This window comes from Empedobacter sp. UBA3239, assembly GCF_002362875.1.
In the GTDB taxonomy this organism is placed as follows: Bacteria; Bacteroidota; Bacteroidia; order Flavobacteriales; family Weeksellaceae; genus Empedobacter; species Empedobacter falsenii_B.
Window position 1 is genome coordinate 1 of record NZ_DEVJ01000063.1, and the last position, 57,671, is coordinate 57,671.

A 57,671-nucleotide genomic window follows, 5' to 3' on the forward strand; every position below is an offset into this window, starting at 1 on the left:
TTTTTCAACTAACTTAAAATTTACTACTTATAACTCGAAAATACCCCTATTTCCCTCAAGTGGATATTTTAACTTCTACTTCTATTCCTGTAAGTCTTAAATCTTATGTCTTATGTCTTATAACTTATCACTCAAAACTCAGAACTTATAACCCGCGTTAGGGATAGTAGTAAAAATCCTTTTGTAGGAATTGGAACTTTCTTACTTGAAATTGAATCTTCTTCTACAAAAGATTGGAACGGATAGTCCGACCGAAGGGAACGCCCAAATTAATTTTTGTTAGGCACTATAAATTATTTGAAATTTATTAATTTATATAGATCATTTACTTTTTTAATAGAATCATTATCTAAATAATATAGGAAAAATAGGTTCTTGTCTATCTCAACAAAACCAGTAATCATATAAGATTTTTCGTTTTTTGATTCAATTAATAAATCAGGTTTATAATCATTGTTAATATCTAGCTCAACCACACCTTTTAAAGCATAAAGCTTTATTCTATCATTTATAATTGAATCGATGGGATTTCCTTTTATATTATAATTTACAATGGGTTTATGTATAAAGAAATCATCTGGAAAGTACATTTCTTCATATTTAGTATTTTCAAAATTATATACATCAGGACTCCGAAAAAATGATATTTTTTTCATCATTCTTTTATTAATTTCGATAATTTCTCCTAAGTTATATATCCTTATGATTGATTTTATTTTATCATCAATTGTTTCAGGATTGTATGTGTAATTTAAATTTACTTGCCTTACTTTATTTGATTTGGAATCGAAATTTACTGTAATATTCTTTAAGTTTTTATCGTCAACAATTGAAAACAAGTGAGAATTAAAAGATTTTAACGATTTAAATTGTGCATTATTTACAGGTGGAACTTTATAATAAAGTTCATTATAAGATTCAAATTGATAATTATTAAAAGTCTTACGAACTAAATATAAAGTATAAGTTGCAGAAAGTACCAATAATATAAAGAATAGAAATATAAATATCTTTTTCATAATTAATTATTATCGAAATATCAATTGTAGTAGCTTTCATAGATGCTTTTACAAGTGTTATCCATTCATATTCATTATCCATAAATATATGAATAAAAAAGAATTACACATACAAAAAAAAGCCCAACCAAAGTTGAGCTTGTATTTATCCAAAATAAAATGAATCGCGATCATTTAGAAAATTGAAATGCTTTCGAGTTTTATCTTGTTCTTCTTTACCAATTTCGAACTGTAAAATTTCGGGATGATTGTTAATTGTTTCCAAATCTTGTCCCAATGTATCAAATAAATGTGAATCCCCTTGATACTCGAGATTATAGCCATCTACACCAATTCTATTTACTCCAGCAAGAAAAGCCATATTTTCGATTGCTCGAGCTTTTAGGAGTGAAATCCAAGCTTCACGACGTGCTTTTGGCCAACTAGCGTTACAAAGTATCAAATCGTAGGGATTTTCCTCAGTATTGCGAATCCAAACTGGAAATCGTAGATCGTAGCAAACAATAGGACGAATTTGCCATCCTTTATAATCTATCGTTACAATTTTATCTCCAGCAGAATATACGCCAGCTTCTTTTCCGTAACTGAACAAATGTTTCTTATCGTAAATGTAAATAGAGCCGCTTGGACAGATGAAATAAAATCGGTTATAGTATTTATCGTTTTCATGCGTAGAAATGCTTCCAGCAATCGCAGAATTTAATTCTTTGGCTTTGTGTTGCATCCATTCGAATGTTTCTCCAAAAGGCTTTTGACCAATTTTTTCTACATTCATAGAAAATCCCGAAGCAAACATTTCTGGTAACAATATAATATCGGTTTGATGATTGGTTAATAATTCATCTAAATAAGCGTGATTAGCTTTTGCATCTTCCCAGATTACATCGTATTGTATTAATGATATTTTAAGTTTATTTTGAATCTCCATTGTTAATAAATTTTTGATCTAATTTTGGTTTATTAGATTGATTGATGATGTAATACATAAAGATAAATATAAAAAAACCAATAAACGAACCGCCAACTGTATCAATCGCAAAATGGCGTGACAAGTAGATTCTACTAATTGCGATACTCGGAAAATGGAGCGCAAAAAATAATTGTAACCATCTGTTTTTGGTTAATAAACATAAAGTCATCGAAATTATTGCGGCTGTTAATGAATGTCCCGAAGGAAAAGTTGAAGCCATTTGTATCGCATAATCTTTGACTAGAATAATGTCTATTTTTTTCTGTGTAAAATAATATCCAGGACGTAAAACTTGTTCGAAATAGACATTCTTAAAAAAGACACTAATTGTTGTTGCAACTGCTCCAGAAGCTAATAAATAATAAAAATAACGACGAGTAGTTTTCCAAAATAGATAACCAAGAAGTATAAAAAATAAATAATAGGTTCCAAAATCGGTATAAAAAACAAAGAGTTTATCGAGATAATGATTGCTGTATTGATTGAAATGCAGATGTAATTCGTCGCGTCCATAATATTGCGTCATGGCGATTGCGGCAAAATTGTAGATAAAAAATACAAAAAAAAATGGCCAAATTCTTAGAAATAAATCTTTTTGTTGATTCATTTGAAGGTTTTTAAATAATATTTATGATGAGATTCTAAAACAAGTTTAGAATGACATTCATTCAAATTTAAGCAAAAAAAAACTTGACTAAATAGCCAAGTTTTAAAACGTTTTAATATTGTTTAAAAAAATTATTTTACTTTTTCTACGATTGCTTTGAAAGCTTCTGGATTGTTCATCGCTAAGTCAGCTAAAACTTTACGATTTAATTCAATTCCAGCTTTGTGGATAGCTCCCATAAATTTAGAGTAAGACAATCCGTGTAATCTTGCTCCAGCGTTAATTCTTTGAATCCATAACGCACGGAAATTTCTTTTCTTTTGACGTCTATCGCGGTAAGCGTATACTAAACCTTTTTCTACTGCATTTTTAGCAACAGTCCAAACGTTTTTTCTTCTTCCGTAATATCCTTTTGCAAGTTTTAAAACTCTTTTTCTTCTAGCTCTTGACGCAACTGCGTTTACTGATCTTGGCATAATTTTTAATTTTTTTGTAGTGGGCGAGATTGCTCTGCTTTAAGGCCCATCGACAGGGTTAATAATGAATTAATAAACCAAATAAGAACACGTTCTTATTTTAATCTTAATTGTTGTTTTACTGAATGAACATCAGCTTGATCAACTAAACCAGTTTGAGTTAAATTTCTCTTTTGTTTAGTCTCTTTTTTTGTTAGGATGTGGCTTTTAAAAGCGTGTTTTCTTTTAATTTTACCTGTTCCTGTTAATTTGAAACGTTTTTTCGCTCCAGATTTTGTTTTTAATTTTGGCATGATTACAAATATTTAAAATTAAAACGTTTTTTATTTTTTGTAAGATGATAAGAACCTAATTATTTCTTAGGTCCCATCATCATAATCATTCTTTTACCTTCAAGTTTTGGCATTTGTTCTACTTTTCCAACATCTTCCAATTCTTGAGCTAAACGTAACAATAAGATTTCTCCTTGATCTTTAAAGATAATAGAACGTCCTTTGAAGAAAACATATGCTTTCAATTTTGAACCTTCTTCTAAGAAAGATCTTGCGTGACGTCTTTTGAATTCGTAATCATGATCATCTGTTTGAGGACCGAAACGAATTTCTTTTACGACAACTTTCTGCTGTTTAGCTTTAAGTTCTTTTTCTTTTTTCTTTTGTTCGTATAAGAATTTTTTGTACTCTACGACACGACAAACAGGTGGAATGGCTTTTTCACTGATCATTACCAAATCTAAACCTTGTTCTTCTGCAAGTTCTAAAGCTTTAGCTATTGGATATACACCAGGTTCTATACCTTCTCCAACAACGCGTACTTCTTTCGCGTCAATCTTATCATTGATCTTGTGTTGATCTTCCTTAATTACTCTGGCTGGACCTCTGCCGCCTTTTCTTCTAATTGCGATAGTTATTCTGTTTTAAATTATTTTAATTTGATTTGTTCTTTCATGAAGTCGATAAACGCTTGAATCGTCATCTCTCCTAAATCACCTTCTCCGTGTCTTCTTACAGAAACTGTACCGTTTTCTGCTTCTTTTTCACCGATGATTAACATGAAAGGAATTTTACCGATTTCGGCATCACGGATTTTTTTACCAGTTTTCTCGTTTCTACTGTCAATCAGTCCGTTAATTTCCTCTTCGGCCAGCAAATTTAATACTTTTTCTCCATATTCCACATATTTTTCACTAATTGGTAAAATTGTGAATAAATCTGGTGTTAACCAAAGTGGTAAATTACCTGCTGTATTTTCTAACAAAATGGCAATGAAACGTTCCATAGAGCCAAATGGCGCACGGTGAATCATTACTGGTCTGTGTTTTTCGTTGTCTGCTCCAGTGTAAGTTAAATCAAAACGTTCTGGTAAGTTATAATCCACTTGGATTGTTCCTAATTGCCATTGACGTCCTAATGCATCTTTCACCATAAAGTCTAACTTAGGTCCATAGAATGCAGCTTCGCCATATTCTACAACTGTTGGTAAACCTTTTTCTGCTGATGCTGTGATAATTGCTTGTTCAGCTTTTTCCCAGTTTTCATCAGATCCGATGTATTTTTCTTTATTCTCTGGATCTCTTAATGAGATTTGAGCCGAATAATTATCAAATCCAAGATTTGTAAATACATATAAAACTAAATCAATTACTTTTTTGAATTCTTCTAATAATTGATCTGGTGTACAGAATAAGTGAGCATCATCTTGAGTAAATCCACGAACACGCGTTAAACCGTGTAATTCTCCTGATTGTTCGTAACGGTAAACTGTACCAAATTCTGCATAACGTTTTGGTAAATCGCGGTACGACCATTGAGAAGTTTTGTAAATCTCACAGTGATGTGGACAGTTCATTGGTTTTAACAAGAATTCTTCTCCTTCGTTTGGTGTTTTAATTGGCTGAAAACTATCTGCACCATATTTAGCATAGTGACCAGAAGTCACATACAATTCTTTTTGACCAATGTGCGGAGAAATCACCATTTCGTAACCCATTTTTTGTTGCTCTTTCAATAAGAAGTTTTCTAATTTTCTTCTCAAAGCAGCTCCTTTTGGTAACCAAAGTGGTAAACCTGCACCAACTTTTTCAGAGAAAGCAAATAAACCTAGTTCTTTCCCTAGTTTACGGTGATCACGTTTTTTTGCTTCTTCTAATAACTCAAGATATTCTGTTAAATCTTTTTGTTTTGGGAATGTAATACCATAAACACGAGTCAACATTTTGTTTTTCTCATCTCCACGCCAATAAGCTCCCGCAACATTCAAGATTTTTGCAGCTTTCACAATTCCAGTGTTTGGAATGTGTCCACCACGACATAAATCTGTAAAATTATCGTGTGTACAGAATGTAATATCTCCATCATTTAAATTAGAAATTAATTCTGTTTTGTATTCATTGTCTTTGTACGTCTCTAATGCTTCTGCTTTTGAAACTGAATATAATTTGAATTCAGCTTTTTTCTTTGCATTCTCTAACATTGCTTTTTCTACTTTCGCAAAATCAGCTTCTGTAAATTTATCCTCACCAAAATCAACATCGTAATAGAAACCTTTGTCAATCGCAGGTCCAATAGTTAATTTAGCATTTGGATAAAACTCTAAAATAGCTTGCGCTAATAAGTGAGCAGATGAATGCCAAAAAGCTTTTTTACCCATTTCATCATTCCAGGTTAACAATTTGATCGTTGCATCTGTGGTGATTGGGGTTGTTGTTTCAACTTGTTGATCGTTTACTATAGCCGAAATTACATTACGTGCTAAACCTTCACTAATGCTTAGCGCCACGTCCATAGGAGTTACGCCACTCTCATACTGTTTTACACTTCCATCTGGAAGAGAAATGTTTATCATCTTACTTTTAGAATTTGTACTAAGATGCAAAATTACGAATTTTCTGCAAGTTGACGAAATTTTTAAAGAATTGATTTTAGCTAAAATATTAAGTAAATAGTTGAGCTATTGTTTTGAATGAAATTATCTTGTTTTCGATAAAACTTATATTGAATTATTTTTTTATAAACTTTAAAATCTCGCTCGATTCTTTTGTTTTAATATAATAAATTCCAGCCACTAAGCCTTGACAATCAACCGTAATATTTGACTGATTATTAATACGAACCGATTTTATAATTTGTCCAACTGAATTGTAAAAAAAAAGTATATTATTTTGAGCATGTAATTGAGTTTTATCAACTCCTATTATAATTTTATCATTCGTGATATTTGCTGATTGCAACCAGATAAAAGGTTTTGATTCAATTGATGTTGTACTTAAATTCTCATGAATTTTAAATTGCATGACAATAGGTAAATGATCGCTCATGTTATACAAATTAGTTCGTAAAGTTTGTGAGTAGGTACCCGTACAATTAGGATCTTTAACGTCTTTATTCAAACAATCTCCATTATTTCCATACGCTTTATAACTATTGTTTATAAAAGAAAAACGTGAGCTGTTTTTGAAATTTTCGCTCATCATAATAAAATCAAAGCGATCGTCCAAACCGCCACTTGCCCCTGCATTAGTTCCGCTTCCAAAACCTATGTTAGAAACGCGAGTACTTTGAGTGTGTAAATAGCTAAAAGCTGGATTGTCTTGCCAACTTCCAGGTGCATTTAATGGATCAATCATCAAAATAGCATTTGCTGGATTGATAATTTCTTGATATGCTGGTTCTGATGAATTATAAAAATTAAAATCTCCAGCAAAAAGAACATATGTATTAGGTTGCGTTAATTTTTTCAAGGATTTTGTGACTTCTTGCACCATTTCCAAACGCATTTGACGATTTGCAGGTCCTGTACTCGATTTTAGATGCGCAACAAAAACTTCTAAATGAATAGGATCGTTTGAAGTAATATTTAATTGAAAAGAATAATGATTGATGTCGCGATAAACTGTTGGGATTTTTTGTTGATTAACTAACGCCAATTTACGTGTATTATAAAAAACCATTGTTTGTAACGGATCATCTAATTTCGTTGTATCAGCTACAAAAAGTGCGCGAGCAAATTTATCAGGTTGATTTTGCAAAGATGTATTTAAGATTAAATCAGCGCCATTTTCTGTTACTAATTCACAAATCATAAATAAATCTGGTTTGTATTCGTCTAAAATATCTCTTAAGATCAATTGACGATTTTGAGGAAGTGAATTCGGAAATTTGAACACATTATAAAACATTGTATTTAATGTTTCTTGTGAAAAAATAGAAACCGAAAGGATTAAAAATAAAAGGAGTAAATTTTTTTTCATATCAATTGATTTTAGTTTTACACTTCAATTTTTTTTAAATCTAAGAAATTAATTTAGAATATCTTAAAGTTAATTATTATCAATTAAATAAAAAATTTTATTTCTGAAAACTGACGAATTTAAGAAGAATTATTTTAGTTAAATTATTGTGAGTTTTTAGATGGATTCAATAAATTATTTACTTGTATTGTTGATACAAAAAAAATCCAGTTCTTTTTAGAACTGGATTTTTGAAATATTTTATGAACGTGCTCGTCTGAAATATAAAAACAAAGTTAGTAATCCGAAGACGATGTTTGGTATCCATGAGGCGACAAGTGGAGACACATATCCTTTTTCGGAAAACGTAGATGTTGTTTGCGAAAAGAAAATGTACACAAATGCTAATGAAATACCAACAGCAAGGTTGATTCCGATTCCTCCACGACGTTTTTTAGATGAAAGCGATAGAGCCAAAAGTGTCAAAATAATAGTTGAAAATGGACCGCTCAAACGATTATTTAATTCATTTTCGTATGTATTTACATTGGCAGAACCTTTTGCTTTTTGTTTCTGAATAAATTCATTCAATTCGAAGGTATTCATTGTTTCAGCAACATATTCTTCTGGTAAAATTTCGTCTGGCGAAGCGGGCAATTTTATATTTGTATTGGGTTCGTACGTTAATTTTTCAGTATGATCTTTGTTTATTTCTCTTGTATAAACACTTATCAATGCATATGTAGAATCTTTGTCGTTCCAATTAAAACTTGAGGCAATGATTTGTTTTTTTAATTCAGTTGAATCAAATTTTTGGTAGACAAAAGAGCTTCCCAATTTTTCGGTTCTATCATAACTATCCACAAAAACATATTCTTTTGGGGAAATTTGCGAACCAATACGTTGTCTTTTGTAATATTCTTCCTTTTTTGAATTGCTGAGCATATGAACATACTCATATTTATTTTTTTTGATATTAGCCCATGGCAAAACAATGTTTCCAACAACTAAGGCTGAAACAGCTAAAAATATAGCCACCCAAACATATGGAAGGGTAAATCGATAAAAACTAATTCCACCCGAAAGTACACCTACAATTTCGGTTTGCATCGTTAAACGCGATGTAAAATAGATCACGGAGATGAAAACAGCAATCGGTAAAAAGGTGTTGATAATCCAAATTGACCAATAAGGGTAAAATTCGGTTAATGCAGAATATGCAGTAGAACCACTATCATTAATACGTCCTAATTTTTGACTAAGATCGACAATTACGGCGATAGTAGATAAAATCAAAACCATAAAGATGAAGGTTCCGATAAAGTTTCGGATGATGTATTTATCAATTATTTTCAAACTACAGACGTTGTTTTAATTGTGGAACAATTTGTTCTTTCCATTGAGCGAAATCTCCTGCTAAGATATGTTCTCTTGCCACTCTTACCAAATCTAAATAAAAGGCAAGGTTATGAACTGATGCAATTTGTTTTCCTAAAGCTTCGTTGGCATTGAACAAATGACGAACATAGGCTTTTGTGTAATAACTATCCACATAGCTTGTCCCGTTTTCGTCTAATGGTTCGAAACAATCTTTCCATTTTGCATTTTTCATATTCATAACACCATTCCACGTGAACAACATGGCGTTACGCGCGTTACGCGTTGGCATAACACAGTCGAACATATCAACTCCTAAAGCAATACATTCGATGATATTCCAAGGTGTTCCAACTCCCATTAAATAGCGAGGTTTGTCTTGTGGAAGAATTTCTGTTACGATATCCGTCATTTCGTACATCACAGGTTCTGGTTCACCAACAGATAATCCACCAATTGCATTTCCTTCTGCACCGAAATCTGCAATATATTTTGCTGATTCTTGACGTAAATCTTTAAAATCGTTTCCTTGTACAATTGGGAACAGCGTTTGTTTGTGATCGTAATATTCAGGATTATTGTTTAACCAAGTTCTACAACGCTCCAACCAACGATGTGTAACATGCATGGCACGTTTCGCATCATGATATTTTGCAGGAATTCCTGTTAATTCATCAAAAGCCATAAAAATATCTGCTCCGATGTAACGTTGGATTTCCATTGATTTCTCTGGTGTAAACATATGGTAAGAACCATCGATATGCGATTTAAAACGCACACCTTCTTCAGATTTTTTGCGACTTGTCGACAAAGAATACACTTGGAATCCTCCAGAATCTGTTAAGATTGGTTTTTGCCAATTCATAAATTTATGTAATCCTCCCGCTCTGTGCAAAATATCAGTTCCTGGACGCAAATACAAATGATAAGTATTTCCAAGAATGATTTGGGCCTTAATATCTTCTTCTAACTCACGTTGGTGAACAGATTTTACTGTACCAACTGTACCAACAGGCATAAAAATAGGTGTTTGAATTTTACCGTGATCGGTTTCTACAACACCGGCTCTTGCCTTTGAAAATTCGTCTTTTTTATCGATTGAAAATTTCATAGTGTGCAAAGATATTAATTGTTTAGCTTGTTGCGAGTTGGTTTCGAAAAAAATAACAAAAAAATAAGGATAAAGTAGCCTTTACCCTTATTTGGAAATTTTATGAAATGATTATTTTGTGAAACGTAATGACATTTTGCGATCAGAAGCTCTTTCTGAGTCAGAAGCTGTTTCAGCTACTTTTGCAAATTCTTCTCCGTAACCTTCGGCAGCAATAACTTGCGCACCAACACCACGTTTTGTTAATTCAGCTTTTAAGTAATCTGCTCTTTTTTGAGAGATTACTTTGTTTTTCGCATCATCACCAACTTTATCTGTGTATGCTCCAAGTTTAATTTTTGCAGTTGGGTATTTTTTCAAAATTGCAGCAACATTATCTAATTGAACGTCAGAACCTGGCTCTAATTGATCTGTTTTACCAAAAACGAAGTTGACATTATCAAAGTTGAACCATTTTTCTTTCAATTGATCTTCTGTCATTGTTGCAAAATCTGGCGCTTTGATAAATTTGATAATTTGATCTTCTAATCCATTTGCGTATCCTTTCAAAGCAACACCATCTAAATCAATATCAGATAATTCTTTTGGCGCAGCGTTTAGAGAATCAGTATTCAATGAATCAACTACAATTTCAGTTTCTTCTGTAACAACTGTTTTTTCTTCGTCTTTATTACATTTTTTTAATAAGAAAAAGGCTGCTAAAGCAAGTAGGATCAATGGAATTAACCATTTCCAAAAACCTCCGCCACCATTGTTGTTATGAGTTTCTGCGTAAGCATCAACTGGCGCTACATAAGGTTTTTCTTCCGGTTCTACATCAACTACTTTTCTTGTTTCTGTAATAGTTTCAGTTACATGATCTTTTGCAACATCTATTGTTTCAGTGATTTTAGGCGCATCATTAAACATTGTTCCTACACCTAAAGCTCCAAGTCCTAAACCAGTTGGAATTAATCCTAAAATTTTATCTTTAATTCCTCCTAAAGATGAAAAGAAATCAGCTTCTGTTACATTGTTAAATTCGGCTTCTTTTCCAATGGATCCAAAGGTTGTTAAAGCTGTTAAGTCTAATAATTTTGAAGATGAACCTGTCGAAATCCCTGCATATTCAGCAATTTTAGAAACGATTGGTTGCGCATTCGAACCAAAAATAACATTGATTAATTCTTTGATCGTGTCTGGTGTTTCTTGTTCTGTAGAGATATTTGCTAATCCACGAGAAGCACCAAAAGATTTGATGGTATGAAATAAACCAGTTGTTGAATTCTTTTTTTCTAAAACACCTCCTAAAAGAATAGGAATAAATGCATTGATTGCTTTAGAAATTCCCGATTCACTTTCACCTAATTCTGATGAAGTTTTCGAGATCAAATCTGGGGTAATATACCCTTTTACTAATTCAATAATGTTCATAGATTTTAATTTTTAATTATAGTCCTTTTTTAGTTGTAATTTATTATTAACGAATATTGTACCAATATTCATGTTTATTAAAAATAGTTAAAAAAAATGATAATTTTTCTATTTTTTTGAAAAGATGTTAGATTGGAACTAATTTTATCAACTGAATTACTAATAAAAAGAATAATTATGCAAGAGCAAGACAAAGTAGATAGTTTGCAAGATGTAATAACAACACCATTTAAGGATTTAGAAAACTTTACACAATGGTTATTAACGAAAGGTTCTGAAGTTGGATGGAGCTTAGTTTCTGCTTTATTAACCTTAATAATTGGTTTTTGGGTAACAGGTAAACTTGTCAAGTTAATCGAAAAAAGAATGGTTGCACGAAATGTCGATTTATCAATTCGCACGTTTTTAATTCCAATTCTTAATATATTATTCAAAGCTATTGTATTAACTTTTGTTGTAGGGCGATTAGGTTTTAATGCTTCTGGTTTTGTTGCAGCTTTAGGAGGTGTTGGTTTAGCAGTTGGTTTAGCTTTACAAGGATCTTTGTCAAATTTTGCAGCAGGAATTTTAATTATTCTTTTCAAACCTTTTAAAGTTGGGGATTATATCGTATCGCAAGGAAATGAAGGAAGTGTAGAGTCGATAAATTTACTAAATACAGTAATTGCAACTGCAAAAGGACAGATCATAACTTTGCCAAACGGAAATTTATTTAACAATCCAATTACCAATTATTCTGTAAAAGAATATCGTCGATTAGATGTAAATGTTGGTATTTCTTATGATGATGATTTTGACAAAGCGCGCGAAGTTTTGTTGAATGTTTTAGAGAAAAATGAATTGGTTGATGATACACAATCTAAAACGGTTGAGATTCTAGAATTTGCTGCAAGTTCTGTGAATTTGGCTGTGCGTTGTTATGTGAAAAATAGTGATTATTGGACGGCTTATTGGCAATTGTATCGCGCGGTGAAATATGCGTTAGACGACAATAATATCTCGATGCCTTATCCACATACAGAAATGATTATTAAAAACGAATCGAACTCGTCAACAATTCCTTTCGAGAACAAAGATTAATGAAGTATTTACTTACCATATTATCAATTTTTTCGTCTGTGCATCTTTTTGCGCAGACCGAATTAATTGAGAAACATCTCAATTCAGATTTCTATTCCACTCAATTCACGGGATTTTATTTGTATGATCCAATTACGAAAGAAGAAATTTATAATTATAACGGAAACAAATTTTTTATTCCAGCTTCTAACACCAAAATTTTTACGTTGTATACAGCGATGAAAATGTTAAATGATTCGATTCCTGCATTCAAATATCAGTTGATTGGCGACGAATTGCATATCGAAGGAACTGGAGATCCAACTTTTTTGCATCCAAAATATGAAAATACACGAGCGTTAGATTTCTTGAAAAGTAATGGTTCTAAAATTGTTTTTCATTGGAATAATTTCGACGAAGAATCTTTTTTACCAGGTTGGACTTGGGACGATTTTAGAAAAGATTATGCGCCAGAAAGAAGTCAGTTTCCGATTCATGAAAATTTAGTTTCAATTTCGAAAAATGGAAGTTCAATCAAAACATTTCCAACATATTTTGAAGAATTAACAGAAATTAGAGAAATGCCAGAGCCGAGGAATTTCTATGACAATAAATTTTATATCAGCAATAAAAAACGAACAGAAAAAGTTCCTTTTATTGTGAATGAAACGGTAATAGAAAAATCGTTGTCGCAAATTTTGGGTAAACCTGTTGATATGGTCAAAACGCCAATGGTCAATAATCCGAAAGTGTTTTATAGTCAGAAATCAGATGATGTTTACCGCGAAATGATGGAAAATAGCGATAATTTTTTGGCAGAACATTTATTGATTTTAGCTTCGAGTACTTTACCAGGAAAACTGAGCGCTTCTGAAACGATTACCTTTTCGAAAAGATATTTATTGAATGATTTGAAACAACAACCAGAATGGTTTGATGGTTCGGGATTATCGCGTTACAATTTGTTTACACCGCAAATTTTTGCTCAAGTTTTGGGGAAAATGTACAACGAATTTCCCGAGCAACGTTTGTTTTCTATTTTCCCAATAGGTGGTAAAACTGGAACAATCAAAAATAGATACAAAGATTCAGTGCAACCTTATATTTACGCCAAAACAGGAACGTTGAACAATAATGTAACGTTGAGTGGTTATTTGAAAACGAAATCTGGAAGAACGTTAATTTTTAGTTTGATGAATAATAATTCAATCAAAGATTTATCTTGGATTCGAAATGAGAATGAAAAGTTATTGCGAATTATTAGAGATAATTATTAAGCATATTTGAAATAAAAAAGCCTTCCAAAATCGGAAGGCTTTTGCTTTATTAGAAAGACATCTTTACGGTGTCGTTATTTCCTGTTAATACTTTTGTGTCTTTTTTATTTTTGACATCAAAAGTTACAATGTTTTGCTGATCATTAAAAATATCTGTCAACAAAGCCACTTTTAGTTCTATCGAGCTGATATTAGAAATTTTATCAAACTTAAAAAAAACTCGTGTCGATTTATCATTTACCTGATAACCATAATAAGAAGTTCCCAAAGCTTTACCATTTACTTTTACATCAACTTTACTATTTACATACGCTTTCAACTTGTTTTCGAAGTTAGATTTGTTTGAAACATCAGCACCAACGGCTTTTTCCAACTGATTGGTAAATGTACGTGCAGTGATATTTAAAGTTCCAGTTTCTTGTTCGTAATCAACCTTGATATTTGCTGTATGAAAATCTTGGGCACTTAGGTTAAAAGCTACTAAAACCAAAAGCAAAGAGAATAGATATTTTATATATTTCATTTTATTTCTTAGTTTGTACAAGTCTATTTCAAATCGAGTGCCAAAGATTCTTAAAATTTAAAAGAAAGCTTTAGCGACTTGTTAATAACGAAATTAGAATAAAAAAATTATAAATCACATAAAAATATAAAAAGAGTATTAATAACTTAATACTCTTTTCTATGAATTTATTCTAAATTTTTAAGCAAACCAAACATGGTAAGGAATTCTACTTAAAATACAAACTAAACCAATAATTGCAAAGACTGCAACGCTCATTGGTACAGTTGTAGATCGTTTTAATTTTGCATTCGCAATTGTCATAAAAACAACACCTGCAATCATCATCATAGGGTGTTCAACAAAAGTTAATCTCAAGCCAGAATCTTTCATTATTCCTGATGGTTCCAAAGCAGAAAACATCATAATATAGTAGACTAATCCAAGTAATAATTGAACGTGAAAAGTAATGGTTGTAAATAACCCGATTTTTTTAATTGTTGCGTTTGTATCTTTTTTAGAAATCGCATAAATTAATGTTGAAATCACAAAGATAACGCCCATCAAAATCACAAGATAAGCCCAGCCACTATGAAATTGTTTGATAAAATCCATTTTTCTAATTTTAGTTTTTCAATACAAAAATAATAAACCTTTTTACATAAATACTATTTGATGATATTTATGTGTTTTCAGAACAGTTTTTTAGATTAATCAAAATCTCGTAATTTCGCGCAAAATATATCCGAAATGGGAAAAGATAAAATCAGAAGATTTAACGAAAATAAAACTTTTCAGAATGTTGTGCAACCGACACGAGAAGAGGCGATTAACGAGTTTGCATTAAAAGGAAATTGGAACAAAGAATTTTTCAAGAACGATAATCCAATTGTGTTAGAACTTGGATGCGGAAAAGGAGAATATACAGTTGCAATGGCACGTCGTGACAAGGATCGTAATTTTATCGGAGTAGATATTAAAGGATCAAGATTTTGGCGTGGTGCTAAGACTTGTTTGGATGAAGGAATTGAAAATGCTGGATTTCTTCGAACTCAAATCGAAATTATCGATCATCTTTTTGCTGAAAATGAAGTGAGTGAAATTTGGATTACTTTCCCAGATCCACAAATCAAATACAGAAGAACAAAACATCGTTTAACCGATCCTGAATTTTTGAGACGTTACAATACCATCTTAAAACCTGAAGGAACAGTTAATTTAAAAACGGACTCTGAATTTTTACACGGATATACACATGGTGTTATTCACATCGAAGGACACGAAGTGATTCGTTCTACACACGATGTTTATCACCCAGATCATTCAGATATTCCAGCAATTGTAACAGCTGTACAAACATATTATGAATCGAAATTTTTGGAAGAAGGTAAAAAGATTACCTATATAAAGTTTCAATTAAAATATTAATAAAAAATCCATCGAAAGATGGATTTTTTTATTTGAAATAAATTTGATAAAAGTTTATTAATCATATATTTGTTTTACATTAATATGATTTTTTATGAAAACTAAACTTTTACTACTTACCACATTTTTATTGAATGGGCTTTATTCTTTTGCGCAATCCAGAGAAAATTTCATTTTTGCGACAATGGAGACTGAGAATGCCGCTTTTTTACAAAAAAATCATACGGATTCTATTGAAATAATTTCTTCAAAAAATAATTTTTCTGCTATTTATTTTCATCCAGAAATTGCTGAAAGTTTACATGGAAAATTTGCCCATGGACATGGTTATATTTTTAGAAATTCGAAAGAAGATGCACTACAATCACTTCAAGAAAAGCCATCTCAGAAAAAAGCACCTTTCAATTATACCATTTCAGAACAAGCTTTTATAACTACGGCATTGAATGATGTTGATGTCAAAGAAATTGAGAAAACAATTTTGATGTTAGAAGATTTCAAAACGCGTTATCATAAACGACAAGAAGCAAATAATGCGGTTCTTAAATTGAAAGAAGTTTGGGTGAAAATGATTGCTGATGCAGGACGAACTGACGTATTTGTAAGAATCGTTGATCATGTGAATACGCCAATGAAGTCGTTGATTTTGACTTTTAATGGAATTGAAAAGAAAGATGAATTTGTGATTATTGGAGGTCATGCCGATTCGACTGTTGGTTGGAATGCAAATCAAACTTTTGCACCAGGAGCAGATGATAATGCATCTGGAATTGCAACAATTACAGAAGTTTTGCGTGTGTTGTTAAAAAATAATTTCAAACCGCAACGAACTACCGAAATTATGGCTTATGCAGCAGAAGAAATAGGTTTGGTAGGGTCGAAAGAAATTGCGCAGAAATACGCTTCGGAGAATAAAAATGTAATAGGTTATGTACAATTTGATATGACGAATTACAAAGGTTCTGCAAAGGATGTTATTTTGATGACGGATGCTTATTGTGATGCAAATCTCAATTCGTTTTTGATGAAATTGATGTACGAATATAACACAACTGGTTTGCATCAATTTACATATGATACGTCAAAATGTGGTTATGGATGTTCTGATCATTTTAGTTGGTACGAAAATGGTTTTGCAGCAACTTTACCTTTTGAAGCTAAAATGGGAGAAGATAATCCTTATATACATTCTGTAAACGATACCTATGCTTCAATGGGAAGTACGTCTACACACGCAGCAAAATTTACGAAATTAGGAATTGAATATGTGGTTGAAGCGGCTAAGACCTCAACTTTAGGAACAAATGATGTCGATAAAAATTCGTCTAAAATTTTTGTTTCAAATAAAATATTGAGTTATCAACTAAATTTTAATGCATCAATTTCGATAAAAATTATAGATGCAACTGGACGAACTGTTAAAATGTTTAATTCTGATCAATCAAACGGAAGTGTAAATTTGTCTAATTTATCAACAGGGTTTTATATAGCTACAATTAATGACAATCAAGGAAATTCTATTTCTCATAAATTTGTATTGAAGTAAAATTCAAACGAAATAAAAAACAAAAAGCAAGCTTAATTTAGCTTGCTTTATATTTTTAAAATTTATCTAAATCTTAGTTATTCAAACTTTGTAAGTAAGAAACCCAACCTAAAGTTTGGTATTCTTTAGCTGCAGTTTTTACATCAGCAGCTTTGTAAATTCCACGACCAACAATCATAAAGTCTGTGTGGTAATTTTTGAAAACCAATTCAGGCGTATTGTACTGTTGTCCTTTATTATCTCCAGTCGAAGAAATACTAACACCAGGTGTAAACAACAACAAGTTATCAGGAACTTGGCGTTGCGCAACAGCTCCCAAAACATTTCCAGATTGTTCCGAAACATTAATTGCTTTTGTAAAGTAATAATCGTCTGTCAATGTTCCTTTCGAAGACATTTCTACAATTGTGATTACGCCTGTATTTTCGAAAACTTTTAATGATTCTAAACCTCCAATTGGATGAACAGTTACTAAATCTGCCCAATCAGAAATTTTATAAATCGATTTCTTGAATTGTAATTCTTGTGTATTTCCGATATCACCAAATTTACGGTCTTCGAATAATAAGAATTCTTTTTCGCGTGCGATTTTTTTCAATTCAACAATTAAATTGTCCGAAAAATCTTGAATAATATCTGAATGTAATTTTAAAGCAACAACATGATCACCAACTTTACCAGCGAAATCAATAATTTCTTCAGAAGTAATTAAATCAGCAGAAGCAATCAAGTTAGATTGTTTTTTAAGTGCTAATTCAACTAAACGTTTTCCAACTGGATGTACAATTTTTTTGTTTTCCAATGCAATACGTTGTTTTGCAGGAGCCGCTTCTGGAGGTAAAGCTAAAAAGTCTTTGATTTTTTTCGCTTCATCATCACTCAAACGGTGATATTTATGTAAAATATCGATTACTTCGTGAATTGTAAATAACGTTTTCACGTTGTACCCTTGTTCTTTTAATTTGTCTGAACCACCTTGTGCACGGTCTAAAACAACAACCAAATCTTTTACACGTAAACCTTCGCGTTCAACTTGATCAATTGTTTCTAATAAAGATTGTCCAGATGTAATCACATCTTCGACCAAAAGACAAGATTGTCCTTCGGAAAAAACACCTTCTACCATACGTTTAGTTCCATATCCTTTATTCTCTTTACGTTTGATAATCAAAGGAATATTCGATGTTAAACTCATTGTAGTCGCCATTGGTAATGCTGCGTAAGGCACACCACAAATCAAATCGTAGTCAACATCTTCTACTAAATCTAATAAGTTGTTTGCTAAAGTTTTTAATAATTGTGGACTCGAAGCCAAAGGTCTTAAATCGACATAGAAAGGAGATTCTATACCACTTTTTAAAGTAAAATTTCCAAATTTTATAATTCCCAGCTCGTAAGCTTTCAATAAAAAATCTTCTCTTGGTTGCATCTGTGTAATGTTTGAGCAAAGTTAATAGGTTTTTGAGTCATTTATGGCATTTTCACGAAAATTAATTTTAAGATGAATAAAAATTGAATATTTATACTGATTTGATTTATAATTTGTTCGAAAAATGAAATATTATGTATTTAAAATAAATGAAAATTTTTAATTAATGTTATTTTTTATTGAATCAATAGTACATCTTATGTTTTCTAAATCTTCTTCGCTATTAAATGTAAAATTATCACCAAAAGGATCAATAGCTCTTGATATAAAAAAGAACTTTTTGTTATTTATTTTGATATAATTTAAATATGGAAGTACAAATTGATTAATTTCTTGAACTTCATTAAGATTAAATGTTTTTTTTGAAAATACCTTTTTAATTGTAAGTTGGTTAATGTTATTATCTAACACTATTTCATTAATCTGATAATTAATCCGAATAAAAACACATAAAATTAGTATAAATGAAATACAAAAAATCAAGACATCATATTTATTTTTTGCAATTATTTCGTCTAAATAAGTGAAAATAATTACTGAAGTAAATAGAATTAATATGTTTAAAACAATTATAATAAGCACATTATAAAAACTATTATATTTTCTACTAATATATTCTTTCATTTATAAGAATTAAATATTTACGTAAAAATATAATTTTTATGTAATTCAGAAAAGAAGTTTTCGTTCTACATTTTATAATAAAACTTCATAAAATAACTTTACTTTTGAAATCTATACAAACACAAATGAAAAAATATATATTCGCTAGCATCGCTTTTGTAAGTATGTTGGTTTCGGCACAAGAAACACCTTTCAAATTTAAGGAATTAGTTAATAATTCTGCACTTCCTATTATTTCGCAAGGAAAAACGGGAACTTGTTGGTCATTTTCGACAACTTCTTTTTTAGAATCGGAAGTGAAGCGTTTGACAGGAAAAGATGTCGATTTATCGGAAATGTATAATGTGCGTTTTACTTATCCTGTAAAAGCGTATAATTATGTATATCGCCAAGGAAAAGCACAGTTTAGTCAAGGAGGTTTGTCGCATGATGTTTTAAATTCGGTTCGTAAAAATGGATTAGTTCCAAACGAAGTTTATGCAGGTTTTGCGAATGGAACAGATGTGAAGCATAACCACGAAATGTTGGTAAAAGATTTGAAAGTTGGATTAGATTCGATTGTAAAAAATCCTAAAAAATATTTAACAGCAGATTGGAAATCAAAATTTGATCAAAAATTGAATGATAAATTAGGTGTTCCTCCAACAAAATTTAAGTTCGAAGGAAAAGAATATACACCACAAGAATTTGCAAAAGCCTTGAAAATAAATCCTGATGATTATGTAACCTTGACATCTTTTCAGCAAGCGCCATATTATTCACAATTTATTTTGCAAGTGCCAGATAATTTCTCAAATGGTTCATATTATAATTTACCGTTAGATGAATATATGAAGGTCTTGGACGAAGCATTATATAAAGGATATACAGCAGCTTTTGATACAGATGTTTCTGAAAAAACATTTTCTAAAAAGTATGGAATGGCAATTTGGCCTTCAGAAGGTTTAGAATCAGATTATTTTGTTCAGATTTTACCTGAAAAATGGGTTTCTGCTGATGAGCGTCAAGCTGCTTTTGAAGATTATTCGACAGAAGACGACCATTTAATGCATATTACAGGAATTTTGAAAGATCAATTGGGAAATCAATATTATGATGTAAAAAATTCTTGGGGAACAACAGATTTAGGAAATAATGGACACATTTATATGTCGAAACCATATTTCAGAATGAAATCAATTGCTTTTACAGTGCACAAAGATGCGTTGTCAAAAGAAGTGAAAAAGCAATTAGGTGTTAAATAAAATCACTCACAAATGAATACATTAGAACAAGCGATAGAAAAGTTAGATTATAAAGGTTATTTGGATGTTGAAATTCCAAAAGGAACTGATTTGATTGCGGAAATCAATAAATTACGCAAAGAGAAAAATGCGGTGATTTTGGCGCATTATTATCAGTCAGGAGAAATTCAGGATTTAGCAGATTATTTAGGTGATTCGTTACAATTGGCACGTGCTGCTGCAAAAACTGAAGCTGATATGATTGTTTTTTGTGGTGTTCATTTTATGGCAGAAGCTGCAAAGATTTTGAACCCTTCTAAAAAAGTTGTTTTACCCGATACAAAAGCGGGTTGTTCTTTAGCAGATTCTTGTTCGGCAGAAGGTTTACGTGGTTTGCGTGAGCAACATCCAAATGCGATTGTAGTGAGTTATATCAATTGTGATGCGGGTGTTAAAGCGGAATCAGATATTATTGTTACTTCTTCTAATGCGGAAGCGATTATTAATTCGTTGCCAGAAGAGCAAGAAATTATTTTTGCTCCAGATCGTAATTTAGGTCGATACTTAAATCAAGTTTGTAATCGCAAAATGATTTTGTGGGACGGTGCTTGTATCGTACATGAGGCGTTTTCTTTGGAAAGAATTGCACAACAAATGGCTGATCATCCAAATGCTAAATTAATTGCGCATCCAGAAGCGCAAGAAGATTTATTGAAATTCGCACATTTCATTGGCTCAACGTCTCGTTTGTTAGATTATGTGGTAGAAAATGATGCGCAAGAATTTATTGTGGCAACGGAAGAAGGAATTTTACACGAAATGCAAAAACTTGCTCCGAATAAAACATTAATTCCAGCTTTGGTTCAAGATGAATCGTGTAATTGTTCTGAATGTTTTTATATGAAATTATCAACATTAGAAAAATTATATCTGTGCATGAAATATGAATTGCCAGAAATTCAAATAGAAGAAGAATTACGAGTTAAAGCGTTAGCTGCAATTAATAGAATGTTAGATTTATCAGAAAAAATCAAATAATGGCTATTCAAGATGTATTAGTCATTGGTTCTGGAATTGCTGGACTTTCGTATGCGTTGAAAATCGCGATTCGAAATCCTGATGCGAAAATTACCATTGTAACCAAAGCAAATAAAGACGAAACCAATACGAAATATGCGCAAGGCGGAGTAGCTGTTGTGAGCGATTTCGAGAAAGATAGTTTCGAGAAACATATCGAAGATACGCTTCGTGCAGGAGATGGTTTGTGTAAGTTGGAAGCGGCTGAGGTTGTCGTAAAAGAAGCACCAGAACGTATCAATGAAATTATAGATTGGGGCGTTCGTTTTGATAAAAATAACGAAGGAATTTATGACCTTGGTCGTGAAGGTGGACATACCGAAAACAGAATTGTTCATCATAAAGATGTGACAGGTTGGGAGATTGAGCGCGCGATGTTAGAAGCAATCAAAGAATATCCAAATATTCAAGTTTTTACGCATCATTTTGTAGTAGATTTGATTACAGAACATCATTTGAATCGTGATATAGCAGAGAAAACAACATGTTTTGGTGCATATATTTTAGATTTGAATACAGATAAAGTTGAACAACATTTAGCCAAAGTAACTTTGTTAGCAACAGGCGGAGTTGGTCATGTTTATAAAAATACGACGAATCCAATCATTGCAACTGGCGATGGAATTGGGTTGGCTCGACGTGCGAAAGCAACCGTTTCGGGAATGCAATTTATTCAGTTTCATCCAACGGCTTTTTACAGCGAATTTGATGGACAGTTATTTCTGATTTCGGAAGCTGTTCGTGGTTTTGGTGCGAAATTGCGTACGAAAGATGGCCAGTTGTTTATGCACAAATATGATGAACGTGAAGAATTGGCTTCTCGTGATATTGTGGCGCGTGCGATTGATAATGAAATGAAATTGCGCGGAGATGATTATGTTTATATTGATTGTCGACACTTAGAGAAAGAAAAATTCTTGGAACATTTCCCTAATATTTACGAAAAATGTAAATCCGAAGGCTACGATATGTTTACCGAATTGGTTCCGGTTGTTCCTGCTTCGCATTATTTGTGTGGTGGAATTGACGTCGATTTAGAAGGAAAAACATCTATCGAGAATTTGTTTGCGGTTGGCGAATGTTCTAATACGGGTTTACATGGTGCAAATCGTTTGGCTTCGAATTCGTTGTTAGAAGCGATGGTTTTTGGTCATCGTGCAGCGTTAAAAACGGTCGATTTATTAAATGATAATCAATTTTCGATTTATAATTTTGAGTTTCCAGAATGGAACGAAGAAGGCATGAAAGTGCAAGAAGAATTAGTATTGATTTCTTATTTACGCAAACAATTACAAGCGATGATGAGCGAATTGGTCGGAATTGTACGAAGCGATAATCGTTTGCAAATTGCACAAAATCGTATCAATGAAATCGAGAAAATGGTCAAAGAAATTTATTATTTTACGATTGTTTCACCTAAAATTTTAGAACTTCGAAATTTGGTTGATGTCGCACATTTAATCATTGAGCAAAGTATCAATCAAAAAGAAAATCGAGGAACTTTTTATAACAAAGATTTTAATTAATGAAGAAATTATTTCTGTTCGTTACATGTTTTGCAATGAGTTTTTCTTTTGCTCAAAATTCGAAAGAAAAACAAAACGTAAGTTTGACTTTTGGTAAAGAAGCCAAGAAAGCGGTTGTGTATTTTGGTTGTGAAAATTTAAAAGAAAATAGCGAGCTACAAGCATGTATGAACAAAAATTTGAATCAAGATATTCAAACTCAAATTTCATTCTTTTCTAATATTGCTGATTATCTTCATATCGAAACTGCTCAATCTAAATTAGGTTTTAAAATTAATGAAGATGGTAATTTTGGAGATGTCTCGACTGATGGTTCGAATCCAATTTTTAATAGTGTAGCATTGTCTAGTTTAGTTTTGTTGAATAATAAAATGGAGCGAGCTAATCTAAAAATAACTCCTGCAAAAGGAGTTGATGGAAAAGCAGTTGCAATGAAATATACAATGCCTTTACGTTACGAATCGGCAGAAAAAAATAATGATTTTGAGAAGTTCCCTTCGGAAAATCGTGTATTGTTTACTTTAAAAACTGATGAAGAAACGATTGAAGTAAGAATTGATAAAGAATTTAATTTAACAACTTTTGGTAATAACGGAAGTCGGGAATATTATTTAGGAAAGTTTTCTAATCTTTTCGAAATGGCTTCTATCGATCCTTATGCAACCGCTTTTGATGCGGCTTTCAAATCTGGAGCAATAGATATTACAAAAGGTAAAATTGATGACAAAGAATATAAACTTCAGATCAAAAATTTCTTCGAAAATGATCCTTCAGTACAAGTGTTGATTACTGTTGTGCGCGAAGAAAATGGTACTTGGGCCGAGTATTACGAATACAAAACCAAGAAAGAATTTAATCAATCAAAATTTGCATCCTTAACATATAGATAATGAATTTTCCTCCATATATCACACAAGAAAAATTACAACTTTTTATTCGTCAAGCTTTTTTAGAAGACGTTGGCGATGGCGACCATTCAACGTTAGCGTCGGTTCCGTATGATGCAATTCAAGAAGCGGAACTGAAAGTGAAAGATAACGGAATAATTGCTGGAATTGAATTAGCGAAAATTATTTTTGATACGTTTGATCCATCTTTAAAAATAGAACAATATATAAATGATGGCGATAAAGTACAATTTGGAGATGTTGCTTTCAAAGTAAAAGGATCTTCACAATCAATTTTAACTTGCGAACGATTAGCGTTGAATTGTATGCAGAGAATGTCTGGAATTGCAACTTATGCGCACGAAATGATGGAATTGGTAAGCGGTACAAATGCCAAAATTTTGGATACACGAAAAACAACACCTAATTTCCGAATGATCGAAAAATGGGCAGTTAAAATTGGAGGAGCAGAGAATCATCGTTTTGGTTTATACGATATGGTGATGTTAAAAGATAATCATGTCGATTTTTGTGGAAATATTACAAAAGCGGTTGCGCAAACCAAAGATTATTTGTCAAAACATCATTTACATTTAAAAATAGAAGTGGAAACGCGTAATATGGATGAGGTAAAAGAAGCTTTGGATGCAAATGTAGATTTTATTATGTTGGATAATTTTGATCTTGAAACGATGAAAGAAGCGGTTCAATATATAAATGGGCGAATAAAAACGGAAGCTTCGGGCGGAATTACAAAAGAATCTGTTCGAGCAATTGCCGAAACGGGTGTTGATTTTATTTCTTCTGGTGCGATTATTCATTCCGCTTCCAACTTTGACTTAAGTTTAAAAGCAGTGAAAGCTTAGTTTTTTAACATTTTAATTTTTTTATTGTTGTAAGAATACTAAATAATAGATTTTAACGTTAGCTATATTGTATTTGAATAATTTGTTTTAAAATATATTAGTATCAGCTTATAAATAAAAAAGTTATTGGATAATATTTTATTAATACTGATTCTAAATAGTGAAATTTTAATTACTTTTCTCTTTTTAAAATGAAAAATAACAATCTAAAACAAGAAAAAAATGTTAATTTTTAATGTTTTTATTATGTTAAATTTTGATTAAATGTTTAAAAATATTTAAAAATCTTCAATTTTTTTTCATGTAATTTAGTTTATTGTTTGTTTTTAAGGGGGGATTTTATTGATATGATAATTAATATTTAAGTTATTCAAGAAAAGTTTAAAAATTTACCATAATTTAACAATAATCTCATTTAAAGTGTAGAACTTTGCGAAAGTAAACTTTTAAACTATTTCAAAAGATGAGGTTAAACTCAACTAAGCTTTTACTTGTAGGAGCTTTTGCCTTAATGGCATCATTATCTTTCGCCCAAGTTGTTGAACCAACAGATTCTACAAAGGTTGAACAGGACGAAAACGTATCTTTAGGAGAAACATTAATCATTGGTAAAGGAGTTATTGATGTTGCGGAAAACCGTAAAACACCAGTTGCTAACACAATTATCACAAAAGAAGAAATTCAAGATAAAGCTGTTGGTAATGTTGAATTCCCTGAAATCATGAAAAACTCTCCATCTGTATATGTAGCTGACCAAGCTTCTGGATTTGGAGATGCTAAAATGTTTTTACGTGGTTTCGATCAGTCAAACACAGCTTACTTATTAAACGGACAACCAATTAATGGTATGGAAGACGGTAATGTATACTGGTCTAACTGGTCTTCTATGACTGATGTTGCAAACGTTATTGATGTACAACGTGGTTTAGGATCTTCTAAATTAGCTATTTCTTCTGTAGGTGGAACAGTAAATATTGTAACAAAAGCTACAGAATTAAGACAAGGAGGATTTGTTCGTTATGTAGCTGGAAATGACTCTTACCAAAAAGCGACTGTAGGGTATAACACAGGTATGAAAGGTAAATGGGGAGCTTCTATTTTATTAGATTATTGGACTGCTCATCGTAAATATGCACGTGGAACAGGAGGAGAAGGACAATCATATTTTGTGTCTGTTGGGTACAAACCAAATGATCGTCACCAATTCAACTGGATGTTATTTGGAGCACCACAAGAGCATGATCAAAATTACTCTAAGCCTTTAACGACAACTTATAATAAAAATGGATCTGTAAACACTCCAGGTTATGATATGACTGGTCGTAAAGGTAATTCTAACTATGGTTTTTACAATGGAGAACCATTATCGTTAAGAACAAATTATTACCACAAACCAGTTACTAATTTAAACTGGGATTGGACAATTAATGAAAATGCATCTTTATCTACAGTTTTATATGCGTCTATGGGACGTGGTGGAGGAACAGGTAATTTAGGTAGAGGATTATTTAGTTTATCTCAAGATGGCTATAATGTATTTACTCAAGACGGGGCTATTAACTGGAATGAGGTTGAAAGATATAATAAAACTATCGATGGAGGTATTGGTTCAGGAACATCTTCATCATCTTCTAAAGGGATGGTTTTGAGAGCTTCTGTTAATAATCATTTATGGTACGGAGGAGTAACAAACTTCAACTATGATACAAAAACAGGTTGGGCTTTTAACGTAGGAGCAGATGTGCGTTTCTATGAAGGTGATCACTTCCAGCAGGTTGTAAATTATTTAGGATTGAATGGTCGTCAAGAAAATAACAAAAATAGATCAAACAATTTAATAACTAATACATATAAAGCGAAACCATGGGCTTCTTTATTTAATTCAGCTGATAAAGAAGATCGTGTAAATTACGATAACTCGGAAAAAATTAACTATCAAGGTGGTTTTGGACAAGTAGAGTATTCTAATGACATCTTCTCTGCTTTTGTTCAAGGAGCTATTTCTAATCAGTCTTACCAAAAATTTGACCGTTGGAATTATAACGCTGATCACAAAGATGTTGTTAGTGGAGTTGTTTCTTATAAAAATGGAGAGGCAAAATCTAAAGTTCGCAATAAAACTGGATGGAACATTAAAGGAGGTATAGCATTGAATATTACTCAAGAAAACAAAATTTTTGTTAACGCTGGTAAATATTCTCGTCAAGCATTCTTAGATAATGTTTTTATGCAAAATACAGTTAGTTTCATCGATCCAGCAATTGATAACGAAGAGATCTTAGGTTTAGAGGCTGGATATAAATATATGACTCGAAACTTAAATGTTAATATTAATGCTTATTATACTAAGTGGGAAAATCGTGCAGATTCTTATACAGCAAATGGATACTATGTTGGTGAGGATTTTGTTCAACAAGATGTACGTTTCTTATTAACAGGAATTACTCAATTACATAAAGGTATAGAAATAGATTTTAATACAAAAGTTAATAGAGATTGGACTATTAGAGGATATGCTTCATATGGAGATTGGAAATATGATGGTAATGCTAATTATAGAATCCAAGATCAAAATAGTAGCTCAATTGTTATTGACAATAAACCTGTTAATTTAGATGGTGTAAAAGTTGGTAATGCTGCACAATTTACATTTGGTATGGGTACGAAAGTAAATGTAGCTAAAGGATTATCTTTTGATACTGATTTCAACTATTTCGCGAGACTATATGAAAATGTAAATGTAGTTGATATTGTAAAATCAGAACTTAAAGGCAATGATTATTTAAATGTTCCTTTAAGACCATATGCAATTGTTGATTTAGGTGCAACCTATGAATTTAAATTTGGTTCTCAAAAAATTAGATTCAGAGGTAACATTAAAAACTTATTCAATGATCAATACTTATCTCGTAAAGATGGTTATGGTTACTTCTGGGGATTAGGTAGAACTTGGAATGCAGGTGTTACATATAATTTCTAAGATAAATTTTATAAATAATAAAAAGACGAACTTTTATAGTTCGTCTTTTTTTTGTGTTTACCTTTGATGAAAATTTGTAAAATGATTCAGCCTGATTTTTTAAAAGAAGGGGATAAAATAGCAATAGTAGCTCCTGCAAAGCGAATGCTCAAAGGAGAATTAGAAGAAACAATTGAGCTCATAAAATCTTGGAAATTAGTTCCAGTTTTAGGGAAAAATATTTATGCCGAATATGATTTTGGTTATCGATATGCAGGCACAGATGAAATGAGAACAGAAGATTTTCAGTGGGCATTAGATGACCATGAGATAAAAGCGATTTGGTGTGCTAGAGGAGGTTATGGTTCTGTGAAAATTATTGATGAACTTGATTTAACGAAGTTTACTAAAAATCCAAAATGGATCATTGGTTATTCTGATATCACTGTTTTTCACAATCATTTTAATCGATTAGGATATCAAACTTTACACGCGGTTACAGCAAAAAAATTAGCAAATACCGAATATCATCCAACATCCTATCAAAGTATTTATGAAGTACTATTTGGACATGAAATTAATTACGAAATTCAATCACATGCTTACAATAATTTAGGCGAAGCAAATGGAGAATTAATAGGAGGAAATCTTTCGATTGTTTATTCACTTTTAGGGAGCGAATCTGCGATTACAAATCCTACGGATAAGATTTTATTTTTAGAAGATTGGTTTGAGAGTTGGTATGCGGTCGACCGAATGTTGATGAATCTTAAACGAAACGGAATTCTTACTCATGTAAACGGCATTGTTTTAGGAAACTTTACGCATATGGATACGGAAGAAGAAAATGCTGAAAACTACAATCATCCATTCGATCCAAAAACGTATGAAGTCATTCATAGTTATACAAAAAAAATAAATATTCCAATTGCTTTCGGATTTCCTGCAGGACATACAGGTCACAATGTTGCGCTAAAAATGGGTGCAAAAGTTCAGTTAAATGTTACTTCAAATAATGTAACTTTGCATCATTATACAAACATATATGAAACAAGATAATTTAACAGTCATTTCTCACCCGTTGGTAAAAGCAAAAATTACGCAAATGCGTGATAAAAACACAACAACGAAAGAATTTGGTGAATTAGTAGACGAAATTTCAGGTTTGATGTGTTACGAAATTACACGTAACATCGAGCTTGAAGAAGTAGAAGTTGAAACGCCAATTACCAAAACAATCGGTTACAAATTAAAAGGAAATGATATGACTATCGTTCCAATTTTACGTGCAGGATTGGGAATGGTAAAAGGAATTCATCAATTAATTCCTACCGCTAAAGTTGGTCATATTGGGCTTTACCGCGATCATGATACATTACAACCAGTTGAATATTTGTGTAAACTCCCAACTGATTTAGATTCTCGGGATGTAATTTTGGTTGATCCAATGTTAGCAACAGGAGGTTCTGCAATCAAAGCAATCGAAATTTTAAAAGAAAAAGGAGCAAAATCTGTTCGTTTAGCTTGTTTAGTTGGTTGTCCAGAAGGAGTGGAAGCTGTACAAAATGTTTATCCAGAAGTTCCAATTTTCTTGGCTGCTTTGGATGAAAAATTGAATGAAAATGGATATATCGTTCCAGGTTTAGGTGATGCTGGAGATCGTTTGTACGGAACAAAATAATTTTTTTGAATGAGTATTAGTTACGATTTCGGAAAAGAAGCAGAAAATTTTGCTGTTAATTATTTAATCCAAAATGGATACAAAATATTGGCTCGAAATTATTTTTACAGAAAAGCCGAAATCGATATTATTGCTCAATTTGAAAATGAGATTGTTATTATAGAGGTTAAGAGTCGTACTTCAAATTATGTTGCGGAGCCAGAAAGTTCTATTAACACAAAGAAGAAGAAATTGTTAATTCTTGCCGCAGATGATTTTATTCAGAAAAATAATTTTATTTCTGAGGTAAGATTTGATATTTTAGCACTTTTAAAAAAACAACAATCTTGGAGCGTAAATCATATCAAAAATGCATTTAATGCTTCGGAAATTTAATCAACTTTTATGGAAGTATTTATGAGTCTTTTTGACTTTATTATGCATATCGACCAACATTTAGCAGAGTTTGCAAATGAATATGGTTTGTGGTTGTATGCAATTTTATTTTTAATCATTTTCGTGGAAACAGGTGTAGTTGTGATGCCTTTTTTACCTGGAGATTCATTGTTGTTTGCGGCAGGGATGTTAGCTGCACAAGAAACAAATGATATGAATGTGTGGATTATGATTGCAATTCTTTTGGTGGCCGCGATACTCGGTGATACATTGAATTATACCATCGGAAAGAAAGTTGGTTACAAAGCAACTAAAGTTAAGATTTTTGGTAAAAATTTCATCCAAGAAGAACATATCAATAAAACGCACGAATTCTACGAAAAATACGGTTCAAAAACCATTGTAATTGCACGTTTTGTACCAATTGTAAGAACTTTAGCGCCTTTCGTTGCAGGAATTGGGAGAATGGGATACTCTATTTTCATTACATATAATGTGATTGGAGCCGTGTTATGGGTTGTTGGTTTAACACTTATTGGATACTTTTTAGGAAATATAGAATGGGTTCAAAATAATTTTTCTAAAGTAATTTTAGGAATAACAATCGCTTCTGTACTTCCAATTTTAGTGGAAATTATCAAAGAAAAGTTCGGCAAAAAAAAGGTAGCTGAACAAGAATAACTATAAAAACTTAACTCGACTTCGGTCGAGTTTTTTTATACCTTTAAATCATGGAAATTTTAGATTATATTCTACATATCGATAAATATTTAGAAACCATTTTGAATGATTATCAACATTGGTTTTACTTGATTTTATTTCTCTTAATCTTTATCGAAACAGGTTTGGTTGTCATGCCTTTTTTACCTGGCGATTCGCTTTTATTTGCAGCAGGGATGTTAGCTGCGGCTTTTCCAGCTCAACTCAATATTTATATTGTATTAGGTTTACTTTGGATCGCGGCAATTGCAGGCGACACAGTCAATTATACGATTGGGAAAACCTTAGGAACGAAATTAGTTACAACTAAAATTTTCGGTAAACGAATTATTAAAGATTCTGCGATACTAAAGACCGAAGATTTCTTTACAAAATATGGTTCAAAAACCATTGTAATTGCGCGTTTTGTTCCGATTGTAAGAACGCTTGCACCTTTCGTTGCAGGGATTTCTAAAATGCATTATGGCACATTTATCAAATATAATTTTATCGGAGGAACAATTTGGGTTTTCGGGATTACATTGGCTGGCTATTTCCTTGGAACAATTCCATTTATCAAAAACAATTTCGAAATTGTCGTAATGGCAATTATTGTGTTTTCTTTGGTTCCAATTATTGTAGAATTCGTCAAAGAGAAAATAAAAAAATAAAAAATGAGTACAGAAAATTCGATTTTCATCATCTTACTTTTGTTGATAATCTTTTTACCAATTATTTTATTTATCATTGAGTCTCAAAAAGAATATAAACACGAAAATGATGAAGTTATTCGCGTCAAAATTGGTTTTTTAAGCTATATTTCAGTTTTTAATATGATTCTTTTTGCAATTCTTTGTCTTACTTTTTTATTTATAGCTTATCAATTATTGTTTGTGACAGATTTCATTTTAACTAACATAATTATTGGAATGATTTTTTTGATACTATTCTTTGTTTTTACCATTCCAGTTGCCAATACTTACAATCATCTCTTACATGAATCTAAGCGAGAAATTTATTTTTTCAGGAATAAAAAGGTTTTGTTCGTTGTAGAAAAAGAATCAGAAATTACTATTGATTTAGAAGATGAAATGATTGAAATCAATCACGAAGTTTCTAATAAAAGTTCTAAATATCAAACTGGTCATGGTAAATATAATTTTATTCAGAATGATGAAATTATTCCAATTTCAGATTTAATCAAATTTCCGCAAGATTTTCTTGATCAAAATAATATTGAGCAAGTTAAAGTTTCGAAACTTTTTATTTGGATTTAGATAATCATTCAAATAATTCCTATCTTCTATTTTTAAAAATATCAATCAATGAAAAACCTATTAATTATTTGTTCTATCCTTTTTTCTTTTGTTGTAAATGCACAACAAGGTTATCCTGTTCCTCCAAAATCAGAAAATAGACTATTTTATATTCAACACAACGACAATAGAAATACGTTTGTTTACGATGCACTTTTTTCGAGCAAAGGAATTTTAGATGCTAACAATCCAGTTGATATTTATCGCATTCTTTATGCTGAAGATGGTTCAAAAAAGCCCTTGACTTCTATACAAAAGAAATTGGCATATGGTTTAGATATTAAGAAAATTGAAAAGAATGTTTTTCAGTTGACATTGGTTTCTTATCCAACTCAAAAATTAACGCTTAAGCTTGATTCTCAAAAAAATCCAATTGTTCAAACAACTGTTAATAACAAGTTGATAACACTGAATCGTGTTTTCTTAAAACAGAAGAAAGGAACGGCTGGAATCTCCGTAAAGCTTGATTATATTTTATTTTACGGAAAAGATAAAAACGGAAAATCTGTAGAAGAGAAAATTGTTCTCTAAAAAAATCTCCCTAAATTAGAATCTGTAAGACGCAATTTAATAGCATATGATCGAAGTAAGAGAGGTGAATACGCCAAGTGAAATGAAGAAATTTGTCGATTTACCTTTTGAAGTGTATAAAGATAATCCGTATTGGGTGCCTTCTTTAAAGAAAGATGAACTCGCAAGTTTTGATAAAAATAATGCAATTTTTGAGACGGTAGACGCTAACTATTTTTTAGCTTACAAAGGAAAAGAAGTAGTTGGACGAATTGTTTCGATTATTAATTGGACCGAAGTAAAAGAAATTGGAAAGACTAAAATTCGTTTTGGTTGGTTAGTTTTTAAAGATGATATCAACATTTTAAAAGCTTTATTAACAACTGTTGAAAACATTGCTAAAAATAATAAACTGAGTTATATAGAAGGTCCGATGGGATTTTCGAATATGGATAAAGCTGGATTATTAACAGAAGGATTTGATAAAGTTGCCACTTTGATCGGTTTATATAATTACGAATATTATCCAATATATTTGCAAGAATTAGGTTATCAACCAAAAGCCGAGTGGTTAGAATATTCTATTGATATTGCGAATTTGGGCAAGGTAAAGCAAATGGATAAATTGTGTGAAATGCTCAAAAAACGTTACGAAATAGATACGTATAAATTTGATACAATTAACGAAATGTTACCTTATGTAGACGAAATGTTTGATTTGTTGAATGTGACGTATGCAGAATTGCAAAGTTTTGTTCCGATAGAAAAATTTCAGGTTGAGCATTACAAAAAGAAATATCTAAAATTTCTTCATCCCGATTTTATTTCATGTGTAAAAGATAAAAACAACAAAATGATTGCTTTTGCGATTACGATGCCTTCATTTTCAAAAGCTTTTCAGAAAACGAAAGGAAAATTGTTCCCATTTGGTTGGTGGCATTTGATGCAAGCGCAAAAAAAGAACGATCATGTCGAATTTTATTTGATTGGAATTCATCCTCATTATCAAAATAAAGGTGTTAACGCCTTGATTTTTAAAGAGCTTTATGATCGATTTATAGCGAGAGGAATTAAAATTTTAGAGACCAATCCTTTGCTAGAGGAGAATACAAAAGTGCAACAATTATGGAAAAACTTTGATCCGGTTATCCATAAACGTAGAAAAACATTTTATAAAGATATAGAAGCATAAAAAAATGGTTAGAATCTAAATTCTAACCATTTTCTATATCAATTAAGGTTGTGGCTGATAATTTTTCGCATTATCTTCAGCATCATCATCAAACTAATCTCCAAATTTTTGCTTAACAGATTCTTTGATTTGATTCTATTTTTCTTCTAAATAATTATAAATTAATGTTTAAAAAAATGAAGAATAATTTCCTTAGAAAACTGCGAAGTAAATCAAAATAATGATGATAATCACAACCACTATAAATTCAAAAATGGGAATAGTTCTTCCACCAGATTTCAAATTTCTTTTTCTTTTCGAATACATACCAAACAACTTGTAACCAAATAATTATCTAAATTTATAAAAAATATTATAAAGTAATAAGTCATAAAAAAAGACTTTGAAATATTTTTCAAAGTCTTTGCTGTTGTACGGGCGGGGAGACTCGAACTCCCACACCTTGCGGCACTAGATCCTAAGTCTAGCGTGTCTACCAATTCCACCACGCCCGCTAAAATCTCACCGATTTGGATTGCAAATATACACAAGTTTTCTTTCTAACAAAATTTCGAAATAAAATTTTTTTAATCTTTTTTTACATTCTAAATTTGTACAAAGCTTTTACAAAAATGGAAATTACAGGAAGAATTAAGAAAGTATTTGAAACTCAAAATATTACTGCAAGTTTCAAGAAAAGAGAATTTGTTGTTACAACGCAAGAACAATATCCACAAGATATTTTAATTGAGCTTACACAAGATAAGACTGATGTGTTGAATGCTTACAAACCTGGTGATGAAGTGAAAGTTTCTATCAATATTCGTGGTCGTGAGTGGATTAATCCAGAAGGAGTAGCAAGATATTTTAATACAATCCAAGCGTGGAGAATTGAGAATATGGCGAATGCAGCTGCACAAGCACCTCAAGGTTACGATAATTTTGAACCAGCGCCTCCAGTAGATACTTTTTCTAATGGAGATGATGATGATTTACCATTCTAAGGAAAAAAACATCAATTAATACTAAACGTGTTCTTTATTGGACACGTTTTTTTAATTTTATATAAATTATACACAAAACGATATGTATTGGTTAAGTTCTGATTTAATCTTTCCTGATTACGATGAAGTGAATAGCGAGGGAATTATAGCTGTTGGAGGAGATCTTTCGCCAGAACGCCTAATTTTGGCTTATCAGAAAGGAATTTTTCCTTGGTTTAATGAAGAAGATCCAATTATTTGGTGGTTTCCTCAAGATCGATTTGTTTTATTTCCAGAAAATTTACATGTTTCGAAATCGATGAAGAAAGTTTTTCGAGATCAAATATTTACGTATTCAGAAAATAAAGCGTTTCGAGAAGTGATTACAAATTGTTCGCAAGCGTATAGAAAAGATCAGGACGGAACATGGATTACAAATGATATGATTGAAGCATATTGTACGTTACATGAAATGGGAATTGCTAAAAGTATTGAAGTTTGGCAAAACGACGAATTGGTTGGTGGTTTTTATGGAGTTGATATGGACGATGTTTTTTGTGGAGAAAGTATGTTTGCGAAAGTGAGCAATGCTTCTAAAGCTGGTTTTATACAATTTGTAGCAAAATATCATAAGAAATATAAGTTGATCGATTGTCAAGTTTATACCGAACATTTAGCGAGTCTGGGTGCAATGGAAATTCCGAGTGATGTTTTTTTGGAATATTTAGAGAAATAAAAAAATCCGACAATATTAATTTTGTCGGATTTTTTAATGATTTACTAATCACTTTACTTTGTAAAATTGATTGGATATTTTAAATTTTTATATTCATTTAGATCTGCATTTAACGATCCAACTAATAATCCCGCTTTTATTTTTAGCGGAACTAAGTTATCATCGTCAGAAATCCACATCGTAACCGATTCTGATTCTTTGAAAACGCGACCAGATTGTACGTAAGGACGAATTTTTATTGCTGCAATTTTTCCGAATTTTGTTTTTAGGGTTTCACGTCCCAAAACTTTCAATCGAAATTTAAGCGTTTCATCACCAAGAAAAATATTTTCGTTCAAATAATCTCCTGTTTTAAGAGTGGTATGATTGGCATTACGTAAGCTATAAAAAGCAGAAAGTAAATCTTGCGCATCGTAAGGAATTGTTTCTGTTGTTACTTTTCCATCTCGTTTATTTTCAACTTTTGCTTTTCTATTGGCGTGATCAAAATAATAGATTTGATGACGTTTGTAACTTCCTTCTACAATATTTCGAACAAATTTTGTCGGTTTCAAATCTGTTTTATCAATATACGATTCGTAATTATCATCTACCTTAAAAAAAGCACGTACCGCACCAGTAGAAGTTCCTTTTCCTACGATGTGATAATGGCTTTTTCCGTTCAATGTAGCTTCTCTTACATCAATTGAAGCAAAACCTGCATTCAATCCAGAATAATGAACTCTAAATTTTAGATTTTCGCCAACTTTGTAGTTGTTTTGAGCATTTAAATGCAATGCAAATGAAAGGACAATAAAAGTAAAAAATAAAATATATTTTTTCATTTTGAATTTTTGGTTTTGAGGTTAAGATTCAAATTGTTTGCCAAAAATAATAAAACGCCTTTATAAATTGATATAAAGGCGTTTTAATTTATGAGAATCTAATGATATTCTAATTTTCTTCTTTTAAGGAAGATATTTGATCTGCTTCAGTTGAAGTTTCAAAATCTGAAACATTGATAACCGAAACTATTTCTGGAACATATTTTTTGATGGTCATTTCAACACCAGACTTTAAGGTCATTTGGTTGACAGAACATGCTATACATGCACCTGTAAGGCGAACTTTTACAATATTATCTTCTACAGATACTAATTCGATATCGCCTCCATCTGAATTTAAGAATGGTCTAATTTCAGTTAAGGCCTTTTCAACTTCTGAATATTTTTCTTCTGGAGTCATGATCTTTTACTTTTTTTAATTTTTTGCCGAACAACCTGCCATCGTTGTAATACGAACGGCTTCTGTTGGAGGCAAAGTATTGTTACGTTCTACTAAACTTTGTACTGCGTTACGTGCAATTTCTTTGTAAACATTAGCTACAACAGTATCTTCTTGCATTGCAGCTGGACGACCAACGTCAGCAGCTTCGCGAATAGATTGTACAATTGGAATTTCGCCTAAGAAAGGAACACCAATTTGTTCTGCTAAGTTCTTTGCACCATTTTGTCCAAAGATATAATATTTGTTGTTAGGTAATTCTTCTGGTGTAAAATACGCCATATTTTCTACAATTCCTAAAACTGGAACATTAATCGCTTCCATTTGGAACATTCCAACTCCTTTTTTTGCATCTGCTAATGCAATATTTTGAGGCGTAGAAACTACAACAGCTCCTGTAATTGGAACTTGTTGAACGATAGATAAATGAATGTCACCTGTTCCTGGAGGTAAGTCGATTAATAAGAAATCTAATTCTCCCCAATGTGCATCACGAATCATTTGATTCAATGCTTTTGCAGCCATCGGTCCTCTCCAAACAATTGCTTGATCTGTATCAGCAAAGAATCCAATTGATAATAATTTAATTCCGTAAGCTTCTACTGGTTTTATTTTCGTTTTTCCATTAACTTCTACAGAATATGGACGAGCATCTTGACAATCGAACATAATTGGCATAGAAGGTCCGTAGATATCAGCATCTAATAAACCTACCTTGAATCCCATGTTTGCTAAACTTATTGCTAAGTTTGATGAAACAGTAGATTTACCAACACCACCTTTACCTGATGCTACAGCGATAATATTTTTAACACCTGGCAATTCAGAACCTTTGATTTCGTTCGGATTTTTTTCTTCAACTTCAACAGAAATGTTAAGTTTAAGATTTGACTCAGGTAAATTTTCTTTAAATGCATTTTTCAACGCAATTTCCAAACGCTTGCGTTCGTGCATTGCAGGCGAAGGAGAAACAATATCCAATATAATATCATTTCCCATCACTTGAGCGTTACGCATCCAATTGCGAATACCTAATTCTTCTAATACTTGATATATTTGATCTCTTGTGTAAGCCATCTTTTAATTTTAATGAGACAAAATTACGAATAATCAAAGACTTTAAATAATCTAAAAACGTGATTTTAATTGTTTTGCTTTATAATTTGATAAATAGACTTAATTTGATGTATATTTAAACTTTAAATCTGACTATGGAAGAGCATATTATTTATCTGACGAATATAAGAAAACAGATTATTGATGAGCTTGAACAACACTCTCTAAAGCAACTACTTTATATACCTGTTGGCTATAAAAACAATTTGTTTTGGAATGCGGCTCATGTTTTGGCAACTCAGCAATTGATCCATTATTATTTAACCGATAATAGGATGTTGGTCGATATTCAGTTTATTCAGAAGTATAAAAAAGGAACAATCGGAAATACGGAAGTAACGGAAGAAGATGTGACAGAATTGAAGGAAATGTTGGAAAGTACACCAATGCAGATGTTCAAGGATTATCGTTCGGAAAAACTATCCTATTATCGATCATATAAAACAAGTTTTGGTATGACGTTAGAATCGATTGAAGATGCAATTTTGTACAACAATATTCACGAAGCAATGCATTTGGGATATATGATGGCAATGAAAAAGAATATTCCTTTTTAAAATTGAACAGAGAATAAAATTTAAATGTTAACATACAGAGATGCCAAACGAAGCGATTTAGAAAAAATAACAGCGATTTATAATTCGACAATAGCTTCGAGATTAGTAACTGCCGATACAGAACCAGTTTCGGTTGAAAGTAAAATAAAATGGTTCGAAGAACATTCTCCTGAAAAAAGACCACTTTGGGTTGTAGAAAATGAAGCGAAAGAAGTTGTAGGTTGGGTAAGTTTTCAATCTTTTTATGGAAGACCAGCATATGATACAACTGTGGAAATCAGTATTTATTTAGATGCAACGCAACGTGGAAAAGGTTTAGGAAAACAAGTATTGGAATATAGCATTACGAAAGCACCAGAATTTGGAATAAAAACGATTTTAGGTTTTATTTTTTCGCATAATGAACCGAGCTTGAAATTATTCAAGCATTTTGGTTTCGAAGATTGGGGAAATTATCCCAATATTGCAATTTTAGACGGAATAGAAAGAAGTTTAACTATTTTAGGAAAACGAATCGCATAAAAAACCCTCACTTCATTTGAAGTGAGGGTTTTTTATTTATCAGATAAATTTTATTTACCAATACTCCAAATCAATGCTTTTTCTTTAGTTGCTCTGTAAATTGTAGCATGTTCTTCTTTCGGTTCTGGAGAATAATTCCATTGTAGATTTGGAAGTTTTTCTTGCGTCAAAATATTCTTCAAATCATCTGTATAAGGTAAAATATCACTTGCTCCAGATCCTGCAAACCATAACTTTTTTGGAGTTGAAGGAAATTTAGCTAAATCATTTTTTGAATTCAATAACATTTTGTGATCGTTCCACCAAAGTGAAGGATCAATTGCAATATAATAATCAAACATATCTGGTTGTTTCAGAAAAGTTTCCATGATAAATAATCCAGCCAACGATTCGCCAATAATTCCTTTTTGGGATTGAGTGCGATACTTTTTCGTGATTTCAGGAAATAACTCATCCTTGACAAAGCTTCTAAATTGATTAGAACCTCCCACAACATCGGCTATTTTTTTATCTTCTTCATTTTCAGTTGGTGGACTCAAATCTTTGCGACGTTGTATATTTTCTATTCCAACCAAAATAACTGGTTTTATTTTTTTCGAAGTAATCAAACTATCTAATGTGTTTGCAATATGTGGAAAATCTTCTTTTGTTCCGCCATCAGGCATATACAAAACGGATAACGAATCCTGAGAAGTCGAATATTCTTTTGGAACCCAAACATTAATAACTCGTTTTTCATTTAGAATTTTAGAATCAATTGTAAATGTTTCGTGTTTCGGGATTGGATCGTTGTAAACAGGCAGATTAGAGTTTTTGCAAGATGTAAAAAAACTAATAGAGATTACAACTAATAAGTAGTTAAAAATAGATTTCATGTATTTCATATTAAAGTATTTAGTCAAATATACAAAAATCATAAAGAGTTGATTTTCTATTTAATAAAAAAGACCACTAAAAAATTAGTAGTCTTTTTCAAATTATTTTCTAAAGAGTTTTTAATACTCTAAAAATCTCACTTTATTTTCGATTGGTTGACGAACAGCTTCTGGAGAATCTCCTTCAATTTTTCCCATATAGAAAACACCAACACATTTTTCGCCTTCTTCCATAGTTGTAAACTCATCAACATTGGCGATAATGTTTGCTGGAGAAGACCAATATGCACCAATCTTTAGCGCACTTGCCATTAACCACATATTCTGAACAGCCATAGAAGTTGCAGCTAATTCTTCCCATTCAGGATTTTTTTCTGTGTTGATAAAATTGATTAATACAATTTTATTCGACTTATCACATTTCTCAATTAATGCATTTATTTTTCTGTCGCTCAATTGATCTGTTGGCGTTCCTTGCACATAAACACGCTTTACGTATTCGCGGAAACGGTCTTTTGCAGGTCCTTCTAAAACAACAAAACGCCAAGGTTCTGTTTTTTTATGAGATGGCGCCCAATTTGCTGCCTCAAAAATTTGATTCAATTCTTCGCGCGTAATTTCTTCTTGATTGTATTGCGGAGGAAATATAGAGCGTCTATTTTTTATGATTGATAATAAATCGTTTGCATTCATGTTGTAACAATTATTAATTTTATTCTACTAATCAAGCAAATTTACATTAATTTCAATTAAACCAACGTTAAGATGAAAACATTAGATTACAACAAAATTGAGTATTACAAAAACAATAAATTCCAATTTGATATCGGAAAATATTTCAATCAATCATTAGAACTTTTCCAAAATAATTGGCAGCCATTTGTTATTTATGCTCTTGTTGCAGCTATTGTTTATATGTTTACTTCCTTCACTATAATCGGATTGCTTTTTGTGATGTATCCACTTATAATGGGATTTATGATTGGAGCAGAACGTGCCGAAAACAAAATGTCATTAGAACTAGGTGACTTTTTTGGAGGTTTCAAAAATATAGGAAGCTATTTCCTTTTAACACTTATCGTAATGGGAGTTGCAATAGTTGTAATGTTACCATACATTATTTTTTCTTTTTTACCACTTATGTTTAATGATCCCGAAAATGTAAACTCAGCATTAATGATTGGTTCATCGCTTTTTGGTATGTTATACATCTTAGTGGCGACAGTATTTTTATTGTTCTTACAAGCGTGTATTTATCTGGCTCCGTATCTTATTCATTATGGAAATATGAGCGCTATTGACGCAATGAAAACTTCTTATGCAATCGTAAAAAAGAATTTTTGGTGGATGATTCTAATAGCTATTGTTGTTAGTCTGGTTGCTTCAATAGGAGCTATTGCTTGTTATGTGGGTGTGTTAGCAACTTATCCAATTGGCTATATGATGGTTTATTTTATGTTAAAAGATATGATTTTGACAGATGATGAAAAAACAGAAATTGATCTACTTGGTACAAACCAAGAATAATATTAATTTTATCGAATGTTAGCAAAGCATTCGATTTTTACGAAAATGAATGAATTGGGAGCTGCAAAAGTTCCCTTTTTTTTTATGATCGATTTTTTGAAAGAAAATGGAGAAGTAATTCCGTTGAAGGAATTACCTGATGAGATAAAATTTGAAGTAGATTCAACAAAAAAAGAATTTTTTCAGAAAGATTTTAAATTCAATAAATTCCCGATTTCTTTTGACGAATATTTGCCAAAATTCAATTATGTTCACGATAATCTTTTGTTTGGAAATTCATATTTAACGAATTTAACGCTTCCAACAAAAATTGAAACAGATTTGACTTTAGATGAAGTTTTTCAGTTTTCTGAAGCAAAATATAAATTGAAATATAAAAACGAATTTGTTTGTTTTTCTCCCGAACGTTTTGTGAAAATTGAAGATCAAAAAATCTTTTCAAATCCAATGAAAGGAACCATTGATGCCTCGATTCTAAATGCGAAGCAACTTATTTTGAATGATGAAAAAGAAGCTGCCGAACATGCAACAATTGTCGATTTAATCAGAAATGATTTGAGTCTTGTTTCCGAAAATGTTGAGGTGATAAATTATCGCTACATGGATGAGGTGAAGACAAATGATGCAACACTTTTGCAAGTAAGTTCTGAGATAAAAGGCGATTTGAATGATGATTATAGTCAAAATTTAGGAACGATTTTCGATCAACTTTTACCTGCTGGTTCTATTTGCGGTGCGCCCAAAAAGAAAACCGTTGAAATTATTTTAGAAGCCGAGAAGTATCATCGAAATTTTTATACAGGAGTTTTTGGTGTTTTTGATGGCGAAAATCTTGATAGTGCTGTGATGATTCGTTTCATCGAAAATAATCAAGGTGAATTATTTTTCAAGAGTGGAGGAGGAATAACAGCAAAAAGTAAGGCAAAAGCAGAGTACGAAGAATTAATTCAGAAAGTATATGTTCCAATTTATTGAATCGATTTGTTGTGTAAACAAACAACTTCGAAATTTAGAATTTCATCAAGCGAGATTTGATCGAACAAGAAATGATAATTTTACTGAAATCAATCCGATTTTATTGAACGAAATTATTAAGTTTCCAACAGATTTAACGGTTGAAAAATATAAAGTTAAAATTGTATATGATCGAGAAATTCAATCGGTAGAATTTCAACCGTATCAAATCAAACCAATTGAAAGTATTCAACTTTTTGAAATCGAAAATAAAATTGATTATTCATACAAATATTTAGATCGTTGGTTTTTTGATGAATATTTAAAAGAATCAAAAACAGATGATTTGGTCTTGGTGAAATCAAATTATATTACCGATTGTATTTATTCGAATATTGTTTTTTTTGACGGTTCTCAATGGATCACGCCACGAACTTTTCTATTGAAAGGAACAATGCGAGAAGTTTTGTTACAATCAAGCGAGATCATTCAGAAAAATATAAAAGTTTCAGATTTAGTTAATTTTAAATCATTCAAACGAATCAATGCGATGATGAATTTAGACGAAAGCCAAGAATTGGATATTTCGTTGTTAATTCAATAACTCTATAAAATTGATAGAGTATTGTTTGCGTTTTCATTTTTTAACATTACCTTTGCATAACTTATCAAGAAAGGTGGAGGGATTGGCCCTGTGAAACCTTAGCAACCAGATGACTTATAATCTAAGGTGCTAAATCCAACCTATTAGAGGGAAAGATGAGTAAAAGTATTTCACTTTTATCTGTTGGTTTCTTGAAAGTTTTATGATAATTAAAAATGAAAAGAAACAAATTTTTACTTGCTTCATTCGCATTTATTTGCGCATCTACACTTTTTGCTCAAGAAGTTGAAAAGGAGGAAACAAACCTTAACGAAGTTATTTTAATTGGTGGTCGTACATCAGAAAGAACGGTGGTTAATTCGTCTGTTCCTTTCGATATTATTGATGTTGAGAAATTAAAAACGTCTTCTCCTCAATTGAGTGTGAATGATATTTTGAATGTGGTTATTCCTTCTTTTAATTCTGTTCGTCAATCATCTGCAGATGGAACGGAGCATATCGATCCTGTAACATTGCGTGGAATGGGACCAGATCAGGTTTTGGTTTTGATTAATGGAAAACGTCGTCACACAACTTCCTTAGTGAATTATCAAAATACAGTAGGAAATGGTTCTGTTGCAACAGATTTAGGCGCAATTCCGATTTCGGCAATTGATAAAATTGAAGTTTTACGTGATGGTGCGGCTGCGCAATATGGTTCTGATGCGATTGCGGGAGTTGTAAATATTGTTTTGAAATCTAAACCAGGTGGAGACGCTTCTTTGACGTATGGTCAGACCTCTCGAAATGATGGAGAAACGTATAATTTTAACGGAAGTTATGCAACGAAATTAGGACAATCAGGCTCAATTGTTTTTTCGGCAGTTGTAAGTGAGCGTAAGAAAACGAATCGTTCAAAAGATCATAATTTAGATATTTTTGGAGATAATTTTGCATACGATTTTGCAGATGATCCAGATGCGGCTAGAGCTGCGGATGACGCAAAAATTGCTTCTTTAGGACTTTCGAGAAAAGATTTTAGATTTCAAATTGGAGATGCGGCAATCAAAAATCAACAATTTTTTATAAATGCTGAAACGGCGATTAATGATCGATTAGATTTTTATTCATTTGGAGGCGTTTCGTTGCGCCAAGGTAATGGATTCGGTTTTAGAAGATTGCCAAGCGAATTGTCTGAAGATGCGTTAAAAATTTATCCAAATGGTTTTCAAGCTACCTTAAAATCTAATGTAAATGATTATTCAAATTCGACAGGATTGCGTTATTCATATGATGGATGGAAAGTTGACTTGAGCAATACTTTTGGATTAAATTCATTCAAGTATGATTTAGAAAATTCAATTAATCAATCATTAGGCTTAAACTCTCCAACCGATTTTTACGCAGGAAAACATCAATTTTTACAAAATACAGTCAATTTAGATTTTTCAAAACGAATTAACCAAAATGTTAGTTTAGCGTTTGGAGGAGAATATCGTTTTGAACAATATAAAATCGAAGCTGGAGACGAAGCGTCTTATTCAGGTTCTGGATCTGAATCTTTTGTAGGGTTTTCTCCATTGAATGTTGTAAAAGGAGATCGTCACTCAGTTGCGGCTTATGTAGATGGAGAATTGAAATTTGGAGATTTTACGGCTGATTTAGCTGGACGATTTGAAAATTACTCAGATTTTGGAAGTACAATCAACGGAAAATTAGCGATGCGATATGAATACGCAAAAGGATATTCGGTTCGTGGAGCGATTTCGACAGGATTTAGAGCACCTTCTTTACAACAAAAATATTTCAGTAATTCATATACCGATTTATTCTTGAATGATAATGGTGATCAAGTTTTGGTAACAAAAGGAATTATCCGAAATGAGTCTGAATTGTCGAAAGAAATTGGTTTGGATAAATTAAAAGAAGAAAAATCAATCAATGCAAGTTTAGGTTTAACATTTCGTCCGACTTCAAAATTATTTATCACATTGGATGGATATTTTATAAAAGTTGATGACCGAATTGTCTTAACTTCTGATATCACAGATCCTGCTTTAGAAAAATATAATGTAGCGACAGCGCGTATTTTTACGAATGCAATTGATACAGAAACCAAAGGTTTGGATTTAGTAATTTCCTATGATACTCGTTTAGGTCGAGGAAAATTGAATGCAAGTTTATCAGGAAATATCAACGAAACAAAAATTGTCGGTTATCATTTTCCAACAGCTTTAACAATTCCAACGGAAGAATTTTTTGGTCCTGATCAAGTCAATATTATCGAATCATTAAGTCCAAAAACAAAAGCAACTTTAGGATTGAATTATGCAATTTCTGGATTCAATTTTATGGTGCGTAACACGTATTTCGGAAAAGTGACAAAAGATGGATATCCTTGGGGAAGTATCCAAGAACATACGGGAAAAGCGGTGACGGATGCTTCGATTGGTTATGATATTACAAAGAATTTCAACTTTACAATTGGTGCAAATAATTTGTTTGATGTTTTCCCAGACAAGCAAGTTTATGAGAATTCTTATTATGGAATTTTTCCGTATGCGCCAGTTCAAATGGGGATGACAGGAGCGTATTATTTTGCACGTGCAAGTTTTAAATTTTAATCAATAATAAAATATTCAAAGTGTCAATTTTAATGTAAATTCAAACATTCAATTGGCACTTTTTTGTGTATGGCACATTCAAAAATTGGTTGGAAAACCGCAGCAGCTTTAGTGATTTCGAATATGATCGGAACAGGTGTTTTTACCAGTTTGGGTTATCAAATTTCTGATTTAAAAAATACAACTTCTATCTTATTATTGTGGGCAATAGGAGGATTGTTAGCGTTGATTGGCGCATTTATTTATTCGGAGTTAGCTTCAAAATTTAAACAATCAGGAGGAGATTATATTTACTTATCTCGCACATTTCATCCTGTTTTTGGTTATTTATCAAGTTGGATTTCTTTATTCGTTGGTTTCTCAGCGCCGATTTCTTTAGCGGCCTTGGCAATGGGGAAATACTTGAATGTTTTCGGGTTTGATTTAGGAAAAGAATTTGCAATAGCCATGATTTTGATAGTCGCAGTTTTTCAATCATTCAGTCTAAATTTGAGTAGTAAATTTCAGAATATTTTTACTATTCTAAAAGTTGTATTTATTGTTGTTTTAATTGCTTTAGGTTTTTATTTTGCTTCAGCAATTGAGCCAAATGCGGTAGTTTTTGATACGACTTGGAAAAATGAATTGTTACTTCCAGCATTTGCGACTTCTTTGGTTTATGTCACTTTCGCATATACAGGTTGGAATTCGGCTTCATATATCGTAGAAGAAATTGAACAACTAAAACGAAACTTACCAAAAGCGTTATTTATAGGCGTTATTTTTGTAACGATTTCTTATGTTTTGCTAAATTATGTTTTCTTAAAACATGCATCATCAGTAGCTTTGGCTGGACAAGAAAATGTGGCGAATATTTCGTTCGGCAATATACTTGGAAATAATGTGAAATGGGTGAGTTGTTTTATTGCTTTGCAATTGATTGCGACGATTAGCGGTTATTTATGGATTGGTTCTCGCTTGACGCAAGCCACAGCGCGCGAAAATAAATTGTGGAATTTTATGGCGAAAGAGAACAAAAATAGAATTCCGGTTCGTGCAATTTGGGTGCATTCAGCAATTAGTATTTTGCTTATTTTTTCAGGAGATTTTGAAGTAATTTTTACCTATACATCGTTTGTTTTACAAATTTTAGCAACATTAGCAGTTTGTACAGCGTTCTTTATCAAACAAGATCAATTAACCATTATCAAAAGTAAATTCTTTTATGTTTTACCTGCGATATTTTTAGCATTTAGTTTATACATCTGTTATTTCGTTTTGATGCAAAAACCAAAAGAAAGTTTATTTGGTTTAGGTATTATTGCATTAGGAATTGTATTATTCTATTTTGATAAAAGAATTGAGAAAGAGAATTAATCACAAAACCCACTCAAATTTGAGTGGGTTTTTATTTTTTAATCTTTTATTCCGTTAAAAATATATTGTAAAATAGGGTTGATTTCTGGATTTTCAAGATGTTTTTTGAAAATTTTGGTATGATATTTTGGTTTATTAATCATTTTACGCTCAACTAATTCGTCAATTGTATCAATGTATTCAACTGAAGTTTTTCCAATCAATAAATTATCCAAAGAACGTCCTTGATCAACATAATTCAAAATCGTTTTCAAACCTTTCAAGTAAAGTGCATCTTTTGTAAAACCACCACCACGATAAACGCGAGTTGTCAGATAAAATGCATCTTCTGGTTTCATTTTGTATTCTTCCATCAAAACCATAAACGTTTCATTGAACGATTTTCCGCTTGTTAACATATGAACTGCCATAACGCGTAAACCAAGTTCTCTTAGTCGGCTATGATTAATAGAATCAGAATAATATTCACTTAAAATCGCTAAACCTTCTTGCGTTAATGTATTTACAGGTAAACCAATACTAAAGATTTTTAATGGTTGATCCAACGCGTTCATCGTTGTCACCATGTGAACTCCAATTTCGTGCTCAATTAAACCATTTGTAAAACGTTTATCAAACTTAACGCCACGTTTAATCACAACTTTTCTCTTGCTATTGATTACAAGTGCTTTTGATGCGATATCATCCGAAACTTCGATGTCAAATTTGAAACCATAATCATTCGTAGCATTTCTAAAAAGATTAACCACTTCTTCCTCTGTATAATTTCCTTGTTTATCCATTCTAAATTCAGGACAATAAAGGATAAAGTTCGCATTTTCGATATCTTTTTTAGATGGTTCGCCAAAATAACGCAACGAATTGTATAAAAATTTATCCGTACCAAGATTGGCTAATAAATCGACCTTATCAAAATAAGCGTTAATCGTGTTAACATACATATTTTGAATACTAATATCATTGATTTTTTCGACTTTAATATTCGATAATTTTCGTTTAAATTCAAATGGATCAATGTTAAGCGGATTGTACTTAAATTGTGGTTCGTATGTATATTTTGAAGCTAAGAATTTCTTCTTTTCAAATTCTAAATTAATCGGATTGATAACACTTAACAACTCAAAATTCTGAACCAATTGATACAATTGTTTATCAATTTTGACCAAATCAGATTCTAATTCATTGTGCAAAATATTCACTTGCTTAGAACCTACTTTGTACGTCGTTTCTGTTTTTACAAACTCATAAGCATGGTTAAGAATTGCCGATTTGAAACCTTCTTTTATTTGGTTAATAATCTCCGGAAAAGATTCTCCAGTTAATTCATCACAATAAATTTTCGAAACTTCTGTCGCTAAAACCAACGCATTTTTGAATCGATTTGTAACAAATTCTAACAAATATCCTCGTCCATAAAATACATCGTTAATCGCCGAATAATTGTGAATATTTTCTAACTCAATATTTGCCAATTCATCGCGCCAACTTTCTACATAATTTCCGTAACGTTCGTTATCAACTCGTTCCGCACCAATGTTGAACACAGGAACCGGACGATCCCAGCGTTTCCAATTGTACGAATGAATATCATAAACCAAGCATGACTTAAATTTAGTTTCAAGCTTGTTGATTAAAGCTTCTAAAACTTCATAAAAAGCGTGATGTTTTGCAATACTTTTTTGTTTTTGAGAAACCGACAAAGGCTCTTTCCAAACCTGTTTTCCCCAAGCTTCTTCGTACACAGCAGTTTCTGGACCACGATTTAGATCGTATTCAAATCGAGAATCACAACCTTGAATTAAGATTGGAAAAGTTTCTACAAACTCAGCAGTATGCGGATCTTCCTCGTACCAACGTTCATAATTGCTTAATAAACATTTTTCGCGAATATCTTCGCGCATTTGTCCACCATCATGAATGGCAGCACAAACGTAAGGAATGTATTCGTCGATTTTTATTTTGAATGATTCGTCTTCTGCATAAGCTTCAAATACAATTTCGTTCTCAATATTCTCTAAAATTTGCTGTATACTTATGGATTTCATGCTTTAAATTCTTTATATTTCTCCAATAACATCGACACGATTTGTTTCTGAATTTCGTTGTTATTGTTTACATTATTGTGAGGAACAATTCCTCCAGGACTTACTACATTTAGCTCAACCATTTTTCCGTTAATCAAATCGATACCACAAAAATAAATTCCATCTTCATTTAATTGTTTTCCTATTTTACGGCACAATTCTAACTCATGTTCACTCATTTCGTGTCTAATCGCAGAACCACCAGCCGAAATATTAGAACGATGATCGCCTTCTGCAGGAACACGCATAATTGCACCAATCGGTTCACCATTAATCACAATGGCGCGAACATCACCTTTTTCTGCACCTTCTATATAATTTTGACAAATAATAGGCTGAGAATATCCGGTATGATTGATATAAAAATCGCAAATCGAGCTTAAGTTACCAATATTTTTTCGTTCGAAAAGTATAACACCTTTACCACCCATTCCGTCTAAAGGTTTGATGATAAATTTCTCGAAATTATTTTCTTCTACAAACGATTTTATCAAATCAATATCTTTTGTAATAAGTGTTTGAGGAACAATTGTTTCTAGACCATCATCAAAAGAAGCGGCGTATATTTTATTATTTGCTTTACGTAATCCCGAAATTTTATTCACGAAGAAAACTTTATCTTCGATTAATTCTAACATATTCAACAAAAGCGGATCAATTGGTGGATCGGCTCTCATAAAAATTATGTCAAATTCGGTCAAATCTTTTATACTACTTTCAAATTTCATGGTGTGATAAAATTCAACACAATCATTTGTTTCTGTAGTTATCATCTTTTTGCAGTTTCCTACAACTTTGCCTTTGGCAATAGAGATATCTTTTTTTGTTAAATAGGATACTTCAAATCCACGATCTACGCATTCTTTAATAATTCGCATAGTGGTGTCTTTTCCTGGTTCAACCTTGTCCCAAGGATACATTACGAAGCATATTTTCATATAAATAAAAAGGGTATTAAAATCAATGCAATAATAACTAAAAGTTTGATACAAAAAATGATCTATAAAAAATTATAGAATATTTATTTTTATTCTATGAAAGATATTGATTTCTAATGATTAATAAAAGAAAATGGTGATTGATTTTTTAATTTCAATCACCATTTGGTTGGTAAACTATAAACTATTTATTTCTTAAACGATCAATTGTTTCTTGAACTTTAGGATCATCAGCTTTCACACTGTAATAATCTGCAATTTTTCCATTTTGATCAAGAACCAAATATCTTGGTATCCAATTTAAATCAATCCCTGTGCCAAAATTGCCTTTCCAGTTGTTTCCTAAGTAAAAGTGTTGACCTTCAATTTGATATTTTTTAATACCATTTTTCCAAGCTTCCTCATTCTTGTCCATTGAAAGGTAAACAAAGGTTACGTCAGGATTTTTTTCGTGCAAAGATTTCAAAGCTGGCATGTTTTTGATACAATCTCCACACCAAGTTGCCCATAAATCCAACAAGACAATTTTTCCTTTATAGTTCGAAAAAACTTTTTCGATGGTTGCCGAATTTCCTTCTAAATCAACTACGCTATCTTGCAAAGCTGTTGCGGGAAATTCAGTTTTCATCACTGACGGAATTTTTTGCGAAAATGCATTAATTCCGACAAATAATATTAAAACGCTAATTATTTTTCTCATGATAATTTTTTATCGATTTCATGTATTTACAAAATCTATACCAATTCAGTAGACTTTAAAGCAAAGGTAAATATTTATTTCTAATCATTGCAAAAAGATGTAATTTTGTTTCATGCAAAAATATCTGATTATTGGGCTTGGTAATATTGGTGCTCAATACGAAAATACTCGTCATAATATTGGTTTCAAGGTTGTTGAAGAAGTTGCTAAAAAAGTTGATGCTAAATTTTCACCATCAAATTTTGGTGAAGTAGCACAGTTTAAATATAAAGCGCGTCCAGTTACGTTGTTAAAACCAAATACATACATGAATTTGAGTGGAGATGCGGTTCGTTTTTGGATGAAAAAAGAAAATATTTCGTTAGAAAATATTTTTGTCATTACAGATGATTTGAACTTGCCTTTCGGAACAATTCGTATGCGTGGAAAAGGTAGCGATGGTGGACACAATGGTTTGAAGGATATTCAAAATAAAGTTGGCGGACAAAATTATGCGCGATTACGCTTTGGTGTAGGAAATGAGTTTTCGGAAGGTAAACAAGTGGATTATGTGTTAGGCGATTGGTCGGCAGAAGAAAATGAAAAAATGAATGAACGATTGAATTTGGCTGCTGATGCAGTTTTGTCGTTTATTTTTCAAGGATTAGGTAATACAATGAATCAATATAATGGTAAATAAAATTTTAGGAGTTGCAATGATTGCAGGAACACTTTTTTTAGGTTCTTGTGCAAGCAATTCGTCAAGTTTAGAAGGAAAAGAAGCGAAAATAGAAGAAATAACTTCGACATTAGATAATGTAAATGAAATTAATTTCAAGAGTAAAAAGAATGTTTTGTTAGACGTTCGTACACCTAAAGAGTTTGCTGAAGGTCATGTTCCTGGAGCGGTAAATATAGACGTGAAAAATCCAAATTTCGAAGAAGAAATTCAGAAATTAGATACAAAAAAGAATTATTTCATTTATTGCAAATCTGGTGTTAGAGCAAAATTAGCAACAGAAAAAATGCAAGAAAAAGGTTTCAAAAATGCGAAGAATTTCAAAGATGGAATGTCAACGTACAAAGGAACTGTAACAAAATAATGGAAGGATTTCGTCCCGAAATATTAAAAGAAATTGTCACAACTAAAATGCCTTTCGGTAAATACGAAGGGCGATTGTTGTGCGATTTACCTGTTTCTTATTTGGAATGGTTTGTTGGTAAAGGTGGTTTTCCGAAAGGGAAATTAGGAATTCTTTTATCCACTGTTTACGAAATAAAATTAAATGGTTTAGAAGATATTATCTACGAATTGAAACGTCAATTTGGTTAAACTTCTATTTGATAGATTCTCGATTCTTCTTCCCACGGATGATAGCCTTGTCCAATATATTCAAAACCTAACTTTTCGTAATATCCTACATGATCTGTGCAAAGGTTTAAATAATTGAATCCAAACTTTTTAGTGTCTTCTTTAGCTTTATCAATTAAAAGAGACGCATAATTATTACCTCTTTCTTCTTCATTAATATAAATTGCGCAAATCCATGGATAAAGATCCATTCTACTGATAAAATCGTTTGTAATTAATCCTGCACATCCAATAATTTCATTTTCTTTTAACAATAAATACCACTGCGGCAAAGGATTCTCAGCATGAACAGCATGTGTGATACAATCTTCGTAAATAATCGGAGAAACTTCACTCCAACTTTCTTGTAAAAAAGCAATTGCTTGCTTTAAATAATCTTTTTCCTCTCTTACTGAAATAACTTTTAGCATAATTCTTTTATTTAGTTTCCCATTCATAAAAATTTGCATCATCACGCAATTGAAATCCAGCACTTGGATATAATGAATTTCCAATACCATTCGTAACACTTGTTTCTAATAACATTGCACAAGCATCTGTTTTGCGACACAGATTTTTTGCCTCTTCTATCAATTCTCTTGAAAAACCTTTTCCTCGAAATTCTGGCGAAACAAATAAATCATTCAAAATCCAGAAACGTTTCATTCGAGTAGATGAAAATGAAGGAAATAATTGTACAAAACCAACTGCTTTTTCGTCTTTATTATAGGTTAAAAAGATAACCGATTCGTCATTTACAATTCTGGCTTCTAGAAATTCTTCCGCTGCTTTTACATCAGATTTCTTATCATAAAATTGACGATACGCATCAAATAAAGGAACCAATTCTTCTAAATTATTTATAGTAGCTTGTTTTGTCATGATTTTTAAATTTTCGATAAATTATTATTACATATAAGATTAGAAATGCTAAAAAAGCTATAATTATAAAATAATTTCTTTTATTATGAATAGATTTTGAAATTAAAATTTGATTGCCTTTTTCTAACTGAATGATAGAAATTGTATTTTGATATTTTTGAGGTTTTTCATAATAAATGTTTACATAATCTCCTTTTTTAATTTTTTGAGTTATAAGGTGTTTTTTGATTGAATACGAATATTTATTTGAATCATTTTCCAATTTTAGAAAAAACACCATCTTTTTATTAGAAAGATTTCGAAGACTTTTTTGTCTATATATACTTTCAGATAAACCAATTTCTGATACTTTTCCTTTAATTAAATTGCTTTCAGAAGTATTTATATCTATGATAGAATTAATTATTAAAAAAATTAATACTATTGGAAGAATAGAAAAGGTTATCCATTTTTTTAAAGCAGAAATACTCAAATTATTAAATTAAAAAATTATCCATACAAATTACTTCCATCCAAATATTCCCAAACTTTTGGAGGTAACATAGGTTTTATATTTTTTCTAGCTTTTATTGCATTTCGAATAAATGTAGAAGAAATTTCCATCAAAGGCGCTTCAACCATTTCGACATTATCCAAATTTTCTTCTTGCGAATAACCAGGACGCGGATAAACATACAATTGATAATCGCGCATTAAAATCTCGGTATTTTTCCATTTTGAAATTCCATCCAAATTATCAGAACCCATAATCAGTGCAAAGTTATGCTCAGGAAATTTTTCGTTTAGATGAATTAATGTATCAATTGTGTACGAAGGTTTCGGTAACGTAAATTCGATGTTCGACGCACGAAGATTAGGATAATCTTTAATCGCTAATTCTACCATTTCTAATCGATCATATTCATTTGCTAAAGAACTTTTTTTCTTCAATGGATTTTGAGGCGAAACCACAAACCAAACCTGATCTAAATCGGTGAATTGTTGAAAATGATTGGCAATAATTAAATGTCCGACATGAATAGGGTTGAATGATCCAAAATATAAACCGACCTTCATAAAATTGATTTTTTAGAAAAACAAAAATACGATAATTGTAGAATAAAAAAATCCAGCCGAAGCTGGATTATATGTTTAGAATTTCACTAATTCTTTATATAGCTTGTGCGTTGGAAGTCCCATTACATTGAAATAACTTCCATTCATATTATCTACACCAATATAACCAATCCATTCCTGAACTCCATAAGCGCCTGCTTTATCGAAAGGTTTGTAATTATCAATGTAGAAATAAATTTCTTCATCTGTTAAATCTGCGAAAGTAACTTGCGTTTCGTCTGAAAAAGTAACTTCTTTTTCTAAAGAACGAATTGTAACTGATGTATAAACAGAATGTGTTTTTCCGCTTAATTTTTTAATCATTTCGTACGCTTCTTCTCTATTCGAAGCTTTTTCTAACGATTCATCATCTACCCAAACAGTTGTATCCGATGTAATAATCAAATCATTTGGTTGAATATTTGTATAAGCTTTTGCTTTTTTAGCGGAAAGATATTCGGTGATTTGTTCTTTCTTGAATTCGTTGCGATCAAATGTTTCGTCAATATCCAATGAAATTGTCGAAAATTTCAATCCTAATCCAGCTAAAAGTTCTTTTCTTCTTGGCGATTGTGATGCCAAAATGATATTGGTATCTTTTAATTTTTCTGTTAATAACATTTCAAATTCTTTTATACAGAAGCTACTTCTTCTGCATTATACCATTTGTTTTGAACTTTCAAAATTTGTTCTAATAGATCGCGAACGCAACCTTTCCCTCCGTTTTCTGGTGAAATATATTCTGAAGCTTTGCGTACATCCATACAAGCATCGTTAGGACAAGCTGATAATCCAACTAAATTCATCACAGCTAAATCTGGATAATCATCGCCCATATAAGCAATTTCATCAGGATCTAATCCATAAGAAAAAAGTAAATCTTCGAAAGCTTCTACTTTATCACGTTTATTCACGTAGATATCTGTTAAGCCTAAATATTTTAAACGATTTACAACAGCTTCATCTCTTCCTCCAGTGATCACCGCAATTCGTATTCCTTGTTTGATGGCTAATTGCATCGCATAACCATCACGCGTATTCATTGTTCTCACCATTTCGCCAGTTGGTAATAAAATTAAATTTCCATCTGTCAAAACTCCATCCACATCTAAAATAACGGTTTTAATGTTATTTAGTTTTTCTTTATAACTTATCATTTTTCGTAAACTCGTTTGATTGAATCTGTCAATATTTGGTAAATCTGTAATAATCTCGAATCATCTTGTAAGGCCTCTAAATGACGATCAATAATGACTTGATCTCCACGTTTGGCCGGACCAGTTTGCGCATCTTTCGGACTCATTTCGATCACTTTATTTGCTGTTTCTTGTATAAGAGGCAACAAAACATCGAACGGAACATTGTTTTGCTCACAAATATTTCCTGCGATATAATATAAATGATTGACAAAATTATTTGCCCAAACACCTGTCATATGCACTTGCATTCTACTTGCAAAATTAAGTTCGTGAACTTCGTTTGAAATTCGATTTCCTAAATCATTCAACGTCTTTAAATCCTCAGGATTTTCGGCTTCGATAAAAAACGGAATATTATCATAACGCATTGTTCTTTCTTTCGAAAAAGTTTGCAACGGATAAAAAACGCCTTTTCGGTAATCGCCTTTCAGAACAAACATTGGAGACGAACCAGAAGTATGTACAACCAAAACATCATCATACGGAATATAATGAGAAAACTCTTCGATTCCAGAATCTGCACTCGCAATAATATAAATGTCTGCTTTTTCTATTTCAGAAATTTTATCGGTATACGAAATTCTATTTGCTTCTCCGATTTCTCTAGCGTGTTCTAATGTTCTATTGAAAATTTGTCGAACATTGCAAGTGTTTTCGATTAATGCACGAGTTAAGTGAAACGCAACATTTCCCGCACCTAATATGACAATTGAACTCAATGTTTTAGCAATTTTTTGATTAATATTAATTGAATGATAAATGTAAGTTTTTCAGTCGAGGAAAAAAATTTTAAAAAAAATTAAAAATTCTTGTAACATTATTGAAGTTGTTGCGTCTTATTAGTAAAATCATCCAACGATTAGGTTTACGTATTATGCAAAACATAGTACTTGAAAAATAAAAAAAGGTTAAATATTTTGTAACAAAACATTTTTTAAAACGTCTAATTAGGAAAAAGTACGGACAACTCTTATTATGTATTATGTAAAACATAGTACTATTAAAAAATATTAACTATGAGATTAAACAAATTTACTTTAGCTATTCTTTTCTCCGTTTGCTCTATTTACGGATTCTCGCAGGAACAACATCCTGTGAAAGGAAAGATTGAAAATGCAAAAAATGAAGCGGTTGGTATGGCTGCTATTCAGATTTATAAAGCAGATTCAAAAGAATTATTCGATGAAGTGTATGCGAATGCAGACGGAACATTCGAGATTCCAGATTTAGAAGACGGAAGTTATCGTTTGGTGATTACAGAATTTGGTTATCAACAATCTGTAACAACTGCAGAAGTAAAAGGAGGTGAGTTAAATTTAGGTAACATCATTTTACAAGCAGAAAAAGCCGAAACAGTTGAACTGAAAGGAGCATTTGTTCGTGCGCAAACTTCACAATATCGTAATGAAATAGATAAACGTGTTGTAGAAGTGGGGAACGATTTAGTTTCTGCTGGTACAGACGCTGCATCGGTTCTGAATAATATTCCTTCAGTTAATGTTGACCAACAATCAGGTGCTTTATCGTTGAGAGGAAATGAAAATGTAAAAGTTTATGTAGATGGTAAGCCGTCGTCTCAATCTGCAGCTCAATTACTGAAACAAATTCCTTCTAATCAAATTCAACGTATAGAAATTATCACAAATCCGTCTGCTAAATATGAAGCTGATGGAAAATCTGGAATCATTAATATCGTATTGGTAAAAGGACAGAAAAAAGGGTATAATGTTGGTTTGATTGCTGGTTATGAACAAGGAAATAAAAGCCGTTTTAATACATCATTGAATACAAATGTGAATGTAGGAAAGTTCAATTTATTTGGAAATATTAATTACGCTGATCGTCCATCAAAACAAAATGGTATTGGACGTAATTATGATGATCAAATTGATCAGTTGTTTGATATTCAGAATAATAAAAATAGAAATTTATCTTATAAAGCAGGTTTTGACTGGTTTATTAATGATCAAAATGCATTGACAGTTTATACAAATCAATGGAATGGAGATCATAATGCGTTAATTAATACAAATATTTTACAAGGTGTAAAAAATGATTTGAATAGAAATGATATTTGGTCAGATTCAAAAAGTTCGGATTATAGTTTAAACTTCAAACATGATTTCAAAAAAGAAGATCATAATATTATTTTGGATGCATTTTATTCGACAAGTAAAGAAGATGATGATAGAGATTACACCAACACATACCCAAAAAGTAAGTTCTATCAAGAATATCGAAATGATAAAACAACGAATACTCGAATCAATTTAGATTATACGAATCAAATAAAAGATGCTGGAAAATTAGAAGCAGGTTTACAATTCAGAAGAGAAACGAATGATAATATTTTAAGATCTACAGATGTAATTACTGAAAATGCTGTAAACTTTAATCCAAATGTTGATTTTGAATTTGAGCGTAAATTCTTCTCGGGTTACGCGAATTATAAACAAAAATTTAACAAATTCGGAGCTCAAATAGGATTGAGATTAGAACGTGTAGAGGATGATGGAAATTGGTTATTTGCGCCTAATAACTCTGGAACTTTGAAAAAAGATTATACAGATTTATTTCCATCTGCTTTCTTAACATATGATTTGACAGAAAAGGATCAATTATCATTTAACTATAGTAGAAGAATTGATCGTCCAGGAATGTATCAGTTAACACCTGTACCTCAGTTTACGACAGCTTTAATGTCAAGTAAAGGTAATCCAGAACTTAATCCAGAATATACAAACTCAATTGAATTAGGGTATTTGAAACAATTGAAAAAAGGATCAATTTCAGGAAATTTATTTTACCGTCATGTAACTGATAATATTATTCAGACTTTCAAAAAAGATCCAGAAGTAGAATCAGCTTTTATACAATATAATATGAACTATGATAAAGTGAATAGTTATGGAGTTGAAGCAAGCTGGAACTATAAATTAACTAAATGGATGAGTACTTATCTTGCCGGAGATTTTACTTCATCAGAAATGC

Annotated in this window: 61 protein-coding genes, 1 tRNA gene and 1 riboswitch (1 of these 63 running past the window's edge); of the genes, 31 read left to right on the forward strand and 31 right to left on the reverse strand. The window is 31.5% G+C overall.

Annotated elements, in window-relative coordinates; genetic code table 11:
• Positions 1-293 precede the first annotated feature (293 nt).
• The 11 genes from B4G36_RS09215 to B4G36_RS09265 all read right to left on the reverse strand — a co-directional run bounded on the left by B4G36_RS09215 (position 294) and on the right by B4G36_RS09265 (position 11,201).
• Positions 294-1,019: a hypothetical protein gene (locus B4G36_RS09215; RefSeq protein WP_291063534.1), complete on the reverse strand. Its 726-nt coding sequence runs from the start codon at positions 1,017-1,019 to the stop codon at positions 294-296.
• Positions 1,020-1,164: 145 nt separating this feature from the next.
• Complete coding sequence (locus tag B4G36_RS09220; protein ID WP_291063536.1) at positions 1,165-1,947, reverse strand: nitrilase-related carbon-nitrogen hydrolase; 783 nt, start codon at positions 1,945-1,947, stop codon at positions 1,165-1,167.
• On the reverse strand, positions 1,931-2,596 hold the full coding sequence (locus tag B4G36_RS09225) for a phosphatase PAP2 family protein (RefSeq protein ID WP_291063538.1): 666 nt from the start codon (positions 2,594-2,596) through the stop codon (positions 1,931-1,933). The genes B4G36_RS09220 and B4G36_RS09225 overlap by 17 nt, the downstream gene beginning before the upstream one ends.
• 131 nt (positions 2,597-2,727) lie before the next feature.
• On the reverse strand, positions 2,728-3,072 hold the full coding sequence (gene rplT / locus B4G36_RS09230) for a 50S ribosomal protein L20 (protein WP_038337134.1): 345 nt from the start codon (positions 3,070-3,072) through the stop codon (positions 2,728-2,730).
• A gap of 95 nt (positions 3,073-3,167) precedes the next feature.
• On the reverse strand, positions 3,168-3,365 hold the full coding sequence (gene rpmI, locus B4G36_RS09235) for a 50S ribosomal protein L35 (protein ID WP_038337133.1): 198 nt from the start codon (positions 3,363-3,365) through the stop codon (positions 3,168-3,170).
• 59 nt (positions 3,366-3,424) lie between these two features.
• Complete coding sequence (infC, locus tag B4G36_RS09240; protein ID WP_236688239.1) at positions 3,425-3,934, reverse strand: translation initiation factor IF-3; 510 nt, start codon at positions 3,932-3,934, stop codon at positions 3,425-3,427.
• Between the two features lie 59 nt (positions 3,935-3,993).
• A complete protein-coding gene (thrS, locus tag B4G36_RS09245; protein ID WP_038337131.1) occupies positions 3,994-5,916 on the reverse strand; it encodes a threonine--tRNA ligase in 1,923 nt (640 codons plus the stop codon).
• A gap of 154 nt (positions 5,917-6,070) precedes the next feature.
• Complete coding sequence (locus B4G36_RS09250) at positions 6,071-7,321, reverse strand: endonuclease/exonuclease/phosphatase family protein (protein WP_291063541.1); 1,251 nt, start codon at positions 7,319-7,321, stop codon at positions 6,071-6,073.
• 240 nt (positions 7,322-7,561) lie between these two features.
• Positions 7,562-8,656, reverse strand: a complete 1,095-nt coding sequence (locus tag B4G36_RS09255; RefSeq protein ID WP_291063543.1) for an LptF/LptG family permease — start codon at positions 8,654-8,656, stop codon at positions 7,562-7,564.
• A gap of 1 nt (position 8,657) precedes the next feature.
• Positions 8,658-9,788 carry a tRNA guanosine(34) transglycosylase Tgt gene (tgt, locus tag B4G36_RS09260; protein WP_291063545.1) on the reverse strand — a complete coding sequence of 377 codons (1,131 nt, stop codon included), beginning with the start codon at positions 9,786-9,788 and terminating at the stop codon, positions 8,658-8,660.
• A gap of 111 nt (positions 9,789-9,899) precedes the next feature.
• Positions 9,900-11,201 (reverse strand): OmpA family protein, encoded by a 1,302-nt coding sequence (locus B4G36_RS09265; RefSeq protein ID WP_291063547.1) that lies wholly within the window; start codon positions 11,199-11,201, stop codon positions 9,900-9,902.
• Between the two features lie 177 nt (positions 11,202-11,378).
• Here B4G36_RS09265 and B4G36_RS09270 point away from each other — a divergent pair, with 177 nt between their 5' ends.
• Both B4G36_RS09270 and B4G36_RS09275 read left to right on the forward strand, forming a co-directional pair.
• Positions 11,379-12,281 (forward strand): mechanosensitive ion channel family protein, encoded by a 903-nt coding sequence (locus B4G36_RS09270; protein ID WP_180905406.1) that lies wholly within the window; start codon positions 11,379-11,381, stop codon positions 12,279-12,281.
• Complete coding sequence (locus B4G36_RS09275) at positions 12,281-13,537, forward strand: D-alanyl-D-alanine carboxypeptidase (RefSeq protein ID WP_291063548.1); 1,257 nt, start codon at positions 12,281-12,283, stop codon at positions 13,535-13,537. The genes B4G36_RS09270 and B4G36_RS09275 overlap by 1 nt, the downstream gene beginning before the upstream one ends.
• A 49-nt stretch (positions 13,538-13,586) precedes the next feature.
• On the opposite strand, the gene B4G36_RS09280 is transcribed toward B4G36_RS09275, so the two are convergent.
• Both B4G36_RS09280 and B4G36_RS09285 read right to left on the reverse strand, forming a co-directional pair.
• Positions 13,587-14,060 (reverse strand): DUF6702 family protein, encoded by a 474-nt coding sequence (locus B4G36_RS09280; protein ID WP_125349593.1) that lies wholly within the window; start codon positions 14,058-14,060, stop codon positions 13,587-13,589.
• 180 nt (positions 14,061-14,240) lie between these two features.
• Positions 14,241-14,654: a hypothetical protein gene (locus B4G36_RS09285; RefSeq protein WP_125349592.1), complete on the reverse strand. Its 414-nt coding sequence runs from the start codon at positions 14,652-14,654 to the stop codon at positions 14,241-14,243.
• A 135-nt stretch (positions 14,655-14,789) separates the two neighbouring features.
• Here B4G36_RS09285 and trmB point away from each other — a divergent pair, with 135 nt between their 5' ends.
• Both trmB and B4G36_RS09295 read left to right on the forward strand, forming a co-directional pair.
• Positions 14,790-15,467 (forward strand): tRNA (guanosine(46)-N7)-methyltransferase TrmB, encoded by a 678-nt coding sequence (trmB, locus tag B4G36_RS09290; protein ID WP_286495708.1) that lies wholly within the window; start codon positions 14,790-14,792, stop codon positions 15,465-15,467.
• Positions 15,468-15,561: 94 nt separating this feature from the next.
• Positions 15,562-17,013 (forward strand): M20/M25/M40 family metallo-hydrolase, encoded by a 1,452-nt coding sequence (locus tag B4G36_RS09295; RefSeq protein ID WP_291063552.1) that lies wholly within the window; start codon positions 15,562-15,564, stop codon positions 17,011-17,013.
• A gap of 73 nt (positions 17,014-17,086) precedes the next feature.
• Here B4G36_RS09295 and B4G36_RS09300 read toward each other — a convergent pair whose 3' ends face one another.
• A complete protein-coding gene (locus tag B4G36_RS09300) occupies positions 17,087-18,442 on the reverse strand; it encodes an orotate phosphoribosyltransferase (protein ID WP_291063554.1) in 1,356 nt (451 codons plus the stop codon).
• Positions 18,443-18,601: 159 nt separating this feature from the next.
• Positions 18,602-19,066: a hypothetical protein gene (locus B4G36_RS09305; protein ID WP_286495705.1), complete on the reverse strand. Its 465-nt coding sequence runs from the start codon at positions 19,064-19,066 to the stop codon at positions 18,602-18,604.
• Positions 19,067-19,191: 125 nt separating this feature from the next.
• Here B4G36_RS09305 and B4G36_RS09310 point away from each other — a divergent pair, with 125 nt between their 5' ends.
• From B4G36_RS09310 to B4G36_RS09375, 14 genes are all read left to right on the forward strand, one after another.
• Entirely contained in the window at positions 19,192-20,310 is a 1,119-nt protein-coding gene (locus B4G36_RS09310; RefSeq protein WP_291063556.1) for a C1 family peptidase, read from the forward strand.
• 12 nt (positions 20,311-20,322) lie between these two features.
• Positions 20,323-21,327, forward strand: coding sequence for a quinolinate synthase NadA (nadA, locus tag B4G36_RS09315; protein ID WP_286495703.1), 1,005 nt, complete (start codon positions 20,323-20,325; stop codon positions 21,325-21,327).
• The gene (nadB, locus tag B4G36_RS09320; protein WP_291063558.1) at positions 21,327-22,892 is read left to right on the forward strand and encodes an L-aspartate oxidase; all 1,566 of its coding nucleotides are present in this window, start codon (positions 21,327-21,329) and stop codon (positions 22,890-22,892) included. Before nadA ends, nadB begins: the two co-directional genes overlap by 1 nt.
• On the forward strand, positions 22,892-23,782 hold the full coding sequence (locus B4G36_RS09325) for a hypothetical protein (RefSeq protein WP_038337118.1): 891 nt from the start codon (positions 22,892-22,894) through the stop codon (positions 23,780-23,782). Before nadB ends, B4G36_RS09325 begins: the two co-directional genes overlap by 1 nt.
• A complete protein-coding gene (gene nadC, locus B4G36_RS09330) occupies positions 23,782-24,645 on the forward strand; it encodes a carboxylating nicotinate-nucleotide diphosphorylase (protein ID WP_291063561.1) in 864 nt (287 codons plus the stop codon). Before B4G36_RS09325 ends, nadC begins: the two co-directional genes overlap by 1 nt.
• A 463-nt stretch (positions 24,646-25,108) precedes the next feature.
• Positions 25,109-27,625 (forward strand): TonB-dependent receptor, encoded by a 2,517-nt coding sequence (locus tag B4G36_RS09335; RefSeq protein ID WP_225538886.1) that lies wholly within the window; start codon positions 25,109-25,111, stop codon positions 27,623-27,625.
• Between the two features lie 81 nt (positions 27,626-27,706).
• The gene (locus B4G36_RS09340) at positions 27,707-28,663 is read left to right on the forward strand and encodes a S66 peptidase family protein (protein WP_291063565.1); all 957 of its coding nucleotides are present in this window, start codon (positions 27,707-27,709) and stop codon (positions 28,661-28,663) included.
• Positions 28,650-29,285, forward strand: coding sequence for a uracil phosphoribosyltransferase (upp, locus tag B4G36_RS09345; protein ID WP_291063567.1), 636 nt, complete (start codon positions 28,650-28,652; stop codon positions 29,283-29,285). The genes B4G36_RS09340 and upp overlap by 14 nt, the downstream gene beginning before the upstream one ends.
• Positions 29,286-29,294: 9 nt before the next feature.
• Positions 29,295-29,660, forward strand: a complete 366-nt coding sequence (locus B4G36_RS09350) for a YraN family protein (protein WP_291063569.1) — start codon at positions 29,295-29,297, stop codon at positions 29,658-29,660.
• Positions 29,661-29,669: 9 nt separating this feature from the next.
• Complete coding sequence (locus B4G36_RS09355; protein WP_180905395.1) at positions 29,670-30,341, forward strand: DedA family protein; 672 nt, start codon at positions 29,670-29,672, stop codon at positions 30,339-30,341.
• A gap of 50 nt (positions 30,342-30,391) precedes the next feature.
• Entirely contained in the window at positions 30,392-31,030 is a 639-nt protein-coding gene (locus B4G36_RS09360; protein ID WP_114998694.1) for a VTT domain-containing protein, read from the forward strand.
• 3 nt (positions 31,031-31,033) lie between these two features.
• The gene (locus B4G36_RS09365; RefSeq protein ID WP_114998695.1) at positions 31,034-31,636 is read left to right on the forward strand and encodes a hypothetical protein; all 603 of its coding nucleotides are present in this window, start codon (positions 31,034-31,036) and stop codon (positions 31,634-31,636) included.
• Between the two features lie 48 nt (positions 31,637-31,684).
• Positions 31,685-32,206 carry a DUF4833 domain-containing protein gene (locus B4G36_RS09370; protein ID WP_291063571.1) on the forward strand — a complete coding sequence of 174 codons (522 nt, stop codon included), beginning with the start codon at positions 31,685-31,687 and terminating at the stop codon, positions 32,204-32,206.
• A gap of 46 nt (positions 32,207-32,252) precedes the next feature.
• Positions 32,253-33,377 (forward strand): GNAT family N-acetyltransferase, encoded by a 1,125-nt coding sequence (locus tag B4G36_RS09375; RefSeq protein WP_291063573.1) that lies wholly within the window; start codon positions 32,253-32,255, stop codon positions 33,375-33,377.
• 412 nt (positions 33,378-33,789) lie between these two features.
• Here the strand turns inward: B4G36_RS09375 and B4G36_RS09380 are convergent.
• A tRNA-Leu gene (locus B4G36_RS09380) sits at positions 33,790-33,871 on the reverse strand.
• A gap of 117 nt (positions 33,872-33,988) precedes the next feature.
• Here B4G36_RS09380 and B4G36_RS09385 point away from each other — a divergent pair.
• Together B4G36_RS09385 and aat are read left to right on the forward strand one after the other, a co-directional pair.
• On the forward strand, positions 33,989-34,360 hold the full coding sequence (locus B4G36_RS09385; protein WP_291063575.1) for a DUF3127 domain-containing protein: 372 nt from the start codon (positions 33,989-33,991) through the stop codon (positions 34,358-34,360).
• A gap of 82 nt (positions 34,361-34,442) precedes the next feature.
• Positions 34,443-35,075: a leucyl/phenylalanyl-tRNA--protein transferase gene (aat, locus tag B4G36_RS09390; RefSeq protein WP_291063577.1), complete on the forward strand. Its 633-nt coding sequence runs from the start codon at positions 34,443-34,445 to the stop codon at positions 35,073-35,075.
• Between the two features lie 53 nt (positions 35,076-35,128).
• Here aat and B4G36_RS09395 read toward each other — a convergent pair whose 3' ends face one another.
• The 3 genes from B4G36_RS09395 to B4G36_RS09405 form a co-directional block, all read right to left on the reverse strand.
• Entirely contained in the window at positions 35,129-35,899 is a 771-nt protein-coding gene (locus tag B4G36_RS09395; RefSeq protein ID WP_291063579.1) for a DUF3108 domain-containing protein, read from the reverse strand.
• Between the two features lie 109 nt (positions 35,900-36,008).
• Complete coding sequence (locus B4G36_RS09400; RefSeq protein WP_114998704.1) at positions 36,009-36,299, reverse strand: NifU family protein; 291 nt, start codon at positions 36,297-36,299, stop codon at positions 36,009-36,011.
• A gap of 15 nt (positions 36,300-36,314) precedes the next feature.
• Positions 36,315-37,415 (reverse strand): Mrp/NBP35 family ATP-binding protein, encoded by a 1,101-nt coding sequence (locus B4G36_RS09405; protein WP_114998705.1) that lies wholly within the window; start codon positions 37,413-37,415, stop codon positions 36,315-36,317.
• 134 nt (positions 37,416-37,549) lie between these two features.
• Here B4G36_RS09405 and B4G36_RS09410 point away from each other — a divergent pair, with 134 nt between their 5' ends.
• Together B4G36_RS09410 and B4G36_RS09415 are read left to right on the forward strand one after the other, a co-directional pair.
• Positions 37,550-38,011, forward strand: a complete 462-nt coding sequence (locus tag B4G36_RS09410; RefSeq protein ID WP_038336414.1) for a DinB family protein — start codon at positions 37,550-37,552, stop codon at positions 38,009-38,011.
• 24 nt (positions 38,012-38,035) lie between these two features.
• A complete protein-coding gene (locus tag B4G36_RS09415) occupies positions 38,036-38,533 on the forward strand; it encodes a GNAT family N-acetyltransferase (protein WP_291063581.1) in 498 nt (165 codons plus the stop codon).
• 50 nt (positions 38,534-38,583) lie between these two features.
• On the opposite strand, the gene B4G36_RS09420 is transcribed toward B4G36_RS09415, so the two are convergent.
• Together B4G36_RS09420 and B4G36_RS09425 are read right to left on the reverse strand one after the other, a co-directional pair.
• Positions 38,584-39,417: an alpha/beta hydrolase gene (locus B4G36_RS09420; protein ID WP_291063583.1), complete on the reverse strand. Its 834-nt coding sequence runs from the start codon at positions 39,415-39,417 to the stop codon at positions 38,584-38,586.
• 111 nt (positions 39,418-39,528) lie between these two features.
• Complete coding sequence (locus B4G36_RS09425; protein ID WP_286495159.1) at positions 39,529-40,101, reverse strand: nitroreductase family protein; 573 nt, start codon at positions 40,099-40,101, stop codon at positions 39,529-39,531.
• Between the two features lie 72 nt (positions 40,102-40,173).
• On the opposite strand from B4G36_RS09425, the gene B4G36_RS09430 reads away from it, so the two are divergent.
• The 5 genes from B4G36_RS09430 to B4G36_RS09450 all read left to right on the forward strand — a co-directional run bounded on the left by B4G36_RS09430 (position 40,174) and on the right by B4G36_RS09450 (position 46,452).
• Positions 40,174-40,935 (forward strand): hypothetical protein, encoded by a 762-nt coding sequence (locus B4G36_RS09430; protein ID WP_286495158.1) that lies wholly within the window; start codon positions 40,174-40,176, stop codon positions 40,933-40,935.
• Positions 40,936-40,950: 15 nt separating this feature from the next.
• A complete protein-coding gene (locus B4G36_RS09435) occupies positions 40,951-41,910 on the forward strand; it encodes an aminodeoxychorismate synthase component I (RefSeq protein WP_219033805.1) in 960 nt (319 codons plus the stop codon).
• Complete coding sequence (locus tag B4G36_RS09440) at positions 41,894-42,493, forward strand: aminotransferase class IV (protein ID WP_291063587.1); 600 nt, start codon at positions 41,894-41,896, stop codon at positions 42,491-42,493. The genes B4G36_RS09435 and B4G36_RS09440 overlap by 17 nt, the downstream gene beginning before the upstream one ends.
• Before the next feature lie 58 nt (positions 42,494-42,551).
• Positions 42,552-42,655, forward strand: a riboswitch (SAM riboswitch).
• 53 nt (positions 42,656-42,708) lie between these two features.
• Entirely contained in the window at positions 42,709-45,096 is a 2,388-nt protein-coding gene (locus B4G36_RS09445) for a TonB-dependent receptor plug domain-containing protein (RefSeq protein ID WP_291063589.1), read from the forward strand.
• Between the two features lie 69 nt (positions 45,097-45,165).
• Positions 45,166-46,452 (forward strand): APC family permease, encoded by a 1,287-nt coding sequence (locus B4G36_RS09450; RefSeq protein WP_291063591.1) that lies wholly within the window; start codon positions 45,166-45,168, stop codon positions 46,450-46,452.
• 38 nt (positions 46,453-46,490) lie between these two features.
• Here the strand turns inward: B4G36_RS09450 and B4G36_RS09455 are convergent, their stop codons facing one another.
• The 3 genes from B4G36_RS09455 to B4G36_RS09465 form a co-directional block, all read right to left on the reverse strand.
• Positions 46,491-48,497, reverse strand: a complete 2,007-nt coding sequence (locus B4G36_RS09455; RefSeq protein ID WP_291063593.1) for a flavohemoglobin expression-modulating QEGLA motif protein — start codon at positions 48,495-48,497, stop codon at positions 46,491-46,493.
• Positions 48,494-49,474: a glutathione synthase gene (gene gshB, locus B4G36_RS09460; RefSeq protein ID WP_291063595.1), complete on the reverse strand. Its 981-nt coding sequence runs from the start codon at positions 49,472-49,474 to the stop codon at positions 48,494-48,496. Before gshB ends, B4G36_RS09455 begins: the two co-directional genes overlap by 4 nt.
• Positions 49,475-49,658: 184 nt before the next feature.
• On the reverse strand, positions 49,659-50,174 hold the full coding sequence (locus B4G36_RS09465) for a TlpA family protein disulfide reductase (RefSeq protein WP_221855624.1): 516 nt from the start codon (positions 50,172-50,174) through the stop codon (positions 49,659-49,661).
• Positions 50,175-50,286: 112 nt separating this feature from the next.
• Here B4G36_RS09465 and pth point away from each other — a divergent pair, with 112 nt between their 5' ends.
• From pth to B4G36_RS09480, 3 genes are read left to right on the forward strand one after another with little or no spacing between them, the layout of a single operon-like run.
• Positions 50,287-50,853, forward strand: a complete 567-nt coding sequence (pth, locus tag B4G36_RS09470; RefSeq protein ID WP_038336392.1) for an aminoacyl-tRNA hydrolase — start codon at positions 50,287-50,289, stop codon at positions 50,851-50,853.
• Complete coding sequence (locus B4G36_RS09475; protein WP_291053088.1) at positions 50,843-51,256, forward strand: rhodanese-like domain-containing protein; 414 nt, start codon at positions 50,843-50,845, stop codon at positions 51,254-51,256. Before pth ends, B4G36_RS09475 begins: the two co-directional genes overlap by 11 nt.
• The gene (locus B4G36_RS09480) at positions 51,256-51,486 is read left to right on the forward strand and encodes a DUF3820 family protein (protein ID WP_038336390.1); all 231 of its coding nucleotides are present in this window, start codon (positions 51,256-51,258) and stop codon (positions 51,484-51,486) included. The genes B4G36_RS09475 and B4G36_RS09480 overlap by 1 nt, the downstream gene beginning before the upstream one ends.
• On the opposite strand, the gene B4G36_RS09485 is transcribed toward B4G36_RS09480, so the two are convergent.
• The 7 genes from B4G36_RS09485 to B4G36_RS09515 all read right to left on the reverse strand — a co-directional run bounded on the left by B4G36_RS09485 (position 51,483) and on the right by B4G36_RS09515 (position 55,399).
• Entirely contained in the window at positions 51,483-51,935 is a 453-nt protein-coding gene (locus tag B4G36_RS09485; RefSeq protein WP_291063597.1) for a GNAT family N-acetyltransferase, read from the reverse strand. The two genes, B4G36_RS09480 and B4G36_RS09485, sit on opposite strands and share 4 nt — an antisense overlap.
• A 7-nt stretch (positions 51,936-51,942) precedes the next feature.
• Entirely contained in the window at positions 51,943-52,386 is a 444-nt protein-coding gene (locus B4G36_RS09490) for a GNAT family N-acetyltransferase (protein ID WP_291063599.1), read from the reverse strand.
• A complete protein-coding gene (locus B4G36_RS09495) occupies positions 52,361-52,858 on the reverse strand; it encodes a hypothetical protein (protein WP_291063601.1) in 498 nt (165 codons plus the stop codon). The genes B4G36_RS09490 and B4G36_RS09495 overlap by 26 nt, the downstream gene beginning before the upstream one ends.
• A 17-nt stretch (positions 52,859-52,875) precedes the next feature.
• Positions 52,876-53,442: a nicotinate (nicotinamide) nucleotide adenylyltransferase gene (gene nadD, locus B4G36_RS09500; protein WP_291063603.1), complete on the reverse strand. Its 567-nt coding sequence runs from the start codon at positions 53,440-53,442 to the stop codon at positions 52,876-52,878.
• A 75-nt stretch (positions 53,443-53,517) separates the two neighbouring features.
• The gene (locus B4G36_RS09505) at positions 53,518-54,102 is read right to left on the reverse strand and encodes a Maf family nucleotide pyrophosphatase (protein WP_291063605.1); all 585 of its coding nucleotides are present in this window, start codon (positions 54,100-54,102) and stop codon (positions 53,518-53,520) included.
• Between the two features lie 11 nt (positions 54,103-54,113).
• Positions 54,114-54,638 (reverse strand): KdsC family phosphatase, encoded by a 525-nt coding sequence (locus tag B4G36_RS09510; RefSeq protein ID WP_286479257.1) that lies wholly within the window; start codon positions 54,636-54,638, stop codon positions 54,114-54,116.
• The gene (locus B4G36_RS09515) at positions 54,635-55,399 is read right to left on the reverse strand and encodes a Rossmann-like and DUF2520 domain-containing protein (RefSeq protein ID WP_291053100.1); all 765 of its coding nucleotides are present in this window, start codon (positions 55,397-55,399) and stop codon (positions 54,635-54,637) included. The genes B4G36_RS09510 and B4G36_RS09515 overlap by 4 nt, the downstream gene beginning before the upstream one ends.
• Before the next feature lie 297 nt (positions 55,400-55,696).
• Here B4G36_RS09515 and B4G36_RS09520 point away from each other — a divergent pair, with 297 nt between their 5' ends.
• Positions 55,697-57,671: the 5' portion of a TonB-dependent receptor domain-containing protein gene (locus tag B4G36_RS09520; protein WP_291063607.1), read on the forward strand. It continues 428 nt past the right edge of the window; the window shows 1,975 of its 2,403 coding nt (coding positions 1-1,975); its start codon is at positions 55,697-55,699; the stop codon falls past the right edge of the window.

Bases quoted from the DNA above. Each gene is read 5' to 3' on its own strand.
- B4G36_RS09215 (WP_291063534.1), bottom strand. From the start codon at position 1,019: ATGAAAAAGATATTTATATTTCTATTCTTTATATTATTGGTACTTTCT.
- B4G36_RS09220 (WP_291063536.1), bottom strand. From the start codon at position 1,947: ATGGAGATTCAAAATAAACTTAAAATATCATTAATACAATACGATGTA.
- B4G36_RS09225 (WP_291063538.1), bottom strand. From the start codon at position 2,596: ATGAATCAACAAAAAGATTTATTTCTAAGAATTTGGCCATTTTTTTTT.
- rplT (WP_038337134.1), bottom strand. From the start codon at position 3,072: ATGCCAAGATCAGTAAACGCAGTTGCGTCAAGAGCTAGAAGAAAAAGA.
- rpmI (WP_038337133.1), bottom strand. From the start codon at position 3,365: ATGCCAAAATTAAAAACAAAATCTGGAGCGAAAAAACGTTTCAAATTA.
- thrS (WP_038337131.1), bottom strand. From the start codon at position 5,916: ATGATAAACATTTCTCTTCCAGATGGAAGTGTAAAACAGTATGAGAGT.
- B4G36_RS09250 (WP_291063541.1), bottom strand. From the start codon at position 7,321: ATGAAAAAAAATTTACTCCTTTTATTTTTAATCCTTTCGGTTTCTATT.
- tgt (WP_291063545.1), bottom strand. From the start codon at position 9,788: ATGAAATTTTCAATCGATAAAAAAGACGAATTTTCAAAGGCAAGAGCC.
- B4G36_RS09265 (WP_291063547.1), bottom strand. From the start codon at position 11,201: ATGAACATTATTGAATTAGTAAAAGGGTATATTACCCCAGATTTGATC.
- B4G36_RS09270 (WP_180905406.1), top strand. From the start codon at position 11,379: ATGCAAGAGCAAGACAAAGTAGATAGTTTGCAAGATGTAATAACAACA.
- B4G36_RS09275 (WP_291063548.1), top strand. From the start codon at position 12,281: ATGAAGTATTTACTTACCATATTATCAATTTTTTCGTCTGTGCATCTT.
- B4G36_RS09280 (WP_125349593.1), bottom strand. From the start codon at position 14,060: ATGAAATATATAAAATATCTATTCTCTTTGCTTTTGGTTTTAGTAGCT.
- B4G36_RS09285 (WP_125349592.1), bottom strand. From the start codon at position 14,654: ATGGATTTTATCAAACAATTTCATAGTGGCTGGGCTTATCTTGTGATT.
- trmB (WP_286495708.1), top strand. From the start codon at position 14,790: ATGGGAAAAGATAAAATCAGAAGATTTAACGAAAATAAAACTTTTCAG.
- B4G36_RS09295 (WP_291063552.1), top strand. From the start codon at position 15,562: ATGAAAACTAAACTTTTACTACTTACCACATTTTTATTGAATGGGCTT.
- B4G36_RS09300 (WP_291063554.1), bottom strand. From the start codon at position 18,442: ATGCAACCAAGAGAAGATTTTTTATTGAAAGCTTACGAGCTGGGAATT.
- B4G36_RS09305 (WP_286495705.1), bottom strand. From the start codon at position 19,066: ATGAAAGAATATATTAGTAGAAAATATAATAGTTTTTATAATGTGCTT.
- B4G36_RS09310 (WP_291063556.1), top strand. From the start codon at position 19,192: ATGAAAAAATATATATTCGCTAGCATCGCTTTTGTAAGTATGTTGGTT.
- nadA (WP_286495703.1), top strand. From the start codon at position 20,323: ATGAATACATTAGAACAAGCGATAGAAAAGTTAGATTATAAAGGTTAT.
- nadB (WP_291063558.1), top strand. From the start codon at position 21,327: ATGGCTATTCAAGATGTATTAGTCATTGGTTCTGGAATTGCTGGACTT.
- B4G36_RS09325 (WP_038337118.1), top strand. From the start codon at position 22,892: ATGAAGAAATTATTTCTGTTCGTTACATGTTTTGCAATGAGTTTTTCT.
- nadC (WP_291063561.1), top strand. From the start codon at position 23,782: ATGAATTTTCCTCCATATATCACACAAGAAAAATTACAACTTTTTATT.
- B4G36_RS09335 (WP_225538886.1), top strand. From the start codon at position 25,109: ATGAGGTTAAACTCAACTAAGCTTTTACTTGTAGGAGCTTTTGCCTTA.
- B4G36_RS09340 (WP_291063565.1), top strand. From the start codon at position 27,707: ATGATTCAGCCTGATTTTTTAAAAGAAGGGGATAAAATAGCAATAGTA.
- upp (WP_291063567.1), top strand. From the start codon at position 28,650: ATGAAACAAGATAATTTAACAGTCATTTCTCACCCGTTGGTAAAAGCA.
- B4G36_RS09350 (WP_291063569.1), top strand. From the start codon at position 29,295: ATGAGTATTAGTTACGATTTCGGAAAAGAAGCAGAAAATTTTGCTGTT.
- B4G36_RS09355 (WP_180905395.1), top strand. From the start codon at position 29,670: ATGGAAGTATTTATGAGTCTTTTTGACTTTATTATGCATATCGACCAA.
- B4G36_RS09360 (WP_114998694.1), top strand. From the start codon at position 30,392: ATGGAAATTTTAGATTATATTCTACATATCGATAAATATTTAGAAACC.
- B4G36_RS09365 (WP_114998695.1), top strand. From the start codon at position 31,034: ATGAGTACAGAAAATTCGATTTTCATCATCTTACTTTTGTTGATAATC.
- B4G36_RS09370 (WP_291063571.1), top strand. From the start codon at position 31,685: ATGAAAAACCTATTAATTATTTGTTCTATCCTTTTTTCTTTTGTTGTA.
- B4G36_RS09375 (WP_291063573.1), top strand. From the start codon at position 32,253: ATGATCGAAGTAAGAGAGGTGAATACGCCAAGTGAAATGAAGAAATTT.
- B4G36_RS09385 (WP_291063575.1), top strand. From the start codon at position 33,989: ATGGAAATTACAGGAAGAATTAAGAAAGTATTTGAAACTCAAAATATT.
- aat (WP_291063577.1), top strand. From the start codon at position 34,443: ATGTATTGGTTAAGTTCTGATTTAATCTTTCCTGATTACGATGAAGTG.
- B4G36_RS09395 (WP_291063579.1), bottom strand. From the start codon at position 35,899: ATGAAAAAATATATTTTATTTTTTACTTTTATTGTCCTTTCATTTGCA.
- B4G36_RS09400 (WP_114998704.1), bottom strand. From the start codon at position 36,299: ATGACTCCAGAAGAAAAATATTCAGAAGTTGAAAAGGCCTTAACTGAA.
- B4G36_RS09405 (WP_114998705.1), bottom strand. From the start codon at position 37,415: ATGGCTTACACAAGAGATCAAATATATCAAGTATTAGAAGAATTAGGT.
- B4G36_RS09410 (WP_038336414.1), top strand. From the start codon at position 37,550: ATGGAAGAGCATATTATTTATCTGACGAATATAAGAAAACAGATTATT.
- B4G36_RS09415 (WP_291063581.1), top strand. From the start codon at position 38,036: ATGTTAACATACAGAGATGCCAAACGAAGCGATTTAGAAAAAATAACA.
- B4G36_RS09420 (WP_291063583.1), bottom strand. From the start codon at position 39,417: ATGAAATACATGAAATCTATTTTTAACTACTTATTAGTTGTAATCTCT.
- B4G36_RS09425 (WP_286495159.1), bottom strand. From the start codon at position 40,101: ATGAATGCAAACGATTTATTATCAATCATAAAAAATAGACGCTCTATA.
- B4G36_RS09430 (WP_286495158.1), top strand. From the start codon at position 40,174: ATGAAAACATTAGATTACAACAAAATTGAGTATTACAAAAACAATAAA.
- B4G36_RS09435 (WP_219033805.1), top strand. From the start codon at position 40,951: ATGTTAGCAAAGCATTCGATTTTTACGAAAATGAATGAATTGGGAGCT.
- B4G36_RS09440 (WP_291063587.1), top strand. From the start codon at position 41,894: ATGTTCCAATTTATTGAATCGATTTGTTGTGTAAACAAACAACTTCGA.
- B4G36_RS09445 (WP_291063589.1), top strand. From the start codon at position 42,709: ATGAAAAGAAACAAATTTTTACTTGCTTCATTCGCATTTATTTGCGCA.
- B4G36_RS09450 (WP_291063591.1), top strand. From the start codon at position 45,166: ATGGCACATTCAAAAATTGGTTGGAAAACCGCAGCAGCTTTAGTGATT.
- B4G36_RS09455 (WP_291063593.1), bottom strand. From the start codon at position 48,497: ATGAAATCCATAAGTATACAGCAAATTTTAGAGAATATTGAGAACGAA.
- gshB (WP_291063595.1), bottom strand. From the start codon at position 49,474: ATGAAAATATGCTTCGTAATGTATCCTTGGGACAAGGTTGAACCAGGA.
- B4G36_RS09465 (WP_221855624.1), bottom strand. From the start codon at position 50,174: ATGAGAAAAATAATTAGCGTTTTAATATTATTTGTCGGAATTAATGCA.
- pth (WP_038336392.1), top strand. From the start codon at position 50,287: ATGCAAAAATATCTGATTATTGGGCTTGGTAATATTGGTGCTCAATAC.
- B4G36_RS09475 (WP_291053088.1), top strand. From the start codon at position 50,843: ATGGTAAATAAAATTTTAGGAGTTGCAATGATTGCAGGAACACTTTTT.
- B4G36_RS09480 (WP_038336390.1), top strand. From the start codon at position 51,256: ATGGAAGGATTTCGTCCCGAAATATTAAAAGAAATTGTCACAACTAAA.
- B4G36_RS09485 (WP_291063597.1), bottom strand. From the start codon at position 51,935: ATGCTAAAAGTTATTTCAGTAAGAGAGGAAAAAGATTATTTAAAGCAA.
- B4G36_RS09490 (WP_291063599.1), bottom strand. From the start codon at position 52,386: ATGACAAAACAAGCTACTATAAATAATTTAGAAGAATTGGTTCCTTTA.
- nadD (WP_291063603.1), bottom strand. From the start codon at position 53,442: ATGAAGGTCGGTTTATATTTTGGATCATTCAACCCTATTCATGTCGGA.
- B4G36_RS09505 (WP_291063605.1), bottom strand. From the start codon at position 54,102: ATGTTATTAACAGAAAAATTAAAAGATACCAATATCATTTTGGCATCA.
- B4G36_RS09510 (WP_286479257.1), bottom strand. From the start codon at position 54,638: ATGATAAGTTATAAAGAAAAACTAAATAACATTAAAACCGTTATTTTA.